This is a genomic window from Polaromonas sp. (assembly GCF_010365105.1).
Lineage (GTDB): Bacteria > Pseudomonadota > Gammaproteobacteria > Burkholderiales > Burkholderiaceae_C > Polaromonas.
Map to the genome: position 1 here is coordinate 55,152 of NZ_JAAFGZ010000006.1, position 55,897 is coordinate 111,048.

At 62.4% G+C, this 55,897-nt stretch carries 54 protein-coding genes (1 of these 54 running past the window's edge); 36 read left to right on the top strand and 18 right to left on the bottom strand.

Going from position 1 to position 55,897, the window contains the following annotated elements; translation table 11 throughout:
• On the bottom strand, window positions 1–314 hold the 5' portion of the coding sequence (locus tag GZ092_RS05300) for a transglutaminase family protein (protein WP_293635075.1). It extends 529 nt beyond the left edge of the window; the window shows 314 of its 843 coding nt (coding positions 1–314); the start codon lies at window positions 312–314; its stop codon lies beyond the left edge, outside the window.
• Window positions 315–511: 197 nt separating this feature from the next.
• Here GZ092_RS05300 and GZ092_RS05305 point away from each other — a divergent pair, with 197 nt between their 5' ends.
• The gene (locus GZ092_RS05305; protein WP_293635077.1) at window positions 512–766 is read left to right on the top strand and encodes a hypothetical protein; all 255 of its coding nucleotides are present in this window, start codon (window positions 512–514) and stop codon (window positions 764–766) included.
• Between the two features lie 231 nt (window positions 767–997).
• Window positions 998–1,969, top strand: a complete 972-nt coding sequence (locus tag GZ092_RS05310; protein ID WP_293635079.1) for a CPBP family intramembrane glutamic endopeptidase — start codon at window positions 998–1,000, stop codon at window positions 1,967–1,969.
• Between the two features lie 28 nt (window positions 1,970–1,997).
• On the opposite strand, the gene GZ092_RS05315 is transcribed toward GZ092_RS05310, so the two are convergent.
• From GZ092_RS05315 to GZ092_RS05325, 3 genes are all read right to left on the bottom strand, one after another.
• Complete coding sequence (locus tag GZ092_RS05315) at window positions 1,998–2,294, bottom strand: SemiSWEET transporter (RefSeq protein WP_293635081.1); 297 nt, start codon at window positions 2,292–2,294, stop codon at window positions 1,998–2,000.
• Window positions 2,291–3,814: a D-alanyl-D-alanine carboxypeptidase/D-alanyl-D-alanine-endopeptidase gene (dacB, locus tag GZ092_RS05320; protein WP_293635083.1), complete on the bottom strand. Its 1,524-nt coding sequence runs from the start codon at window positions 3,812–3,814 to the stop codon at window positions 2,291–2,293. The genes GZ092_RS05315 and dacB overlap by 4 nt, the downstream gene beginning before the upstream one ends.
• A 179-nt stretch (window positions 3,815–3,993) precedes the next feature.
• Window positions 3,994–4,488, bottom strand: coding sequence for a DUF1499 domain-containing protein (locus GZ092_RS05325; RefSeq protein ID WP_293635085.1), 495 nt, complete (start codon window positions 4,486–4,488; stop codon window positions 3,994–3,996).
• A gap of 288 nt (window positions 4,489–4,776) precedes the next feature.
• Between GZ092_RS05325 and tsaB the strand changes: the two genes are divergently transcribed.
• The 7 genes from tsaB to GZ092_RS05360 all read left to right on the top strand — a co-directional run bounded on the left by tsaB (window position 4,777) and on the right by GZ092_RS05360 (window position 10,756).
• The gene (tsaB, locus tag GZ092_RS05330; RefSeq protein WP_293635087.1) at window positions 4,777–5,574 is read left to right on the top strand and encodes a tRNA (adenosine(37)-N6)-threonylcarbamoyltransferase complex dimerization subunit type 1 TsaB; all 798 of its coding nucleotides are present in this window, start codon (window positions 4,777–4,779) and stop codon (window positions 5,572–5,574) included.
• A gap of 12 nt (window positions 5,575–5,586) precedes the next feature.
• Window positions 5,587–6,081, top strand: coding sequence for a ribosomal protein S18-alanine N-acetyltransferase (rimI, locus tag GZ092_RS05335; RefSeq protein ID WP_293635089.1), 495 nt, complete (start codon window positions 5,587–5,589; stop codon window positions 6,079–6,081).
• Window positions 6,082–6,104: 23 nt separating this feature from the next.
• Window positions 6,105–6,905, top strand: a complete 801-nt coding sequence (locus GZ092_RS05340; RefSeq protein WP_293635091.1) for a uracil-DNA glycosylase family protein — start codon at window positions 6,105–6,107, stop codon at window positions 6,903–6,905.
• A 24-nt stretch (window positions 6,906–6,929) separates the two neighbouring features.
• The gene (pyrF, locus tag GZ092_RS05345) at window positions 6,930–7,757 is read left to right on the top strand and encodes an orotidine-5'-phosphate decarboxylase (protein WP_293635093.1); all 828 of its coding nucleotides are present in this window, start codon (window positions 6,930–6,932) and stop codon (window positions 7,755–7,757) included.
• Between the two features lie 32 nt (window positions 7,758–7,789).
• Window positions 7,790–8,689 carry a LysR substrate-binding domain-containing protein gene (locus GZ092_RS05350; RefSeq protein WP_293635095.1) on the top strand — a complete coding sequence of 300 codons (900 nt, stop codon included), beginning with the start codon at window positions 7,790–7,792 and terminating at the stop codon, window positions 8,687–8,689.
• A 109-nt stretch (window positions 8,690–8,798) separates the two neighbouring features.
• Window positions 8,799–9,779 carry a tripartite tricarboxylate transporter substrate binding protein gene (locus GZ092_RS05355; RefSeq protein ID WP_293635097.1) on the top strand — a complete coding sequence of 327 codons (981 nt, stop codon included), beginning with the start codon at window positions 8,799–8,801 and terminating at the stop codon, window positions 9,777–9,779.
• Window positions 9,776–10,756, top strand: a complete 981-nt coding sequence (locus GZ092_RS05360) for a succinylglutamate desuccinylase/aspartoacylase family protein (protein WP_293635099.1) — start codon at window positions 9,776–9,778, stop codon at window positions 10,754–10,756. The genes GZ092_RS05355 and GZ092_RS05360 overlap by 4 nt, the downstream gene beginning before the upstream one ends.
• 77 nt (window positions 10,757–10,833) lie before the next feature.
• Here the strand turns inward: GZ092_RS05360 and GZ092_RS05365 are convergent, their stop codons facing one another.
• A complete protein-coding gene (locus GZ092_RS05365; protein ID WP_293635101.1) occupies window positions 10,834–11,739 on the bottom strand; it encodes an EamA family transporter in 906 nt (301 codons plus the stop codon).
• 323 nt (window positions 11,740–12,062) lie between these two features.
• Between GZ092_RS05365 and GZ092_RS05370 the strand changes: the two genes are divergently transcribed.
• Window positions 12,063–12,386 (top strand): DUF883 family protein, encoded by a 324-nt coding sequence (locus GZ092_RS05370; protein ID WP_293635103.1) that lies wholly within the window; start codon window positions 12,063–12,065, stop codon window positions 12,384–12,386.
• 234 nt (window positions 12,387–12,620) lie between these two features.
• On the opposite strand, the gene GZ092_RS05375 is transcribed toward GZ092_RS05370, so the two are convergent.
• From GZ092_RS05375 to uvrA, 7 genes are all read right to left on the bottom strand, one after another.
• Complete coding sequence (locus tag GZ092_RS05375) at window positions 12,621–13,442, bottom strand: ABC transporter ATP-binding protein (RefSeq protein WP_293635104.1); 822 nt, start codon at window positions 13,440–13,442, stop codon at window positions 12,621–12,623.
• The gene (locus GZ092_RS05380; protein ID WP_293635106.1) at window positions 13,439–14,281 is read right to left on the bottom strand and encodes an ABC transporter ATP-binding protein; all 843 of its coding nucleotides are present in this window, start codon (window positions 14,279–14,281) and stop codon (window positions 13,439–13,441) included. Before GZ092_RS05380 ends, GZ092_RS05375 begins: the two co-directional genes overlap by 4 nt.
• Window positions 14,278–15,204, bottom strand: coding sequence for a nickel transporter permease (gene nikC, locus GZ092_RS05385; RefSeq protein WP_293635108.1), 927 nt, complete (start codon window positions 15,202–15,204; stop codon window positions 14,278–14,280). The genes GZ092_RS05380 and nikC overlap by 4 nt, the downstream gene beginning before the upstream one ends.
• Entirely contained in the window at window positions 15,201–16,253 is a 1,053-nt protein-coding gene (locus tag GZ092_RS05390) for an ABC transporter permease (RefSeq protein ID WP_293635238.1), read from the bottom strand. The genes nikC and GZ092_RS05390 overlap by 4 nt, the downstream gene beginning before the upstream one ends.
• Window positions 16,254–16,300: 47 nt before the next feature.
• On the bottom strand, window positions 16,301–17,923 hold the full coding sequence (locus GZ092_RS05395) for an ABC transporter substrate-binding protein (RefSeq protein WP_293635110.1): 1,623 nt from the start codon (window positions 17,921–17,923) through the stop codon (window positions 16,301–16,303).
• A 183-nt stretch (window positions 17,924–18,106) separates the two neighbouring features.
• A complete protein-coding gene (locus tag GZ092_RS05400) occupies window positions 18,107–19,042 on the bottom strand; it encodes a DMT family transporter (protein ID WP_293635111.1) in 936 nt (311 codons plus the stop codon).
• A gap of 84 nt (window positions 19,043–19,126) precedes the next feature.
• Entirely contained in the window at window positions 19,127–22,183 is a 3,057-nt protein-coding gene (gene uvrA, locus GZ092_RS05405; protein ID WP_293635240.1) for an excinuclease ABC subunit UvrA, read from the bottom strand.
• Between the two features lie 317 nt (window positions 22,184–22,500).
• Here uvrA and GZ092_RS05410 point away from each other — a divergent pair, with 317 nt between their 5' ends.
• Window positions 22,501–23,703, top strand: coding sequence for an MFS transporter (locus GZ092_RS05410; protein WP_293635242.1), 1,203 nt, complete (start codon window positions 22,501–22,503; stop codon window positions 23,701–23,703).
• A gap of 4 nt (window positions 23,704–23,707) precedes the next feature.
• Here GZ092_RS05410 and GZ092_RS05415 read toward each other — a convergent pair whose 3' ends face one another.
• Window positions 23,708–25,072 (bottom strand): chloride channel protein, encoded by a 1,365-nt coding sequence (locus tag GZ092_RS05415; RefSeq protein ID WP_293635112.1) that lies wholly within the window; start codon window positions 25,070–25,072, stop codon window positions 23,708–23,710.
• A gap of 138 nt (window positions 25,073–25,210) precedes the next feature.
• Here GZ092_RS05415 and ssb point away from each other — a divergent pair, with 138 nt between their 5' ends.
• A complete protein-coding gene (gene ssb, locus GZ092_RS05420) occupies window positions 25,211–25,723 on the top strand; it encodes a single-stranded DNA-binding protein (RefSeq protein WP_293635113.1) in 513 nt (170 codons plus the stop codon).
• 181 nt (window positions 25,724–25,904) lie between these two features.
• Window positions 25,905–27,323 carry a MipA/OmpV family protein gene (locus GZ092_RS05425; RefSeq protein ID WP_293635115.1) on the top strand — a complete coding sequence of 473 codons (1,419 nt, stop codon included), beginning with the start codon at window positions 25,905–25,907 and terminating at the stop codon, window positions 27,321–27,323.
• 32 nt (window positions 27,324–27,355) lie between these two features.
• Here the strand turns inward: GZ092_RS05425 and mnmA are convergent, their stop codons facing one another.
• From mnmA to GZ092_RS05440, 3 genes are read right to left on the bottom strand one after another with little or no spacing between them, the layout of a single operon-like run.
• Window positions 27,356–28,570 carry a tRNA 2-thiouridine(34) synthase MnmA gene (gene mnmA / locus GZ092_RS05430; RefSeq protein ID WP_293635116.1) on the bottom strand — a complete coding sequence of 405 codons (1,215 nt, stop codon included), beginning with the start codon at window positions 28,568–28,570 and terminating at the stop codon, window positions 27,356–27,358.
• A 58-nt stretch (window positions 28,571–28,628) separates the two neighbouring features.
• Window positions 28,629–29,138: an NUDIX hydrolase gene (locus GZ092_RS05435; protein ID WP_293635117.1), complete on the bottom strand. Its 510-nt coding sequence runs from the start codon at window positions 29,136–29,138 to the stop codon at window positions 28,629–28,631.
• A 52-nt stretch (window positions 29,139–29,190) separates the two neighbouring features.
• Complete coding sequence (locus GZ092_RS05440) at window positions 29,191–30,168, bottom strand: LysR family transcriptional regulator (RefSeq protein ID WP_293635118.1); 978 nt, start codon at window positions 30,166–30,168, stop codon at window positions 29,191–29,193.
• A 119-nt stretch (window positions 30,169–30,287) separates the two neighbouring features.
• Between GZ092_RS05440 and GZ092_RS05445 the strand changes: the two genes are divergently transcribed.
• From GZ092_RS05445 to GZ092_RS05470, 6 genes are all read left to right on the top strand, one after another.
• A complete protein-coding gene (locus GZ092_RS05445; RefSeq protein ID WP_293635119.1) occupies window positions 30,288–31,823 on the top strand; it encodes a CoA-acylating methylmalonate-semialdehyde dehydrogenase in 1,536 nt (511 codons plus the stop codon).
• 237 nt (window positions 31,824–32,060) lie between these two features.
• Window positions 32,061–33,176 (top strand): Re/Si-specific NAD(P)(+) transhydrogenase subunit alpha, encoded by a 1,116-nt coding sequence (locus GZ092_RS05450; protein ID WP_293635120.1) that lies wholly within the window; start codon window positions 32,061–32,063, stop codon window positions 33,174–33,176.
• 86 nt (window positions 33,177–33,262) lie between these two features.
• Entirely contained in the window at window positions 33,263–33,595 is a 333-nt protein-coding gene (locus tag GZ092_RS05455; protein WP_036808221.1) for an NAD(P) transhydrogenase subunit alpha, read from the top strand.
• Window positions 33,592–35,016 (top strand): NAD(P)(+) transhydrogenase (Re/Si-specific) subunit beta, encoded by a 1,425-nt coding sequence (locus tag GZ092_RS05460; RefSeq protein ID WP_293635124.1) that lies wholly within the window; start codon window positions 33,592–33,594, stop codon window positions 35,014–35,016. The genes GZ092_RS05455 and GZ092_RS05460 overlap by 4 nt, the downstream gene beginning before the upstream one ends.
• Window positions 35,017–35,228: 212 nt before the next feature.
• Window positions 35,229–36,917: a long-chain-fatty-acid--CoA ligase gene (locus tag GZ092_RS05465; protein ID WP_293635126.1), complete on the top strand. Its 1,689-nt coding sequence runs from the start codon at window positions 35,229–35,231 to the stop codon at window positions 36,915–36,917.
• Between the two features lie 77 nt (window positions 36,918–36,994).
• Window positions 36,995–37,771, top strand: coding sequence for a 5'-methylthioadenosine/adenosylhomocysteine nucleosidase (locus tag GZ092_RS05470; protein WP_293635127.1), 777 nt, complete (start codon window positions 36,995–36,997; stop codon window positions 37,769–37,771).
• Window positions 37,772–37,832: 61 nt separating this feature from the next.
• Here the strand turns inward: GZ092_RS05470 and corA are convergent, their stop codons facing one another.
• Entirely contained in the window at window positions 37,833–38,819 is a 987-nt protein-coding gene (corA, locus tag GZ092_RS05475; protein WP_293635128.1) for a magnesium/cobalt transporter CorA, read from the bottom strand.
• Window positions 38,820–39,482: 663 nt separating this feature from the next.
• On the opposite strand from corA, the gene raiA reads away from it, so the two are divergent.
• The 3 genes from raiA (at window position 39,483) to hprK (ending at window position 41,478) form a co-directional block, all read left to right on the top strand.
• Window positions 39,483–39,815 (top strand): ribosome-associated translation inhibitor RaiA, encoded by a 333-nt coding sequence (raiA, locus tag GZ092_RS05480; protein ID WP_293635129.1) that lies wholly within the window; start codon window positions 39,483–39,485, stop codon window positions 39,813–39,815.
• A gap of 210 nt (window positions 39,816–40,025) precedes the next feature.
• Window positions 40,026–40,499 (top strand): PTS sugar transporter subunit IIA, encoded by a 474-nt coding sequence (locus tag GZ092_RS05485; protein ID WP_293635244.1) that lies wholly within the window; start codon window positions 40,026–40,028, stop codon window positions 40,497–40,499.
• Between the two features lie 28 nt (window positions 40,500–40,527).
• Window positions 40,528–41,478: an HPr(Ser) kinase/phosphatase gene (gene hprK / locus GZ092_RS05490; RefSeq protein WP_293635130.1), complete on the top strand. Its 951-nt coding sequence runs from the start codon at window positions 40,528–40,530 to the stop codon at window positions 41,476–41,478.
• Window positions 41,479–41,643: 165 nt separating this feature from the next.
• Here hprK and fur read toward each other — a convergent pair whose 3' ends face one another.
• Window positions 41,644–42,099 (bottom strand): ferric iron uptake transcriptional regulator, encoded by a 456-nt coding sequence (gene fur, locus GZ092_RS05495; protein ID WP_293635132.1) that lies wholly within the window; start codon window positions 42,097–42,099, stop codon window positions 41,644–41,646.
• A gap of 113 nt (window positions 42,100–42,212) precedes the next feature.
• Here fur and GZ092_RS05500 point away from each other — a divergent pair, with 113 nt between their 5' ends.
• The 14 genes from GZ092_RS05500 to GZ092_RS05565 all read left to right on the top strand — a co-directional run bounded on the left by GZ092_RS05500 (window position 42,213) and on the right by GZ092_RS05565 (window position 55,870).
• The gene (locus tag GZ092_RS05500) at window positions 42,213–42,797 is read left to right on the top strand and encodes an outer membrane protein assembly factor BamE (RefSeq protein WP_293635134.1); all 585 of its coding nucleotides are present in this window, start codon (window positions 42,213–42,215) and stop codon (window positions 42,795–42,797) included.
• Window positions 42,798–42,808: 11 nt separating this feature from the next.
• Window positions 42,809–43,624, top strand: a complete 816-nt coding sequence (dapB, locus tag GZ092_RS05505) for a 4-hydroxy-tetrahydrodipicolinate reductase (RefSeq protein WP_293635136.1) — start codon at window positions 42,809–42,811, stop codon at window positions 43,622–43,624.
• A 7-nt stretch (window positions 43,625–43,631) separates the two neighbouring features.
• A complete protein-coding gene (locus GZ092_RS05510) occupies window positions 43,632–44,291 on the top strand; it encodes a MotA/TolQ/ExbB proton channel family protein (RefSeq protein ID WP_293635138.1) in 660 nt (219 codons plus the stop codon).
• Window positions 44,288–44,734 (top strand): biopolymer transporter ExbD, encoded by a 447-nt coding sequence (locus tag GZ092_RS05515; protein ID WP_293635140.1) that lies wholly within the window; start codon window positions 44,288–44,290, stop codon window positions 44,732–44,734. The genes GZ092_RS05510 and GZ092_RS05515 overlap by 4 nt, the downstream gene beginning before the upstream one ends.
• A 92-nt stretch (window positions 44,735–44,826) precedes the next feature.
• On the top strand, window positions 44,827–47,628 hold the full coding sequence (leuS, locus tag GZ092_RS05520; protein WP_293635142.1) for a leucine--tRNA ligase: 2,802 nt from the start codon (window positions 44,827–44,829) through the stop codon (window positions 47,626–47,628).
• Window positions 47,629–47,666: 38 nt separating this feature from the next.
• A complete protein-coding gene (gene lptE / locus GZ092_RS05525; protein WP_293635144.1) occupies window positions 47,667–48,185 on the top strand; it encodes an LPS assembly lipoprotein LptE in 519 nt (172 codons plus the stop codon).
• Window positions 48,186–48,351: 166 nt separating this feature from the next.
• Window positions 48,352–50,679: a cation-translocating P-type ATPase gene (locus GZ092_RS05530; RefSeq protein WP_293635146.1), complete on the top strand. Its 2,328-nt coding sequence runs from the start codon at window positions 48,352–48,354 to the stop codon at window positions 50,677–50,679.
• Window positions 50,679–50,816 carry a cbb3-type cytochrome oxidase assembly protein CcoS gene (ccoS, locus tag GZ092_RS05535; RefSeq protein WP_293635148.1) on the top strand — a complete coding sequence of 46 codons (138 nt, stop codon included), beginning with the start codon at window positions 50,679–50,681 and terminating at the stop codon, window positions 50,814–50,816. Before GZ092_RS05530 ends, ccoS begins: the two co-directional genes overlap by 1 nt.
• Window positions 50,817–50,885: 69 nt before the next feature.
• The gene (ccoN, locus tag GZ092_RS05540; RefSeq protein WP_293635150.1) at window positions 50,886–52,322 is read left to right on the top strand and encodes a cytochrome-c oxidase, cbb3-type subunit I; all 1,437 of its coding nucleotides are present in this window, start codon (window positions 50,886–50,888) and stop codon (window positions 52,320–52,322) included.
• A gap of 13 nt (window positions 52,323–52,335) precedes the next feature.
• Complete coding sequence (gene ccoO, locus GZ092_RS05545) at window positions 52,336–52,962, top strand: cytochrome-c oxidase, cbb3-type subunit II (protein ID WP_293635152.1); 627 nt, start codon at window positions 52,336–52,338, stop codon at window positions 52,960–52,962.
• 21 nt (window positions 52,963–52,983) lie between these two features.
• On the top strand, window positions 52,984–53,124 hold the full coding sequence (locus GZ092_RS05550; RefSeq protein ID WP_293635154.1) for a cbb3-type cytochrome c oxidase subunit 3: 141 nt from the start codon (window positions 52,984–52,986) through the stop codon (window positions 53,122–53,124).
• A 33-nt stretch (window positions 53,125–53,157) separates the two neighbouring features.
• Window positions 53,158–54,078, top strand: a complete 921-nt coding sequence (gene ccoP, locus GZ092_RS05555; protein WP_293635156.1) for a cytochrome-c oxidase, cbb3-type subunit III — start codon at window positions 53,158–53,160, stop codon at window positions 54,076–54,078.
• A gap of 97 nt (window positions 54,079–54,175) precedes the next feature.
• On the top strand, window positions 54,176–55,594 hold the full coding sequence (ccoG, locus tag GZ092_RS05560) for a cytochrome c oxidase accessory protein CcoG (RefSeq protein WP_293635246.1): 1,419 nt from the start codon (window positions 54,176–54,178) through the stop codon (window positions 55,592–55,594).
• An 18-nt stretch (window positions 55,595–55,612) separates the two neighbouring features.
• A complete protein-coding gene (locus tag GZ092_RS05565; protein WP_293635158.1) occupies window positions 55,613–55,870 on the top strand; it encodes a nitrogen fixation protein FixH in 258 nt (85 codons plus the stop codon).
• The last annotated feature ends 27 nt before the right edge of the window (window positions 55,871–55,897 follow it).

A 55,897-nucleotide genomic window follows, 5' to 3' on the forward strand; every position in this document is an offset into this window, starting at 1 on the left:
TGCAGCGTGGCCGGCGGCAGTTCGGTCGGGTCATGCTGCCGGGCAGCCCAGTCCACCTCGTCGGGGAGGCCCGGGTCGCGGATGATGGATTCGCTGTGAAAGCGCACCTCGCCAACCCCGACCGGCGCATTGACGCGCCCGCACTGGTTGCCAAAAGCGTCCAGGTACTCGTCGGCCTGCAGCTGGGGTTCAATAAGCACCACCTCGGGCGCCAGCAGGTCGTCGCGCCGCGACGGATGCACATGCAGCACATACACAAGCGCCATTGGCGACGCGATGGCTAACTGGATATCGAAACCAATTTTGATGTGCATGGCAGTGCTGCTTGAAAGGGGTTGAAGCATAAGGACCTGCTCCCGGTGGAGCTGGTCCAGGTGCTTGCAAGTATGGTGCCAGCCAGCAGTCCGGCGTATCGTCGCTGGCGCTGCACGGTTGTCGGAAACGAGCGAGTTTTGGGGCGGGAAATCACTGGCATGTGAGCAATGACCGATGAACGCTGGCAGCCGTTGCCATGTTGGTGCATCACGGCCCGCATCAGAAAAGCAGCCATCGACCAGATCGAGCCAGCGGCGCGGCGGACCAGGAACAGGGGGGAAATGCGATCAGCGCAGAATATGCTATGTTTTTAATAGCTGCTTGCGCCGTACAAACCATCGGAATGCTCGCATTCGCCGTGCCGCCGGACCTTGGCCTTATTGCCGCTGCGGTGATGGCCATCGGTTTGTGGGTCATGGCGCGCCGGCAGCATGGGGAGTTTCGATCATGATCACCCGCAGACGTTTTGCCGCTTCAGCTCCCTTGCTGCTCGGCGGCCCCTGGGCGCTGCCCGGCTGCTCGCCCGACCCCGCAGCGCAGCGCTACGAGACAGTCGCGAGTCAAACCTGGCGCCTTGGCCGGCTGGAGGGTTTCGAAGGAGCCGCGCTTGGCCGGGAACTGGTTCGCTACGCCACGCTCGCGCCTTCCAGCCACAACACGCAGTGCTGGAAATTCGCCCTCGATGACCAGAACAAGGCCATCACCCTCCTGCCCGACCTGTCGCGGCGATGCCCTGCGCGTGACGCTAACGCCCACCCGGGCTCAGGCTTCGCCTTTGTTCAAGGCGATGGCCCAGCGGCAATGCACCCGTGGCGACGACGATTCGACACCGCTGTCGAACGAAGAACTCGGCCTGTTGGAGCGCGCAGGCAGCTCTGGCGACACACGTTTGCTGCTGTTGACGGCTCAAGCCGCGATGGAACTAACGCTCGACTACGTGGTCCAGGGCAACACGGCCCAGATGGCGGATGCTGCCTTCGTCAAGGAGCTCAAGGCCTGGATCCGCTTCAACGGCGCCGATGCGGCGCGCCTGCAAGACGGCTTGTACAGCGCGTCCTCAGGCAATCCGAACCTTCCTGCCTGGCTGGGCAATCTCGCGTTCGAACGGTTCTTCACGCCCAAGGGCGAGAACGACAAGTACGTGCGGCAGATTCGAAGCTCCGCCGGCATCGCGGTGTTCGTCGGCGCCGCCGCCGACAAGGCGCACTGGATCGACGTGGGCCGCTGCTACGAACGCTTTGCCCTGCAGGCCACGGCGCTGGGAATCAAAAACGCGTTCCTGAACCAGCCGGTCGAAGTGGCTTCGGTTCGGCCGCAGTTCGCCACCGCCATCGGGCGAGCCGGCCTGCGCGTCTGGTTGGGGCGTTGCCTGCAATGGCGCGTGGGTGCAGGCTGGATGGCGTTTGCCTTTTTCCCGCCCCTACCCCTGGCGCTGATGGCGGTGGTGAATTTCTTTTTGATTTTCCTGGTGGGCGGACCGTTGGGCGAGGAATTCGGCTGGCGCGGCTATGCGCTGGGCCATTTGCAGGATCGCCATGGCTGGCGCGTTGCCAGCCTGGTGCTGGGAGCCGCATGGGGTTGCGGCCGTGGTGGTCAGCCCCAGCCAATGTGCCGTCGTGGACTTCGTGCGGGCTGGATTCCCGGACGGCAGTGAATCAGTTGGAGCAGGTGTGCGCGTATTTTTACCTGCTCGAATCCGTGCTGGCTTGTCGCTGGCCGGTTCCCTGGCCATAAACCAGCTTCATCGCCAGAATCGCCACGGCCAGCACCAGTGTGACGGTGTTGGCAATCATCATCGGCCAGGAGCCGAGCAGCCAGCCGTAAGCCAGCCACAGCGCCACGCCAGCGGTGAACACGCTGTACATCCCCAGTGACACGCCGCTGACATCGCGCGTGCGAAAGCTCAGCCAGGCCTGCGGCAGGAAGCTCGCGGTGGTCAAAAAGGCCGCCACCGAGCCGACAAGGTCGGTCAGGCTCACCGGCTGCCTTCCTTCACGGCCCAGTCCACCAGCGCTTCGAGCGCCGGCCGTGCCGCCGGTGCGTTCGGGTGGTTGATGATGCCGACCACCACCAGGCGCCGGCCGCTGGGCGTATGGACATAGCCGGCCAGTGCGGTGGCGTCCCGCAGCGTGCCCGATTTCAGGTGCGCCCAGCCCTGCGACACCTGCGAACGGCTGCGCTTGAGCGTGCCATCGACGCCGGTGATCGGCAGCGACGCCATCAGCTCGGGCATGGCGCCCGACACATACGCGGTCTGCAGCATGCGCGCCAGGCCTTGCGGCGTAACGCGCTCCAGCCGCGACAGGCCCGAGCCGTTGTCCAGCACCGGCACATCCGCCCCGCCGTTCTGCGCGCCGAAGCGCGCCAGCCACCAGCCGCGCACCGCCTCGCGCGACGCCTCGTTGCTCGCGCCGCCGGGGCGCTGCAGGCTGAGCGTCAGGAACAGCTGCTGTGCCATCACGTTGTTGCTGAACTTGTTGATGTCGCGGATCACCTCGGCCAGCGAGGGCGATTCCATTTCAAACGCCGGCTTCAGGCCGGACGGCGTTGCGCCCTCGCGCACCCGGCCGTCCAGCGTGCCGCCCATTTCCCGCCACAGCCCGGCAATTGCCCGTCCGACATAGCGGGCCGGGTCGGGGTAGGCAATGGCCCAGGACTTTTCGCCGCAGGCCACCGGATAGCTCCCGGCAAACGCCAGGCGCAGCGGGTCGGCCAGGTCGGGCTGCAACTGCGCCCGGTAGTCGCCGCAGTCGCCCAGCGTGGACCGGCCGTTGCTGCCCGCCGACAGCGGCACGCTGGCCTGCATCTGCACGCCGGCCAATGGCGGGTCGTAGCGGATGCTGGCGCTGCCATTGCCCGGATTCGGCACAAAGGTCATCACCACCGACTTGTAGTTCACCAGCAGGGCGTCGGGCTGGACGTTGTACGGGCGCAGCGCCTCGCCGTCAAAGTCACCCGGGTTTTGCGTGGACGCGGCAAAGGCGCTGCGGTCAAGCACGATGTCGCCGCTGATGGTCTTGATGCCCAGGCCCTGCACCCGGCGCAGCAGCAGCCACAGCCGCTCCATCACCAGCTTGGGGTCGCCCCCGCCCTGGATGACCAGGTTGCCGTTCAGCACGCCATCGGCAATCGGGCCGTCGGCATAAACCGGCGTGGTCCAGGTGTAGGCCGGGCCTAGCAGTTCCAGTCCGGCATAGGTCGTGACCAGCTTCATGACCGATGCCGGATTCATGGCGTTGCCGGCGCGGTAGCTGAGCAGGGGCGCGGCCTTGCCGTTGAGGGCCGGCGCGGCATCAACGACCACGGCGGCAAAGGCTTCGCGCGGCACCTTGGCGCGTGCCAGCAGGGCTTCGACTTCGGGCGGCAGGGTTTGGGCGCCGGCATTCAAGCCGATCAGCGCTACCAGCCCGGCCAACAGGCCTTGGGTCAGGCGGGCATAGCAGACGGGGTGGGCGCGGGAGCGAGCAGTCGCACTGCGGGACAGGAAAGAAAAAAGCATCCGCAATTCTCGTACCGTCCTGCCGCGTTATGGCTTGGGTGCAAAAAATAAGGGGGTTCAATTCGGGCGCCCGTGAACCGTCCCAGAGGTTTCAATCTGCACCCAGCCTGTCAGCCGGGCGCGCCCAAAGCCCACGACGACAGGAAAACGCTGCGCCTTGATGCCGTCTTCAAGTCCCTTTACGCGCCACCCTGCTCGAACTGTTGGCGCAGCGTTTCAACGCGCTTGCGGTTCACGCCCATGTCGCCCTTGCCCAACCGGCTTGCCGAGCGCACCTGGATCACGCCTGCCGGCTCGTCGAGCATGAACTCCAGATCATCGGTAAACCCCAGCCATGGGGTCTTGCACTGCGCGTAGAGGTAAGCCGGCTCGCGGGTGACCATGGTGGTGCGCGGCATGTTGCCGACGATGCCTGCAAGCCGTGCCATTGCGGCCTTGCCGTCGCCGGTGTAACTCAGCGGCGCCACCTCGGCATCAACGCGCTGCGGGTTCTCAAGGTAGAGCGCTGCCTGGCTTGACACGCTGTTGGGCGTGAGCGACGGCGGCTTGAGCCTGTGCTGGCGCACGCCAAGATCCGTCGGCGTCTGGCCCGCCAAAAATCCAAGCTGCCCCGCCCCCAGCAGCAAAACGGCCAATGTCACGAGCAGAACTGCGATGTAGCCAATAATTTTCATGGGGGGTCTTTTTCTTGCGTAGCGGCTGGATTGTGCTTGCCGCTGCGGTAGCGCGCACTGAGCCTGATGGTGGGAGCCAGGGACTGCCAGCTTAGGGATGATGGCGCTGAAAGCCCAGCGAAAAAAGTACAGTGCCATTATGGGCTGCCCGGTAGCGCAAGCAGCCAGGCTGGATAATCGCGGCACCAGGACTGGGGGTTGTTGCGTGCATTGACGGTCGCATGCCGCCAGAAACTATGAAATTAATAGCTGAAAGTGCCCTGCTCTCATGGGCAAGAGCCCGATTTGATGCCTAAACCTCTTAAATTCCTCGCGTTTGACACCAGCACCGACCGCCTGTCGATTGCCGTGACCGACGGCGCGCGCGTCTGGCAGCACAGCGGCCCGGGCGGCGCGCAGGCCTCAACCACCCTGATCCCGGCGATCATGGCGTTGCTGGCCGAGTCCGGCATGGCGCTGGGCGCGCTGGACGCGATTGCCTTTGGCCGGGGGCCGGGCTCGTTCACCGGGCTGCGCACCGCCTGCGCGGTGGCGCAGGGGCTGGCCTTTGGCGCCAACCACGGCGCGGGCATTCCGGTGCTGCCCATCGACACGCTGATGGCTGTAGCCGAGGAGGCGCGCTTTCAGCGCCACGGGGCGATGGCGGAAAGTGACGCCCCCCTGAGCATCCTGGCGCTGCTCGATGCCCGCATGGACGAGATGTATGTGCAGCGCTGTGAATTCAGCGGCGGCTCGTGCACGTCCGTGAAGGGCTGCGAGTTGATCCGGCCTGAAAACATGGTGCCTGGCACGGCGCCGCAGTTGCTGGCCGGCAATGTGTTCGCCGTGTATGCCGGCCGGTTGCCCGCAGACCTGGCCGCGCTGGACTGCATTGAGGCCTATCCGACCGCCACCGCGCTGCTGCGCCTGGCGCCCGCACTGGCCGCCGCCGGGCAATGCATCGATGCCGCGCAGGCCCTGCCGCTGTATGTGCGCGACAAGGTTGCCCAGACCACCGACGAGCGCGCCCGGACCAAGGCTGACGCCCTGGCCGCGTCGCTTGTTCCAGCGGCCCCGGCCGCACCCGTGATTCCGCTGCAAAGCTGACAGGCCCTGCGCATGAACGCCGCTCTTCAGCCCTTCCAGCCGCTCGAAGCCCGCTTCGAAGCCATGACGCACGCCTGGCTGCCGGCAGTGCTGCAGGCCGAGCACAGCGCCTATCTGCATCCGTGGAGCGAGCGCAATTTCCTCGATTCGCTGCACGCCGGCTACCAGGCGCAACTGCTGGCCGCCGGCCCGGCGGACAGGCCCGAGTTGCTGGGTTATTTTGTTGCCATGAAGGGTGTGGATGAGGTGCATCTGCTCAACATCACGGTGGCGCCCGCCTGCCAGCGCCAGGGCTGGGCGCGGGTGATGCTGGATGCGCTCTCCGTCTGGTCGCGCGGGCAGGGCGCGCAGTGGCTGTGGCTGGAAGTGCGCGTCAGCAATGCGCGCGCCCGGGCGGTGTACGAAAGTCATGGCTTTCGCCATGTCGGCACGCGGCGCAACTATTACCCGGCCAGCGCGGCATTGCCCCGGGGCGAGGACGCCATCGTCATGAGCCTGAAATTGTGAATCCTGATGAAAATCCGTCCCCCATGCGCCTGAACCTCGACAAGCGCCAGCGCGCCATGCTGCATGAAATGGGCGTGCGCGTCTGGCAGCCCCTGGCGCCGGTGGCCGACCTGTCGCCTGCTATTGAAGTGATAGCTGTAAGTGCAGGACAGAAAAGCGGAAAGGCCGGTTTTGGGCAAAATTTCCAGGCCGACAGGACAGTGGCGGCTGCTGCACCTCTGGCGCCGGCCTTCCGGCAGGATGCGCCGCCGCCCAGGCCCGCCCGCGCTACCCCACCGGTGCCGCCACCAGCGCCGTCGCCGTCCGGCCACGCCGCCGAGGTCAGCGACCAGCCCGGCTGGCGCCTGGGCCAGGCGCAGCACCTGTATGCCGACACCGCGCGGTCAGGCGGCGCGCGCTGGCTGGTGCTGGCGCAGTCGCCGCCGGCCGCGCTGCAGGTCCCGGCTTTCGACGGCGATGCCGGCCGGCTGCTCGACAACATGCTGCGAGCCGCCCGGCTGCACCAGGACGCCGGCGTCGTGCTGTTCGCGCCGCTGGTACGCCAGACCATTTCCGGGGCCATGGACGAATTTTTGGCCGCTATGGCCGACCTGGTCGCGCAGGCGCGGCCCGACATCGTACTGGTCATGGGCAGGCTGGCGGCGCAGGCGCTGCTGGCGTCCAGCGAGCCCTTCGGCACCTTGCGCGGCCGGCCGCATGCGCTGCACGGCTGCACCACCGTGGTGACGCATGACGCGCCCTACCTGCTGCGCTGCCCGCAGGACAAGGCCAAGGCCTGGGACGACCTGTGCCTGGCCATGGGCCTGGCGGCCGGTGCCGGGTGATGGCGCGCTTCTTACAATCAGCCCATGACCTTTTTTCTTGACATGCTCGGCGCCGCAGAGCGCCAGAACCAGTCCATGCTGTGCGTCGGGCTGGACCCGGACCCGGCCCGGTTTCCCGGAAAACTCAAGGGCGACGCCCGCCGGATCTACGACTTTTGCGCCGCCATCGTCGATGCCACCGCCGACCTGGTGATTTCCTTCAAGCCGCAGATCGCCTACTTTGCCGCGCACCGCGCCGAAGACCAGCTCGAACGCCTGATGGCGCACCTGCGCCGCACCGCACCGCAGGTGCCCGTCATCCTGGACGCCAAGCGCGGCGACATCGGCAGCACCGCCGAGCAGTACGCCATCGAGGCCTTCGAGCGCTACGGCGCCGACGCCGTCACGCTGTCGCCCTTCATGGGTTTTGACTCGGTGGCGCCCTACCTGAAGTACCACGGCAAGGGCGCCTTTTTGCTGTGCCGCACGTCCAACCCCGGCGGCGACGACCTGCAAAGCCAGCGGCTGGCGTCGGTCGACGGCCAGCCGCTGCTCTACGAGCACATCGCCCGCCTGGCGCAGGGCCCGTGGAACCTCAACGGCCAGCTCGGGCTGGTGGTGGGCGCGACCTATCCGGCGGAAATCGAAAAGGTCCGCGCCGTGGCGCCCTGGCTGCCGCTGCTGATCCCCGGCGTGGGCGCGCAGGGCGGCGACGCCGTGGCCACGGTCAGGGCTGGCTGGCGGCCGGACGCGCCGATCATCGTCAACTCGTCGCGGGCCATTATTTACGCGTCATCGGGCGACGATTTTGCCAAAGCCGCGCGGCGTGAAGCGCTGAAGACGCGCGATGTGCTGAAGGCCGCCCGCGGCTGAACGCCGGCGTGGCGTCCCAGCGTCTGGCTGTCATGCAACTGAAGTGGCTGGAAGACCTGGCCGCCCTGGCGCAAACCCGCAATTTCAGCCGGGCGGCGGAGCTGCGCAGTGTCACGCACCCGGCCTTCGGCCGGCGCATCAAGGCGCTTGAAGCCTGGGCCGGCGCGCCGCTGATCGAGCGCGGCAGCAGCCCGGTCACCTTCACCGCGTCCGGCGTCAGCCTGCTGGACAACGCCCAGCAGATGCTGCGCAGTCTGGGCTATGCCCGGGAAGAACTGCTGAGCGCGGCAGGACGGCAGGACAACACGGTGACACTGGCCACCGGACGCACGCTGGCGCGCACGCTGGTCGCCGACTGGCTGGTCAAGCTGCAGCCGGTGCTGGAACAGGCGGGCGGCGAGTTCCGCATCCTGACGCGCTCCCTGGCAGATACGGCGCAGTTGCTGGAACGCGGCGATGCCGACTTCATGCTGACCTACCACCATCCCTTGCTGGCTGTGCGGCTCAATGCCCGGCAATATGCTTATTTGTCACTGGGGCAGGACCGCCTGGTGCCGCTGACGCGCGCGGATGCGCATGGACAGGGCCTGCACCGCTTCGGGCGCGGCAGTCCGGCGCCCTACCTGGCGTATGCCGAAACGCTGGCCCTGGGCCGCCTGGTGCAGGACCACCTGGCCAACAACCCGCATGCGCCCGCCCTGCGCCGCGTCGTGGAATGCGATTCAGCCGATGCGCTGATTGAATACGTCCTCAAGGGCCTTGGCGTGGCCTGGCTGCCGTGGTCCATGGCGGTCGGCCCGGTCAAGGCGGGGCAGCTTGTGGCAGCGGGCGACAAGCGGCTGGAGATTGCGTTTGAAGTGCGTATTTGCCGCGCCAAGCGGCCGCTCAGCCCTCTGGCTGAAAGTATCTGGAACTCGCTCGAACCGCGCTAAGTGCGTTTGCCTGGATTCCCCGAAAAAGCACTGTTCTGTGCTGTAGTGGCACCAGGCAGCGCCTTGAGAATCTGGACAATGGGCAGACTCATTTCACGCAGGATTTTTCATGGCCTTTTTGACCGGTTTTCGTTACACGGCTTTGCTGTCCAGCCTGGCGCTGCTGATGCCTGGCCCGGCAGCCGCCCAGCCTGATGCTTACCCCAGCAAACCCATCACCCTCGTGGTGGCCTACCCGGCCGGTGGCAGCACCGACCTGACCGGGCGTGTCCTGGGCCTGGAGTTGTCCAAAAAACTCGGCGTTCCGGTGGTCATCGAAAACGTGGGTGGCGCTGGTGGCGCCATTGGTGCCCAGAAGGTGGCCAACGCCGCGCCCGATGGCTATACCCTGCTGGTCGGCGCGAGCAACGAGATTGCGATCACCCGCCTGGTGTCGAGCGCTGTCAAGTACGACATCAAGGACTTCACCCCCATCGGCCTGATCGCCACCCAGCCGATGGTGCTGGTGGCGTCGCAAAGCTCGGGTGTGAAAACCGTGGAGCAGTTCATGCGCCAGGTCGCCCAGAATCCCGGCAAGTACAGCTACGGCAGTTCCGGGGTCGGCACCGCCCTGCATCTGGCCGGCGAGATGGTTAAAGACCAGGGAGGCCTGTTCATGACGCACATCCCGTACCGCGGCGTGGCGCCCCTGGCCAACGACTTGCTGGGCAACAACATCGACTTCGGCGTGTTCGTGCTGTCCAGCGGGTTGCCGCATATTCGCAGCGGCAAGGTGGTCGCGCTTGGCACCACCGAAGCCAGGCGTTCGCCAATGACGGCCGATATCCCGGCGCTGGCCGAAACGCCCAGGCTCAAGGGCATCGACATCAACATCTGGTTTGCGCTGATGGGTCCTGCGGGCATGCCGGCGCCCGTTGTCGCCAAACTCAAAACCGCCCTGAACGAGTCCCTGCAGACGGCGGCATTGCGCAAAAAGCTTGAAGACTCGGGCTCGACCGTCTCGCCGCTCAATGTCAACATGCCCGTATTCCTGAAGCAGGAAAGTGCAAAGTACCAGCGCATTGTCGACTTCGCGAAGATCAAGGAATGAGCGCCTCATCCCTGCAGTTTCATCTGCCCCAACCCGACATCGCTGCCTGGCGCGCCGGCAACACCGGCGTCGAGGGTGTCTGGCAGTTCGACTCGGGCCGTGCCGGCCGTGATGTGCTGATCACCGCCCTGGTTCACGGCAATGAGCTGTGCGGCGCCTGGGCGCTCAAGGGCTTGCTGGAAGCCGGCGTGCGGCCGCAACAAGGCCGGCTGACGCTGGCGTTTTGCAACCTGGCGGCGTTTGACCGGTTTGACCCGGCCGACCACGATGCCTCGCGCTTTGTCGATGAAGACCTGAACCGTCAATGGCAGCCCGACCGCATCGAAAGCGGCGGTACGCTGGAACGCCGCCGCGCCGCTGCGCTGCGCCCGTTCGTTGCCCGCGCCGACTGGCTGCTCGATCTGCATTCCATGCACGAACGCGCCGCCCCGCTGCTGCTGGCCGGCATGCAGGCGCGCAACCTCGAACTGGCCAAACTGCTGCGTACGCCGGAATACATCGTGGTCGATGCCGGCCACAAGGACGGGGTGCGGATGCGGGATTTCGGGCGCTTCGGAACGCTGAACCCCGAAGGCGACGATGCACAAAGCCGTTCACTGCTGCTGGAATGCGGCTTCCATGGCGATGTGTCCAGCCGCACGGTAGCGCAGGACATGTGCGTGCGTTTCCTGCAAGCGGCCGGAACGCTGCCAGACGACACATTGCAGCAGCTTTTGCCGGGTTGGCTGCAGGGCGACTGCGAGTGCCAGTGGGCGCTGGAAGTGACCGGTCCGGTCGTGGCCCGCAGTGCAGACTTTCGTTTCACGGAAGCATTTCGGGGACTTGAATGCATTGCCAAGGCAGGCACGGTGATTGGCTGGAATGACGCAGAACCCGTGACCACGCCTTACGACGATTGCATTCTGGTCATGCCTTCCGTGCGCCAGGCAAAACCCGGCGTCACCGTGGTTCGTTTCGCCCGCCGTCGTCCCCTGTGATGCAGTGACCCTTGCCTGCATGTCTCTGACGAGGCCGCAAAAACATGCCTGCAACCGCCAGGGGCTGAGTCAAAGCCTCAGCGCTGCCCGATCCGTCCGCCCAGCATCACGCAGGCCAGCGCTGCCACCAGCAGCGCAATGCCGGCCCACTGCCAGGGTGTGACCGTCTCGCCCAGCACCCCCATGCCGGCGGCCAGGCCGACCACCGGCACGCCCAGGCCAAAAGGCGAGACGCGGTTGGCCGGGTGGCGTTTGAGCAGGCCAGTCCACAGGCTGTAGCCCACCACCGTGGCCACCCAGCCAAGGTAGCCAATCGACAGCCAGCTGGTCCAGCCCGCTTCAAGCCACTGCCAGCGTATGGCCGGGTTGTCAAAGGCCCACGATAGCGCCAGGAAGGGAAGGATGGCCACGCCGCCGCTCCAGACCACAAAAGCGATCGTCGAGTAGTGGCTGGAGACCTTTCGCAACTGCCGCGCCACGATGTTGGATGCCGCCCACATGGCAGCGGCGCACAGCGTCAGCGCAAAGCCGGCGACCGTGGTGCTGCTGGCCGCGCCGGGGCTGGCATAGTTATAGCCAAAGCAGCCCAGGCCCAGCGCCGCCAGCACCATGCCCGCCTGCAGCGGCCGGCTGGCACGCTCCTGCAACAGGACAAAACCGAAGAGCGCGGTAAAGAACACCTGCGTCTGCAGCAGCACCGACGCCAGCGCCGCCGTCATGCCGATCTTCAGCGCGATGAACAGGATGCCGAACTGCCCGACACCCTGGAACAGCCCGTACAGCACGACCCATTTCCACGGCACCTGCGGCGGCCGGATGAACAGCGCCAGCGGCAGAAAAGCAAAGGTGAACCGGGCGGCGCCCAACTGGAACGGCGTGAAGTCGCGCAGGGCGAATTTCATCGCGACGAAGTTCACGCCCCAGACCAGCACCACGACCAGCGCGGCCGCCAGGTCGCGGCCGCTCAGGCGCGCGGCGCTCAAGACAGACCGCCGCAGCGGGTTGAAGCAGGCATGAAGACGCGCGGAGGCAGGGGGCTGAAGGGCATGGTGGGGACGGGAATGGAGGTCGGCAAGGGCGTGTGGGAAAGGCGGAATGCAAGCCAACGGGCCTCTGGATTATTCCTCACCTGCGGTTTTTGGACCCAGGGGCAGCGATCTTGCCGACTTGACCACTGCTTCATTTTCTTTCCAGCGCGGGCGCAACCCAGTGTCTGCCGCATGGAAATCTGCGCCGGGACGCCGGAAAAACGCGGCGAATCTGCTAACCTTTTAAGGGTTCAGTTACTTTTTTGAAAGGTTCATTCATGTCCAATGACAGCCCCACCCTGCTTCAGACACAGGAACGACTGGTTTCCGCCATCCGCTCGGAAATATCCGACGCCGAAGAGACCTTGTCGGCCACGGCAGACCAGGCAGGAGAAAAAATGGCCAGGCTGCGCAGCCGCATCGAGAACCGCCTGCGCGAAGCCAAGTTCCGCCTGATCGATGCCGAAGAAGCGCTGCTCGCCCGCACCCGCGAGGCCGCCCATGCCGCCGACCACTATGTACATGAGTCGCCTTGGACCTCCATCGGCGTGGCGGCAGGCGTCGGCGTGGTGGTCGGCCTGCTGCTGGGCCGGCGCCTGTAAACAGAAAAAAGCGGCGGCGCCCTGGCCGCCTGCCGGCCCTTCGCTGCGGACCGGCATCGGGAACACGGGGAAGGCCTTCCGTTTTTCAGCCCAGCCAGGCGCACCGCGCCTGCAAGAATGGGGGGCTGGACTGGAAATGCAAGCAAATAAGGCTGTTTCCGTTTGATGGGCTTAGATAGTTTGCTGCTGAATCAGTAGCATTTGAGGCCGCTATGGTGTGCTAGAGCTGCCGGTTCAGGCCGTCCCCGACACGCGCCGGAAGCCCGACGACGCCTGCATCAAACTCAAGGTGTAAGGCTCCGCCACGCGGCGGGCGGCCAGGTCGCTGGACGCCAGCACTTCCACCGTCTTGCCGCGCTGCATCACCATCAGCCGTTCGCACATATGCGTGACCACGGCCAGATCGTGGCTGACCATGATGAAGGTTAGGTTGCGGCGCTGGCGCAGGTCTTCGAGCAGGTTCAGCACCTCGGCCTGCACCGACGCATCGAGCGCCGACGTGGGTTCATCGAGCAGCAGGATTTGCGGCTCCAGTATCAAGGCCCGGGCAATCGCGATGCGCTGGCGTTGCCCTCCCGACAGCTGGTGCGGGTAGCGAAAGCGGAAACCCTGCCCGAGTCCGACTTCATCGAGCGCGCGTTCAATGCGCGTTTCGGCATCAAGCATGCCGTGAATCGCCAGCGGCTCGGCCAGCAGCCGGTCCACTGTCTGGCGCGGGTGCAGTGAGCCGTACGGGTCCTGGAACACCATCTGCACGCGGCGGCAAAAGGCCTTGCTGCCGGGCGCGGGCTGGATGGCAGGTGTGCTGCCTGCGCCGTTGCCATCCTTTGCATGACCGCCGTCCGCAGGCCCCGTCAGCCCCACCGTGCCCGATTCCCGGGGCGCCAGGCCGCAGATGGCGCGCAGCACGGTTGATTTGCCCGAGCCCGATTCGCCGACGATGCCGAAGCTTTCGCCCGGCGCGACACAAAACGACGTGTCCGCCACAGCGACGAAGCCGTCATAGACGACGCGCAGGCCCTTGACCTCCAGTCCCAGCGAGTCGTGTGCGTTCACAGCGCCCACTCCGGCCGCCGGTCCAGTGTGGCCAGCGGATGCGTCGATGCGCCGAGCTGCGGCAGGCATGCCATCAGTCCGCGCGTGTACGGATGCCGGGCATCGGCCAGTCCGCCCGCCGCCAGTTCCTCGACCACCCGGCCGGCGTACATCACCAGGATGCGGTCGCAAAACGACGACACCAGCCGCAAGTCGTGCGACACCAGAATCAGGCCCATGCCGCGCTCGGCCACCAGCGCATCGAGGATGGACAGCACCTGCAACTGCACGGTGACATCGAGCGCCGACGTGGGCTCGTCGGCAATCAGGATGTCGGGCTCGGCAATCAGCATCATCGCAATCATCGCCCGCTGTCCCATGCCGCCCGAGACTTCGTGCGGATAGAGCTTGTAGACACGCTCGGGGTTGTCAATGCGCACCGATTCGAGCGCTGCCATTGCACGTTTTTTGGCTTCGCGGTTGGACACGCGGGTATGCGCCTGTAGCGTTTCAATAATCTGCGCGCCGATGGTCATCACCGGATTGAGCGAAAACTTCGGGTCTTGCAGCACCATCGCGATGCGCCCGCCGCGCAAGGCCCGGCGCTGCTTGGGCGGGCAGTTGAGCAGATCGACGCCGCTGAACTCCAGCCGTTTCGCCGAGATGCGCCCTTCTGGCGCGGTCAGGCCGAGGATGGCGCGGCCGGTCTGGGACTTGCCCGAACCCGATTCGCCGACGATGCCCAGCCGCTCGCGCCCCAGCGTGAACGACACGCCGCGCACGGCTTCGACCATGCCGCCATCGCGACCAGGAAACGCCACGCGCAAATCCTCGACGACCAGCAGGGGATTCGTACTCATTTGGCGGCCTTCGGGTCGAGCGCATCGCGCAGGCCGTCGCCCAGCAGATTGAACGCCAGGCTGACGATGAAAATCGCCGCGCCGGGCGCTGCCGCAACCCACCACTGGTCGAGCACATACAGCCGGCCATTGGCAATCATTGCGCCCCATTCGGGCATCGGCGGCTGCGCGCCCAGGCCCAGAAAACCCAGCCCGGCGGCCGTCAAGATGATGCCCGCCATGTCCAGCGTGACGCGAACGATCACCGACGACACGCACAGCGGCATGATGTGGCGCAGCACGATGCGCCAGGGCGACGCGCCCAGCAATTGCACGGCGGCGATGTAGTCGGTTTGCCGGATCGTCAGCGTTTCGGCCCGCGCCATGCGCGCATACGGCGGCCAGGACGTGATGGCAATCGCGATCACCGCGTTCTCGATGCCGGGGCCGAGCGCGGCGACAAACGCCAGCGCCAGAATCAGGCGCGGAAACGCCAGAAAAATGTCGGTGATGCGCATCAAGGCGGCATCAACCAGCCCGCCGGCATAACCCGCCACGGTGCCGACCAGTAGGCCAATCGGCGCGGCCAGCACGGCGACCAGCACCACCACGAACAGCGTGATGCGCGAGCCGTGGATCAGCCGCGACAAAATATCGCGCCCCTGGTCGTCGGTGCCCATCCAGTGCGCCCATGACGGCGGCAGCAGCCGCGTGGTGCGCAGGTCGCCGATATAGGCCGAATAGGGCGCCAGCAGGTCGGCGAATATCGCCACCAGCACCAGCGCCAGCACGATGAACAGCCCGACCATCGCCAGCCGGTTGCGCGCAAACGTGCGGCAGCCGCCGTAGGCCCGGCCCAGCGCGGCCTGTCTTCTGGACAAGGGCCGGTCGGACATCAGCCAATCATGCAAACCCTGCGGCTTGGAAAGCGTCGTCTCGTTCATCGCGTACGCGTCCTCGGGTCCAGCAGGGTGTAGAGCAAATCGGACAGCAAATTGAGGCCGATAAAGATCGAACCCACCACAATCGTGCCGCCCAGCACCGCGTTCATGTCGGCGTTTTGCAGCGAGTTGGTGATGTACAGCCCCAAGCCCGGCCAGGCAAAAACCGTTTCGGTCAGCACCGAGCCCTCTAACAGGCCGGCATACGACAGCGCAATCACCGTCACCAGCGGCACCATCGCATTGCGCAGCGCGTGGCGCCAGATGATGCGCGCCTCCGACAGGCCCTTGGCGCGCGCCGCCACCACGTACTCCTGCGCCAACTCGTTGAGCATGAACGAGCGTGTCATACGGCTGATGTAGGCCAGCGAAAAATAACCCAGCAGCGACGCCGGCAAAATCAGGTGCGACAGCGCATTGCCAAAGGCGTCCCACTCGCCCGCCATCGCCGTGTCCAGCAGCAAAAAGCCGGTGCTAGGGACCAGCGTGAATTCATAGGCCACGTCGATGCGCCCCGGCCCGCCGACCCAGTCCAGCTTGGCGTAAAACAGCACCAGCCCCATCAGCCCGAGCCAGAAAATCGGCACTGAATACCCCACCAGCCCGATGACGCGCACCACCTGATCGACCAGCTTGCCGCGCCGCACCGCCGCCCATACCCCCAGCGGCACGCCCAGGCCAGCGCCGAACAAAATGCCCAGGCTGGCCAGTTCCATCGTCGCCGGAAAGGCGCGGCGTATGTCCTGCATCACCGGGTTGGCGGTCAGCACCGAGACGCCAAAATCACCGCTCAGCACCTTGCGCAGGTAGATGTAGAACTGCGTGTACAGCGGCTTGTTCAGCCCCATTTCCTCGCGCGCCCGCGCCACCACATGCGGCGGCGCGTTGTCGCCGACCATCGCCAGCACCGGATCGACCGGAATCACCCGGCCGATGAAAAAGGTGACGGCCAGCAGGCCCAGGTAGGTGAGCAGGATCACCACCAGAAAACGCCCGAGGGCGTTCAGGCGGCGGACGTGGTTGGATGGGCGGGAGGGCCGGGCAGCCGACAGCGGCGCCGGACTCAGGGCGAGTGGATCAGGAACGGCCAAGACCCGGATTAGCGCTTGGCTACCTTGAACATGTAGTTGGTGTCAAACGTCGGGCCGAGCTTCAGTCCGTCCACATTGCTGCGGTACGCGGCGACTTCGGTCTGCTGGTACAGCATGATGAACGGGCTGGTCTTGCGGAATTCTGCCTGCAGCTCTTCGTACATCGCCTTGCGTTTGCCGGCATCGCGCTCCAGCACGGCGGCATCCGACTGCTTGGTCAGCTCCGGAATCGCCCAGGCATTGCGCCAGGACAGCGGCTTGGCCTTGGCGTCGTCGGCATTGTCGGGGTTGCGGGTGAAGGTGTCGGCGTTGGAGTGCGGATCCCAGTAGTCGGAACCCCACTGGCCGATGTACATGTCGTGCGTGCGGCCCCGGTACTTGGTCAGCACCTGCTTGCCGTCGCCGGGAATGATTTCCACATCAATACCCGCCAGCTTGGCCGTTTGCTGGAAGGCTTCGGTGATGCCCTGCACCGGCTGAACCGTGCGCATGTCGATGGTCACCTTGAAACCGTTCGGCACGCCGGCCTTGGCCAGCAGCGCCTTGGCCTTGGCCACGTCGAGCTTGTACGGGTTGTCCTTGCTTGCGCCCAGCAGGCCAATGGGCAAGAAGTTCTGGTGCACCACGCCGATGTTCTTGATCAGCGTGTCGCCGATGGCCGAATAATCGACCAGCCATTTCAGCGCTTCCCGCACCTCGGGCTTGGCCAGCGTCGGGTTCTTCTGGTTCAAACTGATGTAGTACACCGTGCCCTTGGGCGCCGAGGTGAGCTTGATGCTTTTGTTGGTGCTGACGGCGGCAATGTCTTGCGGGCTCAGGTTGCGGGCAATGTCGATATCGCCTTTTTCCAGCAGCAGGCGCTGGGTGGCGGCTTCCTTCACATGGCGGTAAATCACGCGGGCCATGGCCGGCTTGGGGCCGTAGTAGTTGTCGTTGCGCTCCAGCGCCACGATCTCGTTGGCCCGCCACTCGCGCAGTTTCAGCGGGCCGGAACCGGCGTAGCTGGTTTTAAGCCAGCCGTAGCCCCAGTCGCCGTTTTGCTCTTTGGACAGCAGCAGTTTCTTGTCAACGATGGCGCCGATGTTGGCCGTCATGCAATTGAGCACGAAGGTCGGCGCATAGGCCTTGTCGGTTTCCAGCGTCAGGCTCAGGGGGCCGGTGGCCTTGATCTTGTCCTTGACGTTGTCCTTGGTGAAGCCGAACTGCGTCAGGATGAAAGCTGGCGACTTGTCCAGAATGACCGCCCGGTGCAGCGACCAGGCCACTTCGTCCGCCGTCAGCGCGTTGCCTGATGCAAACTTCAGCCCCGGCTTGATCTCGAAGGTGTAGGTCTTGCCATCGGACGACACCGTCCACGATTTCGCCACGTCTCCGATCAGCTTCGACGGGTCGTTGATATCCAGCCGCACCAGCCGGTCATAGGTATTGCCCATGACTTCGCCGGCCGACAACTCAAAGGCCTCGGCCGGGTCCATCGTGATGATGTCGTCAAACGCAAAGGCCACCACCAGCGTGTCCTTGGGCGTGGCCGCCAGCGCGGCCGGGCCGTGGCACAGCAGCAGGGTGGCCGCGGCCGTGGCGCACAGCACACGGCGGGAAAGGGGCAAGGAGGGAAATGACAGTGTGGCCAAGATGTGTTCCTTTGAGAAGTCTGCCGGGGTTTCAAACCAGCGCTGATGGTACTGCAAAGGATGCAGGAATCGTGCCTGAAGTCATCTAAAATTCACCGTGAATTGCTATAAAAAATATAGCTGCTTGCGCCCACCAGTCGTGCGATAGAGTCTTAAATTATCTAAAAATGCCAGTGGGCAGCCTCAGGCTGCAGCCAGTGCCGGCTTTTCCTCCTTGGTGACCAGCCAGATACCCAAACACACCAGCCCCAGCGCAGCGACGTTCTTCCACTCCAGGATTTTCTCGTCCAGGAACAGCGCCGACAGCACGGTGCCGAACACCGGAATCATGAAGTTGAAGACCGTCACCATGCTGACCCGGTTGTATTTGAGCAGGATCGTCCACAGCGAAAATGCGGCAGACGACAAGATCACCAGGTAAGCCAGCAGGGCGGTCGATTTCACGGTGAAGCCGGTCAGCGTGCCGCCGGCGGCAAAGCCCGTCAGCAGCAGCGCCACGCCGCCAATCGCCAACTGGTAGCCGGTCAGCACCACCGAATCGACATGCTGCGACACCCTTTTGCCGTAGATGCTGGCGGCCGACAGCACGAAAGCCGCCATCACGATGGAGCCTTCGCCCAGCAGCGTGAAGTCAAAGGTCAGCAGGCCGGCGCTGAAGTTGACCACCATCACGCCTGCAAAACCGACAATGCAGCCCAGCGCCTTGTTGAAGCTGAGCCGGTCGTTCTGGTAAATCCAGTGGGCCAGCAGCACGCTGAAAAATGTGCCGGTGGCGTTCATGATCGAGCTTTTTACGCCGGTGGCATAGGCCAGCCCGGTGTAGAAAAACACATACTGCAGGCTGGTTTGCGTCAGGCCCAGCAGCGACACCTGGCCCATCGTGCGCAAGTCCAGCCGCAAGGTCTTCTTGCCGATGGCGGCAATTGCCAGGAGCACCATCCCGGCAAACAAAAAGCGCCAGCCGGCAAACACCAGCTTGGTTGCAATGTCGCCAGCCGCAATGTTGAACAGCGCATAGCCATTCTTGATCGCCGGGTAGGCGCTGCCCCAGAGCAGGCAGCACAGCGAGGCAACCAGGAAAACCACCTTGCGGCGGGTGAAAAATGAAGCGCTGTCCATAAAAAAGGCAATCTTTGAAATCGGGCGTGGGAACGCGCATGAGGCAAAACAAATGGCCAACGGGTCGGCAGCGGCGGCAGCGTTTTACAGCAGCCGCGCCAAATAATGACCCGTATGGCTGTCGGGGTTGGCGGCAATGTCTTCGGGCGTGCCAACGCCCACCACCCGGCCTCCGCCGGCCCCCCCTTCCGGACCCATGTCGATCAGCCAGTCGGCGGTCTTGATGACGTCCAGGTTGTGCTCGATGACGACGATGGTGTTGCCGGCGTCGCGCAGCTGGTGCAGCACCTTGAGCAGCAAATCGATGTCGGCGAAATGCAGGCCGGTGGTCGGCTCGTCCAGGATGTAGAGCGTGCGGCCGGTGTCGCGCTTGCTCAGTTCGAGCGCCAGCTTGACGCGCTGCGCCTCGCCGCCGGACAGCGTGGTGGCCGCCTGGCCGAGCTTGATATAGGAGAGTCCCACGTCAAGCAGCGTGTGCAGCTTGCGGGCAATGGTCGGCACGGCCTTGAAGAACTCGGCAGCGTTTTCTACCGTCAGGTCGAGGATTTGCGCGATGTTCTTGCCCTTGTATTGCACTTCCAGCGTTTCGCGGTTGTAGCGCATGCCGTGGCAGACGTCGCAGGGCACGTACACGTCGGGCAAAAAGTGCATTTCCACCTTCACCATGCCGTCGCCCTGGCAGGCTTCGCAGCGCCCGCCGGCGACGTTGAAGCTGAAGCGCCCCGCACCGTAGCCGCGCTCGCGCGCGGTGTTCATCTCGGCCATCAATTCGCGGATCGGCGTGAACAGGCCGGTGTAGGTCGCCGGGTTGCTGCGCGGCGTGCGGCCAATCGGTGACTGGTCGACATTGATGACCTTGTCGAAATGCTCGATGCCCTCGATGGCCTCATGCGGCGCCGGTTCTTCGTGCGCGCGGTAGAGCGTTCGGGCGACGGCGGCGTACAGCGTGTCGTTGACCAGCGTCGATTTGCCCGAGCCGGAAACACCGGTCACGCAGGTCAGCAGGCCCACCGGAAACTCGACGCTCACGCCCTGGAGGTTGTGGCCTGTAGCGTTGATGACGCGCAGCGCCTGCATGTCGCCCAGCGTAGCCTGATGGGCAGCTTCACGTGCCGCGCGACGTTCGGCGGCCGGGCTGGGCGCAAAGCGCGACTTGCTTTTGTCGTAGGCGTGGGCATTCTTGACGGTGGGCAGCCAGGCCGTGCGGTGCTTCGGCACGGCAATTTTCAGCGTGCCCGCCAGATACTTTCCGGTCAGCGAGTCGGGGTTCGCCTGCACCTGCGCGAAGGTGCCCTGCGCCATGACGCGCCCGCCATGAATGCCGGCGCCCGGCCCCATGTCGATGACGTGGTCGGCGGCGCGGATCATGTCCTCGTCATGCTCGACCACCAGCACGCTGTTGCCGATGTCGCGCAAGTGCTTGAGCGTGCCGATGAGCCGGTCGTTGTCGCGCTGGTGCAGGCCGATGCTGGGTTCATCCAGCACATACATCACGCCGGTCAGCCCTGAGCCGATCTGCGACGCCAGCCGGATACGCTGCGATTCGCCGCCCGACAGCGTCTCGGCGCTGCGGTCCAGGCTCAGATAGTTCAGTCCCACGTCATTGAGGAACTTCAGCCGCAGGCCGATTTCGCGCACCACCTTGGCGGCAATTTCGGCCTTGGCCCCTTGCATGCTCAAGGTACTGAAGTAGTTGAAGCTTTCGCGCAGGGTGATGTTGCTGACTTCATAAATCGCCTTGCGTTTCGGCTGTTCGCTGCCTTCCGACGTGCCGACCAGATACACATGCCGCGCTTCCTGGCGCAGGCGCGTGCCATGGCAGTCGGGGCAGGGCTGCACGCTGCGGTACCTGGCCAGGTCTTCGCGCACCACGGCGGAGTCGGTTTCGCGGTAGCGGCGCTCGAAGTTGGTGATGATGCCCTCGAACGGGTGCTTCTTGCTCACCTTCTTGCCGGCCTTTTCACCCGAATCCATGAGGTAGCTGAACTTGATGTCTTCTTCGCCCGACCCGTGCAGCACGACCTGTTGCACGTTGTCGGGCAGGTCTTCAAACGCCGTGTCGATGTCGAACTGGTAATGCGCGGCCAGGCTTTCGAGCATCGAAAAATAATAGGCATTGCGCCGGTCCCAGCCCTTGACCGCGCCGCTGGCCAGGCTGAGCGACGGAAAGGCCACGACCCGCGCCGGGTCGAAAAAGTCCCGGTGCCCCAGGCCGTCGCAGCACGGGCAGGCGCCGACCGGCGAGTTGAACGAGAACAGGCGCGGCTCCATCTCGCTGAGCGAATAGCTGCAGACCGGGCAGGAGAACTTGGCGCTGAACAAATGTTCCTGGCCGGAATCCATTTCCAGCGCCAGCGCCCGGCCGTCGGCCAGTCGCAGTGCGGCTTCAAAACTCTCGGCCAGGCGCTGGCGCAATGCCGGCGGCGGGACGGTGCCGGGTTCAGCGCTGGCGTCGGGTGGTGTTTCCTTGTCCAGCCGCACCTTGACGCGGTCGATCACCACGTCAATCGTGTGTTTTTCGGTTTTCTTGAGCTTGGGCAGCGCATCGAATTCGTAGGTCGCGCCATCGACGCGGAAACGCACATAGCCCTGGGCCTGCATTTCCTCGAACAGGTCGACAAATTCGCCCTTGCGCTCGCGCGCCACTGGCGCCAGGATCATCAGCCGCGTGTCTTCAGGCAGGGCCAGCACGGTATCGACCATTTCGCTGACGCTTTGCGCCTGCAGCGGCAAATCGTGCACCGGGCAAAACGGCGTGCCGGCGCGGGCAAACAGCAGGCGCAGGTAGTCGTGGATCTCGGTCACCGTGCCGACGGTGGAGCGCGGGTTGTGCGAGGTCGCCTTCTGCTCGATGGAAATTGCCGGCGACAGGCCCTCGATCATGTCCACGTCGGGCTTGTCCATCAATTGCAAAAACTGCCGCGCATAGGTCGAGAGGCTTTCGACGTAGCGGCGCTGGCCCTCGGCATACAGCGTGTCAAAGGCCAGGCTCGACTTGCCCGAGCCCGACAGGCCGGTGATGACGACCAGCTGGTTGCGCGGAATGTCGAGGTCGATGTTTTTCAGGTTGTGCGTGCGCGCACCGCGAATGCTGATCGAGTGGGCACCAAAGCTTTTTTCAAGGCGCAAGGCCTTGTCGATGTCCTCGGCTACGGCATGCGCTTTTGCCAGCGGGACGGTCGGGGCGGGGGCAAGGGGTTGGCTGTCGTTGGAAAAGTTCACGGGATGCAAGCGCCGAAAAACCTTCCATCATAGACCTGAGCGGCCCGGCGGGCAGGGCGGTTGCCGGGTATCAAGCACAATACAAGGCCTTGTCCAAGTCATTCATCCAGCGGCTGTGGTTCTGTGGGAGCGCTCTTCACGCACGGCCGTCATGCGTTTCGACCCCGGCTGTTTCGCTGTACTTTTTCCACTTTTGAGACTCCTTTACCGTGTCTTCTGCCGCCCCCACCTTTCCCATGACCGCCACCGAGCGGCGCGCCAGCTTTTCGCTGGCGTCGATTTTTGCCCTGCGCATGCTCGGCCTCTTCCTGGTGCTGCCGGTGTTTGCACTGGAAGCGGCGCGTTATCCGGGCGGGGACGACCCGGCGCGTATCGGCCTGGCGATGGGCATTTACGGGCTGACGCAGGCGCTGCTGCAGATTCCTTTCGGGCTGGCGTCAGACCGGCTGGGCCGCAAGCGGGTGATTGTGGCCGGGCTGCTGGTGTTTGCGCTGGGCAGTTTCCTGGCGGCTGCCGCCCCCGACCTGAACTGGCTGCTGGCCGGCCGGGCGCTGCAGGGCGCAGGCGCGATCTCTGCGGCGGTGACCGCCTTGCTGGCCGACCAGACGCGTGACGAGGTGCGCACCAAGGCCATGGCGCTGGTCGGCGGCAGCATCGGGCTGATGTTTGCCGTGTCGCTGGTGCTGGCGCCGGCGCTCAATGCCCGCATCGGGCTGAGCGGCCTGTTTGTGCTGACCGGCGTTCTGGCGCTGGCTGGCATCGTCATGGTGCTGTGGCTGGTGCCGCCTGAGCCGCTGCTGCACAAGGACATGGCGCGCGGCGGACTGGCCGATGTGCTGCGGCGCGGCGATCTGGTCGGCCTGAACTTCGGCGTGTTCGTGCTGCATGCGGTGCAGCTGTCGATGTGGGTGGCGGTGCCGGCGCTGCTGGTGCAGGCCGGGCTGCTCAAGGCGCTGCACTGGCAGGTTTACCTGCCGGCGGTGCTGGCGTCGTTTGTGGTGATGGGCGGCACGCTGTTTCCGCTGGAGCGGCGCGGCCATCTGCGCGCCGTGCTGCTGGCCGCGATTGGGCTGCTGGCACTGGTGCAACTGGGTTTCCTGGGCATGGCGATGGCGGCCGGTGGCGCAGCGCCGTCGCTGTGGATGCTGGGCGCCTTGCTGCTGCTGTTTTTTTGCAGTTTCAATGTGTTGGAGGCCAGCCAGCCGAGCCTGGTGTCGCGCCTGGCCCACGCCTCAAACCGTGGTGCGGCGCTGGGGCTTTACAACACCTCGCAGTCGCTGGGCCTGTTTGCCGGCGGCGCACTCGGCGGTGCGATGCTCAAGTGGGGTGGCGCGCAAGGCCTGTTTGTCTCGACCACTGTGTTGTCGCTGATCTGGCTGGTCGTGGCCTGGCGTTTGATGCCGGTTCAGCCCCCTGCGGCCCGAAAAGTGCCGGCTTGAAGCGTCAGCGCGCCGGCGGCGTTTCGGCCTGAACGGCGGCGGGCGGCGGCGGCTGCAGGCCGGCAATCATGTGCTCGGCCAGCGTGGCATACAGCGGCCGGCTGATCATGCGCGACAGCAGGCTGGCCAGCATCGCCGCCATCATCAGGCTGAGCACCATGGCGCGGCCATCGACCATTTCCATCACAATGATGAATGCCGTCAGCGGCGCCTGCGTGACGGCGGCCAGGAAAGCGGTCATGCCGATGGCGATCAGCGCGGCGCTGATGTCGGGCGACGTCAGCAGGGCAATGTTGCTGCCCACGCCGGCGCCAATTGACAGCGCCGGCGCAAAAATGCCGCCGGGCACGCCGCACCAGGCGGCCAGCCAGGTGGCGATGAACTTGAGCAGCACATACAGCGACGGCACGTCGGCCTGGCCGGCCAGCATCTGCGTGACGGCGTGCGAGCCCGCGCCAAAGGTCGAGCCGTTGCTGACCAGGCCGATCACGGCAATCGCCAGGCCGCCGGCAGCGGCAAAGCGCACCGGGTAGCTTCTGCGCCACCGGCTGAAGCGGTCGGGTGACGAGCCGGTCAGCGAAATTGCCATCAACCGTGCAAAAACGCCGCCCAATCCGCCGCAGACCAGCGCCACCAGCAGGCCGGGAAACAGCGCATTCCAGCCCAGGACAGGCACCTTGATGACGCCGAAATAGGTGATGTTGCCGAAGGTTGATACACCCATCAGGCCGGCCAGCACGATGGCCGTGATGATCAGGCCGCTGTTGCGCGACTCCAGCTTGCGCGACAGCTCCTCGATGGCAAACACCACGCCGGCCAGCGGCGCATTGAAGGCCGCCGCGATGCCGGCCGCGCCGCCGGCCACCAGCAGGGCGTGGTTGCTCATGCCGGAGTCGGGACGCAGCCAGCGGCGCGCATGCTGCATCACCCCGGCCGCGACCTGCACCGACGGCCCCTCGCGGCCGATGGACAGGCCTGCCATCAGCCCGGCGGTGGACAGCCCGATCTTGGCCAGCGTCAGCCGCAGCGACACAAAACGGCCTTGCGCGCCCGGCGGCAATGCCGGGTCCAGCGCCGCCATGACCTGCGGAATGCCCGAGCCCCCGACGCCGGGAAAGTGGCGGCGCGTCGCCCAGACAATGGCCGCCGTCAGGGCCGGCGTCCAGAGCAGAATGGCCCAGCGGTTGAAGCCGTAAACATGCTCAAACAGCCCGAAGCCCCATTCACCGAGCAGCGTGAAGGCCACCACGCTCAGGCCGGCGGCAATGGCATACACCAGCACCACGGCGCGGTCGAACCAGAGCCGGCCATTGGACAGTTCGCTGCGCAGGTTGTGCAGGAAATTGGGCTCGTGGGGCGGTTGATGCATGGGGTGATTATTGCGTGACAGGCCAATCGGGCCGACTTGAGGAGGCTGGATGCGGCACAATTGCGCTTTGGGCGTCACCCGCCCGCCACGACATTTCTCCTGACCCATCCCCATTCCCAGAGCAAGAGGCGGCACACCATGGCATCAGTCAACAAAGTCATCATCGTCGGCAATTTGGGCAAAGACCCCGAAATGCGCAGTTTCCCCAGCGGCGACCAGGTCGCCAACGTCACCATCGCCACCACCGACAAGTGGAAGGACAAGCAGTCCGGCGAAATGAAGGAAGCCACCGAATGGCACCGTGTGGTGTTCAACGGCCGGCTGGCCGAGATCGTCGGCCAGTACCTGCGCAAGGGCTCGCAGGTGTACGTCGAAGGCAGCTTGCGCACCCGCAAATGGACCGACCAGAGCGGCGTTGAAAAATACACCACCGAAATCCGCGCCGACCAGATGCAGATGCTCGGCAGCCGCCAGGGCATGGGCGGCCCTGGTGCGGGTGGCCAGGACGACGGCGGTGGCTACGAAGCGCCGCGCCAGTCCGCCGCGCCCGCCAGCCGCCCGCCGCCCCCAAGGCAGGCGCCCGCGCCCGCAGCGGCACCCTCCAGGGCGTCCAGCGGTTTTGACGACATGGACGACGACATTCCGTTTTGAGGTGTACCTGCGAAACGCGTCAACAACCCGCTGAATGCGGGTTTTTTAACGATTTTGCTATATATAACATAGCTGTAAGTGCTCGCAGGCATTGCGCAAAAGGCTTTTTTATTCATAAACCGGGATGTCAGCGCAGAACACGCCCGGCAAAGGGCGCCCAACCGGCTCCCAATCCTTCACGATGAAAAACCTATTCCCCACCCCTTCCCGTTTTCCCCGCTGGCTGGCAGCTGTCGTGCTGGCCGCCATGGGCGTGACCGCCATGGTGCCTGCCCGCGCAGACGCCAACCTGGAGCCGCTGACCAACATCCTGTCGGTGCCAGGCAGCGCCGGGCTGGGCGTGGTCACTCACTTTGAAAGCTCGCCCTACCGCGAGGCCCGCAACCGCTATGACGTGCTGCCGCTCTACCTTTACGAGGGCGAGCGGTTTTTTCTGCATGCCAACCGGGGCGGCGTCAAGCTCAATGAAAACGACACGCAACGCTTTGACCTGTTTGTCGAGCAGCGGCTCGAAGGCTTTCCGGCCGACCGCCTGCCGGACAGCCTGGCCGGCATGGCGACGCGCGACTCCGGCATCGACCTGGGCCTGTCCTGGCGCTACCGTCAGCCCTGGGGCACGCTGCAGGCCGAACTGCTGCATGACATTGGCGGATTTTCAAAGGGCAGCGAGTTCCGCCTGGGCTACACCTACGACTGGCGCTCTGGCCGGTTGAGCCTGCGCCCCAGCCTGAGCGTGGCGCTGCGCGACGCGCGTCTGAACAACTATTACTACGGCGTCCGGCCTGCCGAAGCCACACCCGGCCGCGCCGCCTATTCACCCGGCGCGGGCCTCAACACCACGCTTGGCCTGTTCGGCTCTTACGACCTGACGCAGCGATGGCGGCTGCTGGGCGGCGTGTCGGCTACCCTGCTGGACCGCAAGATCAAGGACAGCCCGATCGTGCAAAAACGCGTGCTGCCCGGCGTGTACGTGGGCGCGGCCTACGACTTCGGTGGCCCTCAGCGTGAATGGGCGCAGCCAGGTTCGCCCACTTACTTCAAGCTGCTTTACGGCAAGGCTACCGACGACGGCTGCCATCTGATCAAGATACTGACCGCGCAATGCCTGTCAACCGCCAGCGTCAACCCGACCAGCATCACCGCCATTCAGGTCGGCAAGCCTTTTTTGCAGAACGTCAACGGCTGGCCGCTTGATTTTGTCGGTTATGCCGGCCTGACCAGCCACAACGACCGGGGCCTGCAGGCCAACGGTTTGCAGCTTGACCTGTTCATGAAGGCTTTTTACACCGGCTTTCCGTGGAGCGACCGCGTCAAGACGCGTCTGGGCATGGGCGTGGGCGTTTCGCTGGCCCAACGCGCGCCCTACATTGAAGCCAGCAGCCAGGCGCTGGACGGCAAGCCGGTCTCGCGCATGCTGAACTACCTGGACCCGACGATTGATGTCAGCCTGGGCGACTTGCTGGGTTCGCGTGCCTTGAAAGACACGTTCATCGGTTTTGGCGTGTCGCACCGCTCGGGCATCTTTGGCTCGTCGCGCCTGCTGGGCAATGTCAGCGGCGGCTCGAATTACCTCTACACCTATGTCGAGTCAGCGCTGTAAAGCAGCTATTTTGCTATTGGATTGATAGCTTCTTATGCAGGACCTGCTTGCGCAAAAGGCTTATTTGGCTTAAAAAGCGCGGCAGCGGGCTTGTCGCCGGGTGCATTCTGCACATTGCTGGATGCAATCACACCGCCGCCCAGGCAAACCTCGCCCTGGTACAGCACCGCCGACTGGCCCGGCGTGACTGCCCACTGCGGCGCCACGAACACCAGTTCACAGTCGTCAGCTGAGGCGCTGGCCAGTTCGCAGGCCGCATCTGCCTGGCGGTAACGCGTCTTGGCGGCCATCGTGCCCAACGCCGGCGCACTGCCCGCCACCCAGCTGCAATCCTGCGCCTGCAGCACGGTCGATTGCAGCCACGGATGGTCGTGGCCCTGCACCACCCACAGCGTGTTGCTGTCCATGTCCTTGCGCGCGACGAACCACGGCTCGTGCTCGCCCACGCCGCGCTGGCCGCGCGCCTGCGCCGCCTTCAGGTCGGCGCCCCGGGCCTTCACGCCGCCGATGCCCAGGCCCTGGCGCTGGCCCAGCGTGTAGAAGCTCAGGCCGACATGCTCGCCGAGGATGCGACCCTGGTCGTTCTTGATCGGTCCCGGCGCCTTGGCGATGTAGCGGTTCAAAAAGTCGCGGAACGGTCGCTCGCCGATGAAGCAGATGCCGGTCGAGTCTTTTTTCCGGGCGTTCGGCAGGCCGATTTCGTCGGCGATGCGCCGCACCTCGGTCTTGTGCAACTCGCCGACCGGGAACAGCGTCTTGGACAGTTGCGCCTGGTTCAGCCGGTGTAAAAAGTAGCTCTGGTCCTTCGCCGGGTCCAGGCCCTTGAGCAGCTCGTGCAGGCCGGTGGCGGCGTTCAGGCGCACGCGGGCGTAATGACCGGTGGCGATTTTCTCGGCGCCAAGGCGCATCGCGTGGTCTAAAAACGCCTTGAACTTGATCTCGGCGTTGCACAAAATGTCGGGGTTGGGCGTGCGGCCGGCCTGGTATTCGCGCAGGAATTCGGCAAACACCCGGTCCTTGTAGTCGGCGGCGAAGTTGACATGTTCAATCTCGATGCCGATCACGTCGGCCACGGCGGCGGCATCGACAAAGTCGATGTTGGATGAGCAGAACTCGGAGTCGTCGTCGTCCTCCCAGTTCTTCATGAAGATGCCGATGACTTCATGGCCTTGCTGTTTGAGCAGGTGGGCGGTCACCGCTGAATCCACGCCGCCACTCAATCCCACCACTATTCGTTGCTTTTGCATGCCCGGATTTTACCGAGTGGGTCGGGTGCGCTGGCAACGCGGTCGGAGCGTCTCGTTTTCAGGCCTTTCGGGCGTAAACGCTTTCATCGGCATGGATGATGTCCAGCGGGTAGCGCCGGCCGGCCAGGTAGTCTTCCAGGTTGGTCAGCAGCAGCGGGCTGCGGTGCATGGCGCTGCAGGCCCGGATTTCGTCGGCCGTCAGCCACAGGGCGCGCACGATGCCTTTGTCCAGCGCCTGGCCGGCGACATGCACGCCCAGTTCGCCGCAAAAGGTAAAGCGCAGGTAGGTAATGTCCTGCGGCATGGCCTGCCCGGGCTGGGAACTGTCGAAACGCGAGAAATAAATGCCCACCAGCGCGGTCGGTGTGAAGTGAAACGCGGTTTCTTCCAGTGTTTCGCGCGCGCAGGCCTGGATCGGACTTTCGCCGGGGTCCAGGTGGCCTGCCGGGTTGTTGAGCTTCAGGCCATCGCGGGTTTGCTCCTCAACCAGCAGGAACTTCCGGACACCCTCGAAATCCCGTTCAATCACCGCTGCCACCGTGACATTGGGTTTCCATCGTTTATTCATGCGCGAGATTATCCGTGCCATTCTTGACGCCGCAGTGACCGGTTGAACGCTTTTATTGAATGCCGGCGAAGCCATCGACAAAGCTTTGGCGCAAGTGCTCCACCAGGCATTCGACGGCCTTGGGCACCTGCGCCGACCAGGGCCGCAGGGCATAAATGCGTTCGCCAAAAAAGCCCTGTACCTGCCAGTCGGGCAGCACCCGGACCAGCGGCGCCGGGCCGTTTCCATCCGGGGCGGGCGGCATGCTGAAGTCGGGCAGCAGGCCGATGCCCAGGCCGGCCAGCAGGGCGTCGCGCAGCACTTCGCTGTTGTTGACCTTGAGGGAGCCCGTGACATTGACGCCCACGCGCTCGACGGCGCCATCGGCCGGTTTGCGCTTTCCGGGCAGGCCGGCCGGGCGCGCAAACGTCCAGCTGCCGGCATGGCTGCCCTGCAGGTAAAGCAGGCAGTCGTGCGATGCCAGCCCGGACGGATGCAAGGGCAGGCCGCGCCTGGCCAGGTACTGCGGGCTGGCCACCAGCAGGGAACGGGTTTCGCACAGCACCCAGGCGACATGCGTTTCGGGCGGCGCATTGGTGTGCCGGATCGCCAGGTCAAAACCCTCGTTGGCCAGGTTGACGAAACGGTCGGTCAACTCCAGTTCGATCTTGATGTCGGGGAACTGCTGCAGGAATGCGGCGATGCGCGGTGCCAGATGCTGCCGCCCCAGCGCGACGGGCGCGGTCAGCCGGATCAGCCCGCGCGGTGTGCCAGCCAGGTCGCGGGCGGCGCTGTAACTTTCGCTGATGCGCCGGAACGCTGGCTGCATGTCGTTGACCAGTTGCTGGCCGGCCTCGGTCAGGCCAACCGAGCGCGTCGTGCGGCGCACCAGCAGCACGCCGGCCGTGCGCTCCAGCTCGCTGATGCGCATGCTGGCCGACGCCTTGGATACGCCCAGCCGGCGCGCCGTTTCGGTGAAGCTGCGGGTCGCGGCCAGCACGGTCAGCAGGTGAAGGTCGGCGACAAGCGGCGCCAGTTGGTCAGAAGACATTGCAAAGCAACACTGTTCAAAAATCTGAACAATGTAATCATTTTCCAGGGGCTTATCAAACCGGGCGGCGAACCCTAGACTGTGCCTCTTCATTCGTTTGTTCATTCCCAAGGATTGCCATGCTGTCATCGCCCGCCGAAATCGCTCCGCAAATCACCATTGGCCACTATGTGAACGGCAGCGCCGTCACGCCCGCCGCCGGGCGCAGCCAGGCGGTGTTCAATCCGGCCACCGGCGCGGTGTCGGGCCATGTGGCGCTGGGCAGCGCGCTTGACGTCGATGCAGCCGTCGCCGCCGCGCAAGCGGCCTTTCCGGCCTGGGCAGACATCCCGCCGATTCGCCGTGCCCGCGTCATGTTCAAGTTCCTCCAACTGCTCAACCAGAACAAGGACCAACTGGCCCACCTGATCACCGCCGAGCACGGCAAGGTGTTCACCGACGCGCAGGGCGAGGTTTCGCGCGGCATCGACATTGTCGAATTTGCCTGCGGCATTCCACAGTTGCTCAAGGGCGACTTCACCGACCAGGTCAGCACCGGCATCGACAACTGGACGCTGCGCCAGCCGCTGGGCGTGGTCGCCGGCATCACGCCGTTCAACTTTCCGGTCATGGTGCCGATGTGGATGTTCCCGGTGGCGATTGCGGCGGGCAACTGCTTCATTTTGAAACCCAGCCCGATCGACCCGAGCGCCAGCCTGTTCATGGCCGAATTGCTCAGGCAGGCCGGCCTGCCCGATGGCGTGTTCAACGTGGTGCAGGGCGACAAGGAAGCGGTCGATGCGCTGCTGGTCCATCCGGACGTGAAGGCGGTGTCTTTCGTCGGCTCGACACCGATTGCCAACTACATCTACGAAACCGGCGCGCACCACGGCAAGCGCGTGCAGGCGCTGGGCGGCGCCAAGAACCACATGGTCGTGATGCCCGACGCCGATCTGGAGCAGGCGGTCGATGCGCTGATCGGCGCCGGCTACGGCTCGGCTGGTGAGCGCTGCATGGCGATTTCGGTGGCAGTGCTGGTTGGCAACGTGGCTGAACGGCTGATTCCGATGCTGAAGGCCCGAGCCGAAACGCTGGTGATCAAGAACGGCGTGAACCTGGATGCGGAAATGGGTCCGATTGTCACCGGCATTGCGCACCAGCGCATCACCGGCTACATCGACCTGGGCGTGCAAGAGGGTGCCGAACTGCTGGTCGATGGCCGCACCTTCACCGGCGCCCATGCCGGCGAAGGCTGCGAGCAGGGTTTCTGGATGGGCGGCACGCTGTTCGACCATGTCACGCCCGAGATGCGCATCTACAAGGAAGAAATCTTCGGCCCGGTATTGGGGTGCGTGCGTGTGAAGGACCTGGCCGAAGCGGTCGAGTTGATCAACGCCCACGAGTTTGGCAACGGCGTGAGCTGCTTCACCCGCGACGGTCATGTGGCGCGTGAATTCAGCCGCCGCATCCAGGTCGGCATGGTCGGCATCAACGTGCCGATTCCGGTGCCGATGGCCTGGCATGGCTTTGGCGGCTGGAAGAAAAGCCTGTTCGGCGACATGCATGCCTATGGGGAGGAAGGCGTGCGTTTCTACACCAAGCAGAAATCCATCATGCAGCGCTGGCCTGAAAGCATTGGCAAGGGAGCCGAATTCGTGATGCCGACGGCCAAATAGGCCCGCCGAAAGCCGCCTGGAGCTTGAATGGATTTTTCAGGGAGCCCGTCGGTTTGTCACAAGCCGACGGGTTTCTTTTTGGGCTCAGGGTTTCTCCCTAAGGTTACCCACGCAGACCCGCATTCGACAGCTTTGACGAAAATTTACAAAAAACTCATGTAAGCTTTACGACAGTTGCAAATCCGCCCAGGCCTTATTCAAGGCCTCCGAGAAAAAATAAAGCATCGAGGAGAACCCATGATCATTGGGATACCCGCCGAAATCACGGCCGGAGAGACACGCGTGGCCATCACGCCCGAGACAGCCAAGAAGCTCAAGGCCCAGGGCCACACCATTCGCATCCAGTCGGGCGCAGGCGTGACCGCCAGCGTGCCCGATGACGCCTACCGAGCCGTGGGCGCCGAGATCACCGATGCGGCGGGCGCCTACGCCGCCGACATCGTGCTCAAGGTGCGCTGCCCGGAAGACCGCGAAATGACACTGGCGAAAGCCGGCAGCGTGATGGTCGGCATGCTCAATCCTTTTGACGCTGCCGGCCTGCAGCGTCTTGCCGCCGCGCAGCTGACGTCCTTTTCGCTCGAAGCCGCGCCACGCACCAGCCGCGCCCAGAGCATGGACGTGCTGTCCAGCCAGGCCAACATCGCCGGATACAAGGCCGTGATGATGGCGGCCAATGAATACCAGCGCTTTTTCCCGATGCTCATGACCGCCGCCGGCACCGTTAAAGCTGCTCGCGTGGTGATTCTGGGTGTGGGCGTGGCCGGCCTGCAGGCGATTGCCACGGCCAAGCGGCTGGGCGCGGTGATTGAAGCTAGCGACGTGCGCCCGAGCGTGAAAGAGCAGGTCGAGTCGCTGGGTGGCAAGTTCATCGACGTTCCCTACGAAACCGACGAGGAGCGCGAAGCCGCCGTCGGCGTGGGCGGCTATGCCAAGCCGATGCCGCCGAGCTGGATGACGCGGCAAAAAATCGAGGTCGCCAAGCGCGTGGCGCAGGCCGATGTGGTGATCACCACCGCCCTGATTCCCGGCCGTGCCGCGCCGGTGCTGGTGACCGAAGAAATGGTCATGGCCATGAAGCCGGGCAGCGTGATCGTTGACCTGGCTGCGTCGCAAGGCGGCAACTGCCCACTGACCGAGGCGGACAAGACCGTCGTCAGACACGGCGTGACACTGATGGGCCAGACCAACATCCCGGCCCTGGTGGCGGCAGACGCCAGCGCGCTGTATGCGCGCAACCTGCTCGACTTCCTCAAGCTCATCATCACCAAGGAAGGCGCGCTCAACATTGACCTGGAAGACGACATCGTGGCCGCCTGCCTGATGACCCAGGGCGGCGAAGTCAAGCGCAAATAAGCCGGGCAGGGGCAAGCCTCCCCTGCGCCAACTAAGGTCGCGCCAACCCGCGCCCCGCAACCCCGTTCAAGCCCTAGGAGAAGACCATGGATGCCGTGTCACCCACCATCATCAACCTGATCATTTTTGTTCTGGCCATCTACGTCGGCTACCACGTCGTCTGGACCGTCACGCCTGCGCTGCACACGCCGCTGATGGCCGTGACCAATGCGATTTCGGCCATCGTCATCGTCGGCGCCATGCTGGCCGCCGCGCTGACCGAAACCACGCTGGGCCGCACCATGGGCGTGCTGGCCGTGGCGCTGGCCGCCGTGAACGTCTTTGGCGGCTTCCTGGTCACGCGCCGGATGCTGGAGATGTTCCGCAAGAAGGAAAAAAAGACCGTCGCGGTCGTTGCTGACTCGGGAGCCGCCAAATGAGCATGAACCTCGTCACGCTGCTGTACTTGGTGGCTTCCGTCTTCTTCATCCAGGCGCTCAAGGGCCTGTCGCACCCGACCACCTCGTTGCGCGGCAACCTGTTCGGCATGGTAGGCATGGCCATTGCCATCCTCACCACCGGCGCCCTGATCGTCGAGATCTCGGGCGGCAAGTCCCAGGGCATGGTGTATGTGCTGGGCGCGCTCGTCGTGGGCGGTGCGGCAGGTACCCTGATGGCCAAGCGCGTTGAGATGACCAAGATGCCCGAGTTGGTCGCCTTCATGCACAGCATGATTGGCCTGGCGGCCGTTTTCATCGCCGTGGCGGCAGTGGCCGAACCTTACGCCTTCAACATCGTCGCCAAGGGCATGCCGATTCCGGCGGGCAACCGGCTTGAACTGTTCCTGGGCGCGGCCATCGGTGCCATCACTTTCAGCGGCTCGGTGATTGCCTTTGGCAAGCTCAGCGGCAAGTACAAGTTTCGCCTGTTCCAGGGCGCGCCCGTGTCCTTTCCCGGCCAGCACAAGCTCAACCTGGTGCTGGGCCTGGCCACCGTCGCGCTGGGCATCACTTTCATGCTGACCGGCAACTGGACGGCGTTCTTTGCCATGCTGGCGCTGTCTTTTGTCATGGGCGTGCTGATCATCATCCCGATCGGCGGCGCCGACATGCCGGTGGTGGTGTCGATGCTCAACAGCTACTCGGGCTGGGCGGCGGCCGGCATCGGCTTTTCGCTGAACAACTCGATGCTGATCATTGCCGGCTCGCTGGTGGGCTCGTCGGGCGCGATTCTGTCTTACATCATGTGCAAAGCCATGAACCGCTCGTTCTTCAACGTGATCCTGGGCGGCTTCGGCGGCGAGGCGACCACGTCCGTTGCTGGCGCCAAGGAGCAGCGACCGGTCAAGTCGGGTTCAGCCGACGATGCCGCCTTCATCCTGGGCAACGCCGAAAGCGTCATCATCGTACCAGGCTACGGACTGGCGGTGGCGCGCGCGCAGCACTCGGTCAAAGAACTCGCGCAAAAGCTCACCGACAAGGGCATCAGCGTCAAGTACGCAATTCACCCGGTGGCTGGCCGCATGCCTGGCCACATGAACGTGTTGCTGGCCGAGGCCGAGGTGCCGTACGACCAGGTGTTCGAGATGGAGGACATAAATGCCGAATTCGGCCAGGCCGATGTCGCCATCATCCTGGGCGCCAACGACGTGGTGAACCCGGCCGCGCACGTCAAGGGCAGCGCCATCTACGGCATGCCGATCCTGGAGGCTTACAAGGCCAAGACCGTCATTGTCAACAAGCGAAGCATGGCGGCGGGCTATGCCGGCCTGGACAACGAACTTTTCTACATGGACAAGACCATGATGGTGTTCGGCGATGCCAAGAAAGTCATCGAGGACATGGGCAAGGCGATCGAATAAGCCTTTTCCGTTCCAGTGCGCGCGGCGGCGTGCTTTGTGCCGCACGCCATCAGCCACGGCCAAACGTCTCGATTAGAGAGGCAAGTCTTCTGAATGCCCATATTTTCTAGGGAAAACCTAATAGCCACGGGACCGGCTTTCCCTGAAAATTCCTGTAAGCGAAAAGTAAGTAAAAAATAATCGTAATGGAGGCTAGGAAGATGAGTGCAGTGATGAAACCCGAAGAAGTTGAACGCCCGTGGCTCAGAGCTTATCCGGCGGGCGTTCCTGCCGACATCGATGCTTCGCAATATCCGTCGCTGGTGGCCTTGATGGAGGAAAGCTTCAAGACGCACAAGGACCGGGTTGCCTACAGTTTCATGGGCAAGGAAATCACTTTCGGCCAAACCAATAATCTGTCGCTGGCATTTGGGGCCTATCTGCAGGGCCTGGGCCTGGTCCGAGGTGACCGTGTGGCCATCATGATGCCCAATGTGCCACAGTATCCGGTGGCGGTGGCCGCCATCCTGCGCGCCGGCTATGTCGTGGTCAATGTGAATCCGCTTTACACGCCGCGTGAACTGGAGCATCAACTCAAGGATTCAGGCGCCAAGGCCATCGTGATCGTCGAGAACTTTGCCAGCACGCTGGAGCAGTGCCTGGCCAACACGCCGGTCAAGCATGTCGTGCTGTGTTCCATGGGCGACCAGTTGGGCTTGCTCAAGGGAACGCTGGTCAATTATGTGGTGCGCAGCATCAAGAAAATGGTGCCGCCTTTCAACCTGCCGGGCGCCGTGCGCTTCAATGATGCCCTGGCGCAAGGCACGCGCGGCGTTCTCAAACGGCCAGACATCAAGCCTGACGACATTGCCGTGCTTCAGTACACCGGCGGCACTACCGGTGTTTCCAAGGGCGCCGTGCTGTTGCACCGCAACGTGATTGCCAATGTGCTGCAGTCCGAAGCATGGAACGGCCCGGCCATGGCCAGCCTGGGCGCAGGAGAGCAGCCCACCTATGTGTGCGCGCTGCCGCTCTACCATATTTTCGCCTTCACGGTGAACATGATGCTGGGCATGCGGACCGGTGGAAAAAACATCCTGATCCCCAATCCGCGTGATCTGCCGGCGGTGCTCAAGGAGCTTGCCAAGCACAAGGTCAACAGTTTTCCAGCCGTCAACACCTTGTTCAACGGGCTTGCCAACCATCCGGATTTCAATACCGTGGACTGGTCGCACCTGAAAATATCGCTGGGTGGCGGCATGGCAGTGCAAAGCGCGGTGGCCAAGCTGTGGTTGCAAAAAACCGGCTGCCCGATTTGCGAAGGCTATGGCCTGTCGGAAACCTCGCCATCGGCCAGTTGCAACCCGACCAACAGCAAAACTTTCACCGGTACGATCGGCGTGCCGATTCCCGGGACCTGGTTCAAACTCCTGGACGATGACGGCCATGAAGTGGCACCAGGCCAGCCGGGCGAGATCGCCATCAAGGGGCCGCAGGTCATGGCGGGATACTGGCAGCGGCCTGATGAAACCGACAAGGTCATGACACCCGACGGCTATTTCAAGTCGGGCGACGTGGGCATCATTGACGAAAATGGCTTTTTCAAGATCATCGACCGCAAAAAAGACATGGTGCTGGTCAGCGGTTTCAATGTCTATCCGAACGAAATCGAAGAAATCGTTTCCACCATGGACGGTGTGATGGAGTGCGCATGCGTCGGCGTGATTGACGAAAAATCGGGTGAAGCCGTCAAACTGGTGATCGTGAAGAAGAACCCTGACCTGACTGAAGCGGATGTGCGGGCTTTCTGCAAGGAAAACCTCACCGGCTACAAGCAGCCGAGGGTCGTCGAGTTTCGCACCGAATTGCCCAAGACACCTGTCGGCAAGATCCTGCGCCGCGAACTGCGCGACAAGCGCTGAACCGTGAATCGCTGAAACATGTCATCAGGTTCCAGATAGTGCTTTTGCGGCAGCGATTTGAATGGAAAATCGACCGCATGCCACCGACCTCTGATCTTGCTTCAAGCCCGATTGCCATCCTCAGCGCCTTGCCGCAAGAACAGCACGGCCTCATGGAACTGCTGCAGCGGCCGCGCAAAGTCACCCATGCCCGTCGCGACTTCTGGCTGGGGGAGTTGCACGGCCAGCCGGTGGTGCTGGCTTTGTCAAAAATTGGCAAGGTCGCTGCGGCCACCACCACGACAGCGCTGATCGAGCGTTTTGGTGTACGCCGCATCGTGTTTACCGGGGTTGCGGGCGGACTGGGCCACGGCGTGAAGGTAGGCGATGTGGTGGTGGCAACGGATTTTCTTCAGCACGATCTGGATGTTTCCCCGCTGTTTCCCCGCTATGAAGTGCCGCTGTATGGAAAAACCAGGTTTCACTGCGACGCAGCATTGAGCGCGCTGCTGTTTGAGGCGAGTTGTGCTGCGCTAGCGCACGAAAACCGGGTAGCGCACGGGTTTGAAGGTGCTTGCGTTCACCAGGGCTTGATTGCCAGCGGTGACCGTTTTGTCTCGGGTGCTGACGAATCAAACCTCCTGCGCGATCTGATGGCCAGCGCGGGCCATGAGGTCTTGGCTGTAGAGATGGAAGGGGCTGCTGTGGCGCAAGTCTGCATGGATTACGGCGTGCCGTTTGCCGTGATGCGCACCGTTTCAGACCGTGCGGATGACAGCGCCCATGTCGATTTTCCGGCTTTTGTCGATGCCGTTGCCAGCCGCTATGCCCGCGCCATCATTGAACGCTTTTTAAACTTGCTATCAAAAAAATAGCTAAGTTTGCCCGCGTATATTGCGCAAAGCGCTTATTTGATTCCCAAAAGAAAACAAATACTCACTGCAGCCAGCCGCGCTTCCTGAAATACCACATCGGCACCACGGCACTGGCAATCATCAAGGCCAGTGCATACGGATAGCCAAGTGCCCAGTCCAGTTCCGGCATCATCTTGAAGTTCATGCCGTAAACGCTGGCAATCAGGGTGGGCGGCAGCAGCGCGACGCTGGCCACTGAAAATATCTTGATGATCTTGTTCTGGTTGATGTTGATGAAGCCGACAGTCGCATCCATCAGGAAGTTGATCTTGTCGAACAGGAAGGCGGTGTGCGAGTCGAGCGAGTCAATGTCGCGCAGAATCTGCCGCGCTTCCTCGAACTGCTCTGCGTTGAGCATTTTGCTGCGCATCATGAAGCTGACGGCACGCCGCGTGTCCATGACATTGCGCCGGATTCGGCCGCTCAGGTCTTCATGGCGGGCGATGGCGCCCAGTACTTCGCCGGCCATCACGTCGGTGACATCGCCTGACAGCACCTTGGTGCTGACTTTTTCAAGATCGACGTAAATGCCTTCCAGCGTATCTGCCGAATATTCGGCATCGGCATCGAACAGTTTGAGCAGCACTTCCTTGGCGTCTTCAATCAGGCCGGGCGCGCGGCGTGCACGCATCCGCAGCAGCCTGAACACCGGCACATCCTCGTCATGAATTGAAAACAGCACGCCCTTGCTCTTCAGGTCGTCATTGACCAGGTTGAGGATAAAGGCGACACGAACTGTACGCGGCTCGTCCTCGTCAGCGATCAAGAAGTCCGAACGGATGTGCAATTCGCCGTTGTCTTCCTCGTAAAAACGCGCGGATTCCTCGATGTCTTCGTCCATCGCGTCTTCGGGAATCGACAGGCCGTAATACTGCTTGATCCAGCGTTTTTCTTCGAGCGTGGGGGACTCCAGGTCCACCCAGATGGGCTGGAAGCGGGAGAGTTCTTCCAGGGATTCGATTTCTTCCTGGAAAAGCCGGCCATTGGCGAGCGTAAAGATATTGAGCATGACAGACGGTTTTTTCGATAGGCATGGACCTGCCCACGGCGTGATTCGGCCTTGGCACAGGATCGGGTGTTAGGGATGAAGGCCTCGCTTTCAACCCGCTTCCCGGCCTTATCGGGCGTCAGTCTGCGGTGTTGAAAGCGGCCGACTGGGACTGCTTTCCAAGGATGTCTCCGTAGTCAATAAGCCGCGATTATGGCATTGCCAATGCTATTTATCTACCGCGGAAATGGCCGTTTCGTGGTCTGTGGTGTCCGCGAAAATCCTGTGGCTGCATGCACTGGAGCGGCAACAAAAAGGAAAAAACGTCAGCTATCCCATAGGATCAAAATTTTTTGTCTGCCCATATTTTCAAGTGTGAAACCTCACAAAACACGTTTTTTGACAAATTAACAATATATGTAACTTAAAAATTATTTGGAAATTGATAGGTGAATATTTTTTTAGCAGGGCGATGGCAACAAAGTACAGCGTGTTTCTCCATTTTCAGATCTTTTCGCATAGGGCTATGGTTAAAAGGCTACCCTTCTTTGTCAATTCCCTGGCTTGCAATTGCGAATGGGAGAAGGCATAGTGAAGTCAAGAAAGTGTTCCGGCTGTCGCCTTTCCTGACGCGTTTGGCGGCATTTTTCAACCAGTTCCAACTTCTGGAATAGGAGTCTCCGCATGAACTTGACGATAAGTGGTCACCACCTTGAGGTCACCCCAGCGCTTCGCGGCTATGTCATGAGCAAGCTTGATCGCATTACCCGGCATTTCGACCAGGTGGTTGATGTCCGGGTCATACTGACAGTGGACAACATGACAGAGAAGGAAAAACGCCAGAGAGCGGAGTGCAATGTGCATGTCAAGGGTCGTGATCTTTTCGCCGAAAGCTCGCACGCTGATCTCTACGCCGCTGTTGATGAACTCGCGGACAAACTTGACCGGCAGGTCGGCCGCTACAAGGCCAAGGCGCAAGATCATGGGCATGTATGCACCAAGCGTGCAGAAGCTTGATGCAGGGATTTCCCCGTTGCCGATGGGTTTGCTCCTGGCGATCTGGTAGCCTTTCGTGGTGATCCTTATATTCAAATACGCTGGCTGAATCGGCGCTGAGTTGCCGAGGTGTTGCATGCAAAAGTCGTTTGTCATGGCAAACGGCTTTTTTTGTCTCTTTTTCAATCAATTCACTGTAAAGTGCATAGTCCGCCGATTAAAAGAGCGTCAATGAACCGTCTTTTGCAAATTTTGCCTCCCCCCCAAGTGCTGGTCCGTGTCGAGGCGACCAGCAAGAAGCGCGCTTTTGAAGAAGCCGGGCTGCTGTTCGAAAACCTCCATGGCCTGAACCGCGCCCTCATTACTGACAGCCTTTTTGCCCGTGAGCGGCTGGGCTCCACCGGCCTGGGCCATGGCGTGGCTATTCCGCATGGTCGCATCAAGGGGCTGAAAACCCCAATGGCCGCGATTTTTCAGCTTCAAACGCCCATCGGGTTTGATGCACCTGATGAGATGGCGGTCAATCTGCTGGTTTTTTTGCTGGTTCCCGAAGCTGCAACTCAAAAACATCTCGAAATACTGTCTGAAATTGCCGAACTGCTGAGCGACAGTCACCTGCGCGAGCAACTCAAGAGCAGCGCCAGTGCTGCCGACCTGCACAAGTTGATTGCAACCTGGCAGTCTGCCCACGAAGTCAGTCCATGAGCATTCGGTTTCTGCAGCCCGGGTTGGCATGAAGCCCACCGTCGTCAGCGCGGATGTCCTGTTCGAGGATCACCGCGCCTCCCTGAAATGGGAATGGGTCGCGGGACTTGGAGCTTCTGAGCGTCGATTTGATGAAGTGGCGGTCAGCGAAGCGCGCTCCGGCGCCGATTTGGTCGGCTACCTCAATTACATCCATCCCTATCGCGTTCAGATTCTGGGCGAGCGCGAAGTGGCCTACCTCACGCATGTGAGCCCCGAGGATGGTGCCCGACGGATTTCTCGCATCATCACGCTGGAGCCGCCAGTACTGGTGGTGGCCGACGGCCAGACCGCGCCTGACACGCTGCTGTCGATGTGTGAGCGCGCCCAGTTGCCCATGTTTGCCACGCCCGAGTCGGCCGCTTTCGTGATCGACGTGCTGCGGGCTTACCTGTCCCGGCATTTTGCCGAGCGCACCTCGATGCACGGTGTGTTCATGGACATCCTGGGCATGGGCGTGATGATCACCGGCGAGTCCGGGCTGGGCAAAAGCGAACTGGGGCTGGAACTGATTTCGCGCGGCCATGGCCTTGTGGCCGATGACGCCATCGACCTGTTCCGCATCAACCAGACCGCCATTGAAGGACGTTGCCCCGACCTGCTGCAAAACCTGCTGGAAGTGCGCGGCATCGGTTTGCTTGACATCAAGGCAATTTTTGGTGAAACCGCGGTGCGCCGCAAGATGCGCCTGAAAATGATCGTTCATCTGGTACGCCGTGAAACGCTGGAGCGCGACTATGAACGCATTCCCTATGAGCCGTTGACGCAGGATGTGCTGGGCGTTCCGGTGCGCAAGGTCATCATTCAGGTGGAAGCCGGCCGCAATATTGCCGTGCTGGTTGAAGCCGCCGTGCGCAATGCCATCTTGCAGTTGCGCGGCATCAATACCTATCAGGAGTTTGTCGAACGGCACCGACGGGCGATGGAGCAGGATGATTAGGTTCCCACGCTCCCCGCTGCGCGTGGTTCGCGGCCCCCCGAGGGATATGTCCCGCCTACGGCCGGGCTAAGCCGGTTCCGTGGCCGGCAAGTGCTCAGGGGAAAGCAGGCATGGTTACTTTTCTATCTGTTCGCCTTGTGGCGGCGAAGTACGCCGGACTAACCATCAGGAATGATGATGGTGCCGCCCTGGCGCTGTTGAACGATTGGGGCAGTCGGGCTTGGTGCAGTTGGCATAAATCGACAGCGAATGGTCGGCAATGGCAAAGCCCTTGAGTTCGGCCACCGCGTGCTGCCGCTTCTCGATCTCGGCGTCGTAGAACTCCTCGACCTTGCCGCAGTCAAGGCAGACCAGGTGATCGTGGTGCTGGCCTTCATTGATCTCGTACACCGCCTTGCCCGATTCGAAATTGCTGCGGTTGAGCAGACCGGCCTGCTCGAACTGCATCAGCACCCGGTACACCGTGGCCAGCCCGATGTCCGAGCGTTCTTCGAGCAATACCCTGAAAACATCCTCGGCTGTCATGTGGCGTTGTTTGCCGGCCTGAAAGATTTCCAGTATTTTCAGTCGCGGCAAAGTAGCCTTCAGGCCGGTGTTCTTCAGCTCGTCAATGTTGCTCATGGGAGTCTCTCTGGAATCTATTCGGGAAAGGGGTGCCGCTCCGGACGGCCTGAAAACAGGTCTGAAAGCACCCAGCCGCTACAATGTTTGATCATATCGCTACACCTTCCACTATGTCCGCCCTGCCTGCAAATCCTCATTACAGCATTCAAAAAATCCTTATTGCCGTGGCTTGCGGGTTGCTGGCGTCGTGCAGCAGCGGCACCATGAGCAGCAGTTCGATCAACCCCGTCAACTGGATCACGCCCTACAAGGTCGATGTGATTCAGGGAAACTTTGTCTCTCGCGAGCAGGTGGAGCAACTGCAGGCGGGCATGACACGCGACCAGGTCAAGGCTGTGCTGGGCACGCCCCTGCTGACCAGTCTGTTCCATGCAGACCGCTGGGATTACGTGTTCACGCTCAAGCGCCAGGGCGTCGAACCGCAGGCGTTCAAGTACACCGTCTTCTTCAAGGGTGACAAGCTTGAACGCTTTGCCGGCGACAGCATGCCCAGCGAAGCAGAATTTATCTCCACGCTGAGCAACAAGCGGGTGCTGGGCAAGGTACCTGTGCTGCAAGCCACTGAAGAGCAACTCAAGGCAGCGGAAAAGTCGTCGGTTTCTAGGGCTGGTCCAGGCGCCCAGGCCGATGCCGCCAATCTGCCGGCCGGTCCATTGACCACTGTTTACCCGCCGCTTGAAAGCCCCAGGCAGTGAGCGCGGGTTCCATGGAACAAGACCGCCAGCACAGGATTGCCATTGCCGGTGCCAGCGGACGCATGGGCCACATGCTGATCGAGGCCGTGAATGCCAGCACCGACTGCCTGCTGACAGGCGCGCTCGATGTGGCGTCCAGTCCCTCCGTAGGCCAGGATGCTTGCGCGTTTTCCGGCCGTTCCAGCGGCATTCTGATTCACTCGGACCTGTGCGAAGGCCTGAAGGATTCACGGGTGCTGATTGATTTCACGCGGCCTGAAGGCACGCTCGCCCACTTGGCCGTTTGCCGTGAACTTGGCATCAAGCTGGTCATTGGCACCACCGGCTTTTCAGATGCCCAGAAAGCAGAAATCCTGGACGCCGCCCAAGACATCGCGATTGTCATGGCGCCCAACATGAGCGTTGGCGTCAATGTCACCCTCAAGCTGCTGGAGATGGCGGCAAAGGCACTTTCCACCGGCTACGACATTGAAATCATCGAAGCGCACCACCGCCACAAGGTCGATGCGCCTTCGGGCACCGCGCTCAAGATGGGCGAGGTGATTGCCGGAGCACTGGGCCGCGATTTGAAAGACTGCGCCGTCTATGCGCGCGAAGGCGTCACCGGTGAGCGCGATCCGTCGAGCATCGGTTTTGCCACCATACGCGGCGGCGATATCGTGGGCGACCACACCGTGCTGTTTGCCGGTATCGGCGAGCGCATCGAAATCAGCCACAAGTCCTCCAGCCGCGCCACCTACGCTCAGGGCAGCCTGCGCGCCGCCCGCTTTCTGGACAGCCAGGCGACCGGCCTGTTTGACATGTTCGATGTGCTCAACCTGAAGTGACGCCGGCATGAGTCTGCTGGCCCTTATCACGCAAGGTGGCCTCATCAGCCAGGCGGTCGCGGCGCTGCTGCTGGCCATGTCGGTCGCCAGCTGGGTGGTCATTTTGTGGAAGGGCTGGCTCCTGCGCCGTGCAACGGGCGACGTGGCACGCAGCACGGCGGCCTTCTGGCAGTCAATGTCGGTTGAAGCGGCCTGCGACAAGATCGCCGTGTTTGACCGCGAAGCCCTGGTGCTGCCGCTCATTGCTGCAACGCAAGCCAAGTCGCATGGAACATTGGCTACCGCCGGCGACAAGTCGGCGCAACTGACCCGCGTACTGCGCGATGCCCTCCATGCGGTGCTACAAAAGCTGCAGTTTGGCCAGGTTCTGCTGGCCACGGTTGGTTCCACCGCGCCTTTTGTCGGGCTGCTGGGAACGGTCTGGGGGATTTACCATGCGCTGACCGGGATGGCGATGGCGGGCCAGGTCACCATCGACAAGGTCTCCGGTCCGGTGGGCGAGGCGCTCATCATGACGGCTGCCGGCTTGGCGGTGGCGATCCCGGCGGTGCTGGCCTACAACGTGTTTGGCCGAAGCATTGGCCGCATCGAGGCCGATCTGGAAGGATTCGCCTTTGATTTGCGCGAACTGCTGGCGGTGCGCAACAACCTGTTGGTGTCCCCGTGAGCTTTGGACGGCTTGAACGAACGCCTGCTTCGCCGCCGATGAGCGACATCAACGTCACGCCGCTGGTGGACGTGATGCTGGTGCTGGTGGTCATCTTCATCATCACCGCGCCCTTGCTGGCCAGCGCCATCCGGCTTGACCTGCCCAGGACCGACGCGGCTAAAGCGCTGGACACGCCCCGCTTTGTCACGCTGGTTGTCGACAAGAGCGGACAGGCTTTCCTGAACGACCAGTCGCAGCCGCTCGATGAACTGGCACGCCAGCTGGCGCAAATCTCCCGCCAGCATCCCGACACCGAGGTGCAACTGCGCGCCGACGAAGCCGTGCCCTACGGCAAGGTGGTGGAAATCATGGGCGTCGCGCAAAAAGCCGGGTTAAGTCGCATCGGCTTTGTCGCCGAACCGGCGCCGCCAGCCAACCTGCCTGCGTCTTCCGGCGGTTAGCCGGTGGTGTGCAGCCCCTAAAATCACGTGTTCGCAGCCCAGGCTGCCCGCCCCAAGCCAGGGGTTTCTTTTTTTCGGTAGCCAGACTTTTCATGCAAGACAAATACAACCACATCGACGTAGAGCGCAGCGCGCAAACCCACTGGAATGCTGCCGATGCCTACCGCGTGACCGAGGACGCGAGCCGCCAGAAATACTACGCCTGCTCGATGCTGCCTTACCCGAGCGGCAAGCTGCACATGGGCCATGTGCGCAACTACACCATCAACGACATGCTGGCGCGCTACCTGCGCATGAAGGGCTACAACGTCCTCATGCCGATGGGCTGGGATGCGTTTGGCCTGCCGGCCGAAAACGCTGCGCTGAAAAACGGTGTGCCGCCGGCGAAATGGACCTACGACAACATCGCCTACATGAAAAAGCAGATGCAGGCGATGGGGCTGGCCGTTGACTGGAGCCGCGAAATCGCCACCTGCGATCCCAGCTACTACAAATGGAACCAGTGGCTGTTCCTGAAGATGCTGGAAAAGGGCATTGCCTACCGCAAGACGCAGGTCGTGAACTGGGACCCGGTGGACCAGACGGTGCTGGCCAACGAGCAGGTGATTGACGGCAAGGGCTGGCGCACTGGCGCGACCGTTGAAAAGCGCGAGATTCCTGGCTATTACCTGAAGATCACCGATTACGCCGAAGAACTGCTGGGCAGCGTGCAGCACAAGCTGCCGGGCTGGCCCGAACGCGTCAAGCTGATGCAGGAAAACTGGATCGGCAAGAGTGAAGGCGTGCGCTTTGCCTTTATGCATGACATACAGGATGCATCCGGCAGCTTGATTGGCGACGGAAAAATTTACGTCTTCACCACCCGCGCCGACACCATCATGGGTGTGACCTTCTGCGCTGTGGCGCCCGAGCATCCGCTGGCGCTCCATGCAGCTGCAACCAATCCCGCACTCGCCACGTTTATTGCGCAATGCCAAGCCGGCGGGACGACGGAAGCCGAACTGGCCACGCAAGAGAAAAAAGGCCTGCGCACCGGCCTGTTCGTCACACATCCGCTGACCGGCGAGCAGGTCGAGGTCTGGGTCGGCAACTATGTGCTGATGAGCTATGGCGACGGCGCGGTCATGGGCGTGCCGGCACATGACGAACGCGACTTTGAATTTGCCAAGAAATATGACCTGCCGATCAAGCAGGTGACCGATGTTCAAGGCAAGACATACAGCCTGGATGCCTGGGCCGACTGGTATGGCGACAAGCAGCAAGGCGTGGCCATCAATTCCGGTCCCTACGATGGCTTGGCCTTCAAGGCCGCCGTGGATGCCGTCGCCGCCGACCTGGCCGCCAAAGGTCTGGGCGAGAAGAAAACCACCTGGCGCCTGCGCGACTGGGGCGTGAGCCGCCAGCGCTATTGGGGCACGCCGATTCCGATCATCCACTGCGACGAGCACGGCGCGGTGCCAGTGCCGGAGCAGGATCTGCCGGTGGTTCTGCCGCTTGACTGCGTGCCCGATGGCTCGGGCAACCCGCTGCACAAGCACGAAGGCTTTCATGCCGGTGTGACGTGTCCGGTGTGCGGCATACCAGCCCGCCGCGAGACCGATACCATGGACACGTTTGTCGACAGTTCGTGGTATTTCATGCGCTATTGCGATCCAAAGAACGATCAGGCGATGGTGGCCGAAGGCGCCGACTACTGGATGCCGATGGACCAGTACATCGGCGGCATCGAGCATGCGATTCTGCATCTGCTGTACGCCCGCTTCTGGACCAAGGTGATGCGCGATCTGGGACTGGTCAAGGTGGATGAGCCGTTCACCAAGCTCCTCACGCAAGGCATGGTGCTCAACCACATCTATTCGCGCCGCTCCGGCAAGGGCGGCAAGGAATACTTCTGGCCGCACGATGTCGAGCATGTGCTGGATGACACCGGCAAGATCATCGGCGCGCGGCTCAAGAATCCCGTGGAAAGCGGTGGAATCCTGCTGCCCGCAGGAACGCAGATCGACTACGAAGGCGTGGGCACCATGTCCAAGTCCAAGAGCAATGGCGTCGATCCGCAGGACATCATTGAAAAGTTCGGCGCCGACACCGCGCGCCTGTACACCATGTTCACCGCGCCGCCTGAAGCCACGCTGGAGTGGAATGACGCGGGCGTTGAGGGTTCCTACCGCTTCCTGCGCCGCGTCTGGAATTTCGGCGTCAAGCTCAATGCTATGGATTCGGGAGCTAAAGATGTAGATGCAGCAAGCGCAAAAGGCCTTTTTGACAAAGAAACCAAGGCGCTGAGGCTGGAAGTGCACTCCCTGCTCAAACAGGTGGACTATGACTACCAGCGCATGCAGTACAACACCGTGGTCTCGGGCGGCATGAAGCTGCTCAACGCGCTGGAAACGATGGCCCCCACGCTCCCGGCTGCACGTGGTTCGCTGCCCCCCGAGGGGGTCGCCCCGCCTGCGGCCTGGCAAAGCCAGTTCCGCGGCCGGAACTTGGCTGAGGAACAAAGCGCGCTTGCGGAGGACGGCTCAGCGGACGATGGCGGGCGGCTGTTTGCCTTGCGCGAAGGGTTCGGCATCCTGCTGCGCTGCCTGTATCCGGCAACGCCGCACCTGTCGCACGCGCTGTGGGCCGAACTGGGCTATGCTGAAAAGGACGGCGACCTGCTGGATGCGCCGTGGCCCGAAGTTGACGCCAGCGCGCTGCAGCAGGACGAAATCGAACTGGTGCTGCAGATCAACGGCAAGCTGCGCGGCTCGGTCACGGTGCCGGCTGGCGCCGGCAAGGCCGAGATCGAGGCGGCGGCGCTGGCTTCGGAGGCGTTTGTCAGGCAGGCGGCAGGTGCTCCCGCCAGGAAAGTCATCGTCGTGCCGGGCCGCCTGGTCAACATCGTCGTTTGAGCCGCAACGCTACCGTCAACATTCTTCAAGGCCAACCCATGCAGCGACGCGCTTTTCTGGTTTTTGCAGTTTCCGCCGCCTCGCTGACGCTGGTCAGCCTGAACGGCTGCGGTTTTGCGTTGCGCAAGGCGCCGAATTTTGCGTTCTCCACGCTGTACAGCGGCCTGGCAGAATCGTCTCCGCTGGGCGTGGAACTCAGGCGCTCGCTGGAGGCTACCGGCAAAGTCAGGGTGATCACCGATGCGCGCCGTATCAGCGAGGCGCAGGTGGTGCTTGAGGTTCTCCAGGACCGGCGTGAAAAGGTGGTGCTCAGCCTGAATTCGTCGGGCCAGGTGCGCGAGTTCCAGTTGCGGCTGCGGTTTTCCTTCCGCTTGCGGACCCTGGCGGGCCGGGAATTGATTCCAGCAAGTGAAATTTCCCTGCAACGCGACATCAGCTTCAATGAGTCGGCTGTGCTGGCGAAGGAAGCCGAGGAAGCCCTGCTTTACCGCGACATGCAGAGTGACGTCGTCCAGCAGGTCATGCGCCGGCTGGCAGCGGTGACCAGCCTCGAGTAAGCCAGCCAAGGGTTGCTGCTCATGCCATGGCGGGCACCGTGGCGGTCCGGTTGGGCCTGGATGAATGAAGGGCGAACGCGGCATTGTGGGTAGACTTTCACCCGGATTGCCCTGAATTCGATCCAAATCAAGACATCGGGCTTCAAAGCCGCTAAGCTGGCGAATCATGCAAACGGCCAGCCTGTCACCTCTTTCCCTGCAACCGTCCAGCCTGACGGATGAACCGCCTGTTTCAACGTCCTGCGCCACGCCGCTGGCCATGCTGGACAATCCTGACGAATGGTCTGCCTTCAGCCGCTCGCTGACCGGGCAGCCTTCGTGCTGGGAATCCAGCGTGGTCTTCGAAGGCATGCACTGCGCGGCCTGCGCCCTCACCATTGAAGATGCCCTGCGCAAGGTGCCGGGCGTGCTGTCTGCCGACATCAGCGCTGCCAGCCACCGGGGCCGCATTGTCTGGTCTGATACCCGCATCAGCCCCTCGGGCTGGATGCAGGCTGCCGCCCGTGCCGGCTACCCGGCCGTGCCTGCCAATGATGCCTTCGCCAATGATCGCCGGCGCGTTGAAACCCGCCAGGCGCTTTGGCGGCTGGGCGTGGCCGGCCTGTGCATGATGCAGGTGATGATGTACGCATGGCCGGCCTACGTGGCCGAGCCGGGCGACCTGGCGCCCGACATGGCGCAATTGCTGCGATGGGCTTCCTGGGTGCTGTCCTTGCCGGTGCTGCTGTTTTCCTGCGCGCCCTTTTTCCGCAATGCGCTGCGTGACCTGCGCCACCGCCGCATCAGCATGGACCTGCCGGTGGCGCTGGGCATGGGCATCACCTTTGCCGTCAGTTCCATGGGCACGTTCGAGCCCAGCGGGATTTTCGGCGCCGAGGTGTATTTCGACTCGTTCACCATGTTTGTCTTTTTCCTGCTGACCGGGCGCTGGCTCGAACTGCGCCTGCGTGACCGGACCGCAGGCGCGCTGGAAGCGCTTATGAATCGCCTGCCCGGCAGCGTCGAGCGGCGCGGCGCCGACGGAGTTTTCGAGCGCGTGGCCGTGCGCCGGCTCGGCGCGGGCGACGTGATCCGGGTGTTGCCGGGCGAAGCCTTTCCGGCAGATGGAATCATTCTTGAAGGCCGCACGCTGGCTGACGAATCGCTGCTGACCGGTGAATCGCGGCCCTTGCCGCGTGACAAAGGCGAGTTGGTGATTGCCGGCAGCCACAACCTTGCGGCCCCGGTGGTGGTCAAGGTTGAACTCACCGGTGGCGAGACGCGGTTTGCGCAGATCGTCGCGCTGATGGAAAGCGCTTCGACCTCCAAGCCGCAACTGGCGCAGCTGGCCGATCGTATCGCCAAGCCCTTTCTTCTGTTTGTGCTGGTGGCTGCGGGGGGGGCTGGCGCCTATTGGTGGTCACACGACCCGGGCCATGCGCTGATGGTGGCGGTGGCGGTCCTGATCGTCACCTGTCCCTGCGCGTTGTCGCTGGCCACGCCGGCGGCCATGCTCGCCAGCGCCGGTTCCCTGGCGCGCAGCGGCGTGCTGGTCCGGCGTTTGCAGGCACTCGAAGCACTGGCTGCGGTGGATGCGGTGGTATTTGACAAAACAGGCACCCTGACCCGCGACGCGTTTGCGCTTGGCGAGGTGCATACCCGGCAGGGCATTTCCAGGGAGGACGCCTTGGGAATGGCGGCTGCGCTGGCGACACATTCCCTGCATCCGGTATCGCGTGCATTGTCATTGGCAGGGCAGGGTGGTGTGCAGTACGAGGTGCAGGATGCCCGGGAAACTGCCGGGCAGGGTGTGGCAGGACAACTTTTCCGTGCTGACATGACGGGATCCGCTGTCAGGGTACGCCTGGGTTCAGCCGGATTTTGCGAAGTGGACCCGCCTGTCACGCCGGCCCTGCACGCTTGCCTGAGTGACGACAAGGGATGGGTTGCCACCTTCGAGCTGCAGGAAGACCTGCGCCCGGACGCGCATGCTACGGTGGCGGCGCTGACGGCGCAAGGCGTCAAGGTTTACCTGTTGTCGGGCGACTTGCCGGAATCGGCCGCCCGCGTTGCCCGGCAAGCGGGTATCGACAACAGTCAGGGAGGCTGCACGCCGCAGGACAAGCTTGTCTTTCTGCGACATCTGCAGTCGCAGGGCCACCATGTCGCCATGGTGGGTGACGGACTGAACGACGGTCCGGTTCTGGCGGGCGCCCATGTATCTTTTGCTTTCGGCCAGGCAGTGCCTCTGGCGCAGGCTCAATCCGATCTGGTGGTGCTGGGGGACCGCTTGGGCACGGTGGCCCAAACCTTGGTGCAGGCACGTCGCACCTTGGGCATTGTTCGTCAGAATCTGTGGTGGGCGGCTGTCTACAATGCCGTCTGCGTACCACTGGCTGTGGCGGGCTGGTTGCCGGCATGGCTGGCGGGAATAGGCATGGCTCTCAGCTCGCTGCTGGTTGTGTTGAATGCCCTGCGATTGTCCTCAGCCATCGCGCCTCTGGAAAGCCTTTGATGGATATCCTTTTTTTACTCGTTCCCTTGTCGGTCATCCTGGTTTTTTTTATTCTGGGCGGCCTGGCGTGGGCCATTCATCGAGGCCAGTTTGAAGACATCGATGCCGAAGGCGAACGCATTCTTCGTGATGATTGACGCAGGTCAATCTGAAATCCGTTACACCGCGATACGCTCACCAAGTTACTAAGTAAAGAAGAGGTAAAAATGACATTTGCCAATACAAGGGCCACGACCTACAACGACACCGTTGTACGGCAGTTCGCCATCATGACAGTGGTTTGGGGAGTGGTGGGCATGCTGGTCGGGGTGATCATCGCAGCCCAGTTGGCATGGCCAGACCTTATCACCGGAATTCCCTGGCTCAGTTACGGGCGATTGCGGCCGCTGCACACCAATGCGGTGATTTTTGCGTTCGGCTGCTGCGGCTTGATGGGTACGTCCCTGTATGTGGTGCAGCGCACCTGCCAGGTGCGGCTATTTTCGGACAAGCTGGCCGCATTCGTCTTCTGGGGCTGGCAGGTGGTGATTGTGGCTGCCGCTGTGTCCCTCCCGCTGGGTTATACCCAAAGCAGGGAATACGCTGAACTCGAGTGGCCCATCGACATCCTGATCACACTGGTATGGGTGGCCTATGCATTTGTGTTTTTTGGCACAGTCGGCACCCGCAAGGTCAAGCATATTTACGTCGCCAACTGGTTCTACGGCGCGTTCATCATCGCCATTGCCATGCTTCATCTGGTCAACAACGCCGCCATCCCGGTTGGTTTCATGAAGTCCTACTCGGCCTATGCCGGTGTGCAGGATGCCATGGTGCAGTGGTGGTATGGGCACAATGCCGTGGGCTTCCTGCTGACGGCCGGTTTCCTGGGCATGATGTATTACTTCATTCCGAAGCAGGCCGAACGTCCGGTTTATTCCTATCGCCTGTCCATCGTCCATTTCTGGGCGCTGATCTTCACGTACATGTGGGCGGGCCCGCACCACCTGCACTACACCGCACTGCCAGACTGGACCCAATCGGTCGGCATGGTGTTCTCGCTGATCCTGCTGGCGCCAAGCTGGGGCGGCATGATCAACGGCATCATGACCCTGTCGGGTGCGTGGCACAAGCTGCGCGACGATCCGATCCTGCGCTTCCTGATCGTGTCGCTTTCCTTTTACGGCATGAGCACGTTCGAAGGGCCGATGATGTCCATCAAGACGGTCAACGCGCTCTCGCACTACACCGACTGGACCATTGGACACGTGCACTCGGGTGCCCTGGGCTGGGTGGGTCTGATCACTATCGGCAGCATGTACTACCTGATTCCGCGTCTCTTCGGCCAGAAGCAGATGTACAGCATGAAGGCGGTGGAGGTGCATTTCTGGACCGCCACCATCGGCATCGTGATCTATATCGCGGCCATGTGGATTGCCGGCGTCATGCAGGGCCTGATGTGGCGCGCGGTCAATCCGGACGGCACGCTGACCTACACCTTTGTCGAGTCGGTCAAGGCCACGTTCCCCTTCTATGTATTGCGTCTGCTTGGCGGCTTGCTGTACCTGAGCGGCATGGTGATCATGCTCTGGAACACCTACAAGACCGCTACGGCTGGTCGTTCAGTCACCGTCACCATTCCGGCTGCCGTGGCCCACGCTTGAGGAAAACAACAACATGGCTAACCAAAAATCTAGCGGTGGTCTTTCTCACGAGAAGATCGAAACCAGCAACTTCCTGATGATCGTGCTGATCCTGGTGGTGCTCGCTGTAGGCGGGTTGGTGGAGATCGTTCCGCTGTTTTTCCAGAAGTCGACGACCGAGCCCATCAAGGGGTTGCAGCCCTACACCGCGCTGCAGGTCATCGGGCGCGACATTTACCAGCGCGAAGGCTGCTACAACTGCCATTCACAAATGATTCGTCCGTTTCGCGCTGAAACGCTGCGCTACGGACCTTATTCAGTCGCTGGCGAGTTCGTCTATGACCATCCATTCCAGTGGGGCAGCAAGCGAACCGGTCCGGATCTGGCGCGGGTAGGCGGCAAGTACAGCGACGAATGGCACCGGATTCACCTGAACAATCCGCGTGATCTGGTACCTGAATCAAACATGCCCGCTTACTCATGGCTGGAAAAAAACACTGTGGATGCTTCTTCAATCAAGGCTCATATGCAAGGGCTGCGTACGGTCGGAACGCCTTATACCGATGAAGATATCGCCAAGGCTTCTGATGATGTCAAAGGGAAAACCGAGATCGAAGCAGTGATTGCTTACCTTCAGGTGCTCGGCATTCACCGTAAATAACTTGATGTGAGGATCGCGGCAATGGATATAAACATACTCAGGTCCATCGTAACGGTGGTCACATTTCTAGTCTTTATTGGAATCGTGGCATGGGCTTGGTCTGGGCGCAACGCCCAAAGCTTTGATGAAGCGGCCCAGCTTCCCTTCAAGCAAGACGAATAGACAGCGCGCAAGAACTGGACAAGGAAGAAAAAAATGAGTGATTTCACCAGTAATTTCTGGTCGTTCTACGTCACTGGCATCTCGCTGGTTGGCATCTTTGCCTGCTTGCTGCTGCTGTGGTTCAGCGGCAAGGCCAAAGCCATGACGGCCAATGACAATACCACCGGTCACGTGTGGGACGGCGACCTGCGCGAGATGAACAACCCGCTGCCACGCTGGTGGGTCTGGCTGTTCATCATTACCGTGATTTTTGCGCTGGCCTACCTTGCCCTGTACCCTGGTCTGGGTACCTATGCCGGCAAGTTTGGCTGGAGCGCCATCGGTCAGTACGAGACTGAAGTGGCCAAAGGCAACAAGGAAGTCGAGCCCCTGTATGCCAGGTTTAACAGCATGAAGCCCGAAGACGTGGCTGGTGATCCGCAGGCCATGGCAATTGGCGAGCGCTTGTTCATGAACAACTGTTCGCAATGCCATGGATCGGATGCTCACGGCAGCAAAGGATTTCCAAACCTTTCTGACAAGGACTGGCTGCATGGCGGCACCCCTGACAAGATTGTTGAAACACTGGTCAAGGGCCGCATTGGCAACATGCCGCCCATGGCTGCGGCGGTGGGGTCTTCCGATGATGTTCGCAATGTGGCGAACTATGTTTTGAGCCTGTCAGGCAGTCCGCATGATTCGGTCAAGGCTTCGCTTGGGAAGAGCAAGTTTGGCGCCTGCGCGGCTTGCCATGGCGTGGATGGAAAAGGCAACCAAGTGATTGGGGCTCCTAACCTCACCGACGATATCTGGTTGCACGGATGGGGTGAAAATGCCATTGTGTCCATGATCAATAATGGCAAGGTAAACCAGATGCCCGCGCAAGAGGGCAAGCTCACCGAATCCCAGATTCATGTGTTGGCATCTTATGTCTGGAGCTTGTCCAACAAGCCAGGCGCAGTAGCGCTGAAGTGATTTTTTACCCGGCAAGACCCCTACTGGGGCTTTGCATGGAGCAGTACCTGTGGATAAATTAAAGCCGACTACTCGAAAAGTCATTCCCATCACGGTAATGGCTGGAGAGCAGTTGCAGGCCACGTCAGCAACTGCCGATGGCGAACCAGGCAGCATCTACCAAGCCCAGAAGAAAATTTACCCGCGAAGCGTCACGGGGCTTTTTTCCAAGTGGCGCTGGGCCATGGTCTATATCACCCAGCTTGTCTTCTATGGCCTGCCGTGGCTGGAGTGGGGCCAGCGCCAAGCGATATTGTTTGATCTGGAAGCACGGCGCTTTTATATTCTTGGGCTGGTTCTTTACCCGCAGGATTTCATTTACCTCGCGGGCATTCTGGTGATTTCGGCGTTGGGGTTGTTCTTGTTCACGGCCGTAGCCGGCCGCCAGTGGTGCGGCTATGCCTGTCCCCAGACGGTATATACCGAAATCTTTCTTTGGCTAGAAAAGATCACCGAAGGCGACCGCTCGGCGCGTTTGCGACTCGATGCAAGTCCCATGTCCGTAAAAAAGTTTGCACGCAAGGCCAGCAAGCAGGTTTTGTGGATTGGCCTGGCCCTGTGGACCGGGTTTACCTTTGTCGGCTATTTCACGCCCATCAAGGAACTGGGTGTCAGTTTCGTCAATGCAAGTATGGGATCATGGGAAACCTTTTGGGTTTTCTTTTACGGGTTTGCGACCTATGGCAATGCAGGGTATATGCGCGAGCAGGTCTGCAAGTACATGTGCCCGTATGCGCGCTTTCAAAGTGCCATGTTCGACAAGGACACCTTGATCGTGACCTATGACGAGGCGCGCGGCGAACCCCGGGGCTCCCGTTCCAAGAAGGCTGATCCGGCGGCTCTGAATCTGGGTTCCTGTGTTGACTGCACGCTTTGTGTCCAGGTCTGTCCGACGGGGATCGATATCCGCAAAGGACTGCAATACGAATGCATCAGTTGCGCGGCCTGTATCGATGTATGCGATACCGTGATGGACAAGATGAACTACCCACGCGGCCTGATTCGCTATTCAACCCAAAACGCGGTAGTGCAGGGCTGGGGTAAATCGCAGCTTTTGCGCCGCATATTTCGTCCCAGGGTGCTTGTCTACACGGCCATCTTGCTCTCCGTGACCGCCGCCATGTTCATCAGTCTGGCGCTGCGCTCCCCGTTCAAGGTCGATGTTATCCGTGACCGTACTTCGCTGGCACGTATCGTGAGTGGTGGAAAGATCGAAAATGTCTACCGCCTGCAGGTGATGAATGCGACTGAAACCACCCAGCAATACCGCATTGCCGCCACCGGGTTGCCAGGTCTGACACTGGCCTCAGAAAGCACTTTCACGGTTGATGCGACTCAGGCGCGCGGAATTCCCGTCACCTTGCAATTGCCATACGAGGCGGCAAGTCCAGGCTCGCATGAAATTCATTTTGAAATCGAGGCTCTCAATTCGCCGGGACGCGTGATCGAGAAGTCGGTATTTCTCGTACCCCGCTAAATTAATAATGGAAATATCATGAACAAAGAAGACGGACAACCCTGGTGGAAATTCGGGCATGTGTGGATGGTTTTCGCAGGGCCTGCGGTGGTTGTCGTTGCCTCATTCATCACCTTGTACCTCGCCATCAAGATCCCCGATCCTGTCGTGACCGGCTACGGCCAGGGATCATTGTCGAGTGGCGTGAAGCAGGAGTCGTTGTCCACCAATATGGCACCAGCGATGCAGGCCCGAAATCATGCGGCCACGGGCGTTCCAGCGCCTGCTGAGCCTTGAGAACTGAACCGGATTCGGAAGGAGTCG

What these genes read in the sequence shown, in the direction of transcription:
- corA (WP_293635128.1), bottom strand. Translation starts at nt 38,819, where the DNA reads ATGCTCAATATCTTTACGCTCGCCAATGGCCGGCTTTTCCAGGAAGAA.
- nikC (WP_293635108.1), bottom strand. Translation starts at nt 15,204, where the DNA reads ATGAACGAGACGACGCTTTCCAAGCCGCAGGGTTTGCATGATTGGCTG.
- GZ092_RS05410 (WP_293635242.1), top strand. Translation starts at nt 22,501, where the DNA reads ATGACCGCCACCGAGCGGCGCGCCAGCTTTTCGCTGGCGTCGATTTTT.
- dapB (WP_293635136.1), top strand. Translation starts at nt 42,809, where the DNA reads ATGGAACAAGACCGCCAGCACAGGATTGCCATTGCCGGTGCCAGCGGA.
- GZ092_RS05440 (WP_293635118.1), bottom strand. Translation starts at nt 30,168, where the DNA reads ATGTCTTCTGACCAACTGGCGCCGCTTGTCGCCGACCTTCACCTGCTG.
- GZ092_RS05350 (WP_293635095.1), top strand. Translation starts at nt 7,790, where the DNA reads ATGCAACTGAAGTGGCTGGAAGACCTGGCCGCCCTGGCGCAAACCCGC.
- ccoP (WP_293635156.1), top strand. Translation starts at nt 53,158, where the DNA reads ATGAGTGATTTCACCAGTAATTTCTGGTCGTTCTACGTCACTGGCATC.
- GZ092_RS05355 (WP_293635097.1), top strand. Translation starts at nt 8,799, where the DNA reads ATGGCCTTTTTGACCGGTTTTCGTTACACGGCTTTGCTGTCCAGCCTG.
- GZ092_RS05500 (WP_293635134.1), top strand. Translation starts at nt 42,213, where the DNA reads ATGTCCGCCCTGCCTGCAAATCCTCATTACAGCATTCAAAAAATCCTT.
- tsaB (WP_293635087.1), top strand. Translation starts at nt 4,777, where the DNA reads ATGCCTAAACCTCTTAAATTCCTCGCGTTTGACACCAGCACCGACCGC.
- GZ092_RS05485 (WP_293635244.1), top strand. Translation starts at nt 40,026, where the DNA reads ATGAACCGTCTTTTGCAAATTTTGCCTCCCCCCCAAGTGCTGGTCCGT.
- GZ092_RS05550 (WP_293635154.1), top strand. Translation starts at nt 52,984, where the DNA reads ATGGATATAAACATACTCAGGTCCATCGTAACGGTGGTCACATTTCTA.
- GZ092_RS05425 (WP_293635115.1), top strand. Translation starts at nt 25,905, where the DNA reads ATGAAAAACCTATTCCCCACCCCTTCCCGTTTTCCCCGCTGGCTGGCA.
- GZ092_RS05310 (WP_293635079.1), top strand. Translation starts at nt 998, where the DNA reads ATGACCAGAACAAGGCCATCACCCTCCTGCCCGACCTGTCGCGGCGAT.
- GZ092_RS05340 (WP_293635091.1), top strand. Translation starts at nt 6,105, where the DNA reads ATGCGCCTGAACCTCGACAAGCGCCAGCGCGCCATGCTGCATGAAATG.
- lptE (WP_293635144.1), top strand. Translation starts at nt 47,667, where the DNA reads ATGCAGCGACGCGCTTTTCTGGTTTTTGCAGTTTCCGCCGCCTCGCTG.
- GZ092_RS05530 (WP_293635146.1), top strand. Translation starts at nt 48,352, where the DNA reads ATGCAAACGGCCAGCCTGTCACCTCTTTCCCTGCAACCGTCCAGCCTG.
- ccoO (WP_293635152.1), top strand. Translation starts at nt 52,336, where the DNA reads ATGGCTAACCAAAAATCTAGCGGTGGTCTTTCTCACGAGAAGATCGAA.
- dacB (WP_293635083.1), bottom strand. Translation starts at nt 3,814, where the DNA reads ATGCTTTTTTCTTTCCTGTCCCGCAGTGCGACTGCTCGCTCCCGCGCC.
- GZ092_RS05380 (WP_293635106.1), bottom strand. Translation starts at nt 14,281, where the DNA reads ATGAGTACGAATCCCCTGCTGGTCGTCGAGGATTTGCGCGTGGCGTTT.
- GZ092_RS05370 (WP_293635103.1), top strand. Translation starts at nt 12,063, where the DNA reads ATGTCCAATGACAGCCCCACCCTGCTTCAGACACAGGAACGACTGGTT.
- GZ092_RS05400 (WP_293635111.1), bottom strand. Translation starts at nt 19,042, where the DNA reads ATGGACAGCGCTTCATTTTTCACCCGCCGCAAGGTGGTTTTCCTGGTT.
- GZ092_RS05460 (WP_293635124.1), top strand. Translation starts at nt 33,592, where the DNA reads ATGAGCATGAACCTCGTCACGCTGCTGTACTTGGTGGCTTCCGTCTTC.
- leuS (WP_293635142.1), top strand. Translation starts at nt 44,827, where the DNA reads ATGCAAGACAAATACAACCACATCGACGTAGAGCGCAGCGCGCAAACC.
- GZ092_RS05415 (WP_293635112.1), bottom strand. Translation starts at nt 25,072, where the DNA reads ATGCATCAACCGCCCCACGAGCCCAATTTCCTGCACAACCTGCGCAGC.
- rimI (WP_293635089.1), top strand. Translation starts at nt 5,587, where the DNA reads ATGAACGCCGCTCTTCAGCCCTTCCAGCCGCTCGAAGCCCGCTTCGAA.
- fur (WP_293635132.1), bottom strand. Translation starts at nt 42,099, where the DNA reads ATGAGCAACATTGACGAGCTGAAGAACACCGGCCTGAAGGCTACTTTG.
- GZ092_RS05565 (WP_293635158.1), top strand. Translation starts at nt 55,613, where the DNA reads ATGAACAAAGAAGACGGACAACCCTGGTGGAAATTCGGGCATGTGTGG.
- GZ092_RS05435 (WP_293635117.1), bottom strand. Translation starts at nt 29,138, where the DNA reads ATGAATAAACGATGGAAACCCAATGTCACGGTGGCAGCGGTGATTGAA.
- ccoS (WP_293635148.1), top strand. Translation starts at nt 50,679, where the DNA reads ATGGATATCCTTTTTTTACTCGTTCCCTTGTCGGTCATCCTGGTTTTT.
- GZ092_RS05325 (WP_293635085.1), bottom strand. Translation starts at nt 4,488, where the DNA reads ATGAAAATTATTGGCTACATCGCAGTTCTGCTCGTGACATTGGCCGTT.
- GZ092_RS05510 (WP_293635138.1), top strand. Translation starts at nt 43,632, where the DNA reads ATGAGTCTGCTGGCCCTTATCACGCAAGGTGGCCTCATCAGCCAGGCG.
- GZ092_RS05470 (WP_293635127.1), top strand. Translation starts at nt 36,995, where the DNA reads ATGCCACCGACCTCTGATCTTGCTTCAAGCCCGATTGCCATCCTCAGC.
- raiA (WP_293635129.1), top strand. Translation starts at nt 39,483, where the DNA reads ATGAACTTGACGATAAGTGGTCACCACCTTGAGGTCACCCCAGCGCTT.
- GZ092_RS05450 (WP_293635120.1), top strand. Translation starts at nt 32,061, where the DNA reads ATGATCATTGGGATACCCGCCGAAATCACGGCCGGAGAGACACGCGTG.
- GZ092_RS05360 (WP_293635099.1), top strand. Translation starts at nt 9,776, where the DNA reads ATGAGCGCCTCATCCCTGCAGTTTCATCTGCCCCAACCCGACATCGCT.
- GZ092_RS05445 (WP_293635119.1), top strand. Translation starts at nt 30,288, where the DNA reads ATGCTGTCATCGCCCGCCGAAATCGCTCCGCAAATCACCATTGGCCAC.
- ssb (WP_293635113.1), top strand. Translation starts at nt 25,211, where the DNA reads ATGGCATCAGTCAACAAAGTCATCATCGTCGGCAATTTGGGCAAAGAC.
- hprK (WP_293635130.1), top strand. Translation starts at nt 40,528, where the DNA reads ATGAAGCCCACCGTCGTCAGCGCGGATGTCCTGTTCGAGGATCACCGC.
- GZ092_RS05465 (WP_293635126.1), top strand. Translation starts at nt 35,229, where the DNA reads ATGAAACCCGAAGAAGTTGAACGCCCGTGGCTCAGAGCTTATCCGGCG.
- GZ092_RS05455 (WP_036808221.1), top strand. Translation starts at nt 33,263, where the DNA reads ATGGATGCCGTGTCACCCACCATCATCAACCTGATCATTTTTGTTCTG.
- ccoN (WP_293635150.1), top strand. Translation starts at nt 50,886, where the DNA reads ATGACATTTGCCAATACAAGGGCCACGACCTACAACGACACCGTTGTA.
- pyrF (WP_293635093.1), top strand. Translation starts at nt 6,930, where the DNA reads ATGACCTTTTTTCTTGACATGCTCGGCGCCGCAGAGCGCCAGAACCAG.
- GZ092_RS05305 (WP_293635077.1), top strand. Translation starts at nt 512, where the DNA reads ATGTTGGTGCATCACGGCCCGCATCAGAAAAGCAGCCATCGACCAGAT.
- ccoG (WP_293635246.1), top strand. Translation starts at nt 54,176, where the DNA reads ATGGCTGGAGAGCAGTTGCAGGCCACGTCAGCAACTGCCGATGGCGAA.
- mnmA (WP_293635116.1), bottom strand. Translation starts at nt 28,570, where the DNA reads ATGCAAAAGCAACGAATAGTGGTGGGATTGAGTGGCGGCGTGGATTCA.